Genomic DNA, 52,783 nt, shown 5'->3' on the forward strand with positions numbered 1-52,783 from the left:
CGAGCCGGCGGAAGGCGCCGGCGCTCTCGCTCGACGAGACGGCGGCGCTGTGGACCCCCACCCCGCCCCCACGACACGCGGGCGGGGCGGGCACCGATCTACCGACCCACCGCCCCGCTCACCGCCCGCCCCGCCGCGCGGCCCGAAAACAGGCAGCCGCCGAGGAAGGTGCCCTCGAGCGAGCGGTAGCCGTGCATCCCGCCGCCGCCGAAGCCGGCCGCCTCGCCGGCCGCCCACAAACCCGGGACCGGCTCGCCACCCCGCCCGAGCACGCGGGCGTCGAGGTCGGTCTCGATGCCGCCCAGCGTCTTCCGCGTGAGGACGTGGAGCTTGACGGCGATGAGCGGGCCGGCGTCGGGGTCGAGCAGCCGGTGGGGCGGGGCCACGCGCAGGATCTTGTCGCCCAGGAACCGCCGGGCGCCGCGGACCGCGGTGATCTGGAGGTCCTTCGTGAACGGGTTCTCGACCTCGCGGTCCCGCGCGACGACCTCGCGCCGGATGTCCGCGACGGACAGGAGCGGGGCGGCCGTCTTCCGGTTCATGCCGTCGACGAGCGCGTCGAGGTCGCGGGCGACCACGAAGTCAGCGCCGCGCTCCTTGAACCGCTCGACGGGCGGCGGCGCGCCCTTGCCCAACCGCCCCGCCAGGCCGCGCAGGCTCCGCCCCGTGAGGTCCGGGTTCTGCTCTGACCCCGAGAGCGCGAACTCCTTCTCGATGATCCGCTGCGTGAGGATGAACCACGAGTGGTCGTGGCCGGTCGTGCGGAGGTGCGCGAGCGTGCCCAGCGTGTCGAACCCGGGGAACAGCGGGACCGGCAGGCGCCGCCCGACGGCGTCCAGCCACAGCGACGACGGGCCGGGCAGGATGCGGATGCCGTGGCGGCTCCAGACGGGCGCGTAGTTCTCGATGCCCTCGACGTAGTGCCACATCCGGTCGGGGTGGAGGATCCGGCCGCCGGCCTCCTCGACCACGCCCAGCATCTTCCCGTCGACCGAGTCGGGCACGCCGACGAGCAGGTGCTCGGGCGGGGCGCCCAGCCGCGGCGGCCAGTTCTGGCGGACGAGGTCGAGGTTGGCACCGATCCCCCCGCTCGTGACGATGACGGCCTCGGCGTCGAGCGAGAAATCGCCCACGACGTCTCGGTTCGAGGGCGCCCCGCGCTCGGCGTCGCTCGGCGCGAGCACGTCGCCGGTCACGCCCGTCACCGCCCCGCCCGCGGTCGCCAGCCCGGTCACGCGGTGGCGGAACCGGAACTGGACGCGGTCGCCGTGCGCGCGGAGCTTGCGGACGAACGGCTCGACGAGGCCCGGCCCGGTGCCCCAGACGATGTGGAACCGCGGCACCGAGTTGCCCGGACCCGTCGCGCCGTAGCCGCCCCGCTCGGCCCAGCCGACGATGGGGAACAGCTTGACGCCTTGCCGCCGCACCCACTCGCGCTTCTCGCCGGCCGCCCAGTCGACGTAGGCCTCGGCCCAGCGGCGCGGCCACAGGTCGTCGTCGCGGTCGAAGCCGGCCGTGCCCAGCCAGTCCTGCCACGCGAGGTCGCGGCTGTCGCGGACGCGGAGCCGCCGCTGCTCGGGGCTGTCGACGAGGAACAGGCCGCCAAACGACCACCACGCCTGCCCGCCCAGGCTCTGCTCGGGCTCCTGGTCGAGCACGACCACGCGGCGCCCGGCCTCGGCGAGCTCGGCGGCGGCGACGAGCCCGGCGAGGCCGGCTCCTACGACGATGGCGTCTGCGTCAGGCATGGCGGGGCGGGGGCGGGAAGGGAGAGTAGCGCCGCCCCGCCCGGCGGGTGCTCCCAAACGGAGCCACCCCGCCCGGCGCGTGCGGGGCGGGGTGGCGGAGGGCGAGGCTCTCGCCGGGCGGAGCCGAACCTTAGAGCGCGGCGGCCACCTTCTTCCTGATCTCGGCGCGCGGCTCGCCCGTCTTGTGGTGGATGAGCGAGACCATCTGCTTGAGGCCGCCCCGGGTCTGCTTCATGGCCTTGTCGTCGAACTCGACGGTGGACCAGCGGGCCTTGATGCGGTCGCGGACGCGGTGCCAGTCTCGGTTCATCTTCGGGGTAGCCATCGGTGCCTGTGCCTCTCGGGGCGGATCTGCGGAGTAAAGAAAGTCTACTTGTTTGTAGAGGTTTAAGGCGTCGGGGTTCCGGCTCGCGTGCCCGGCGAGGGCGGGGCGGCACCGCGCCCGCCCCGCCCGCGGGGTCGGGCCGAAGGCGACCTATACTCCGGGACCACTCCGCCCGCCCCGCCATGCCTGCTCCGCCCCGCCCCCGGTCGTTCCGCCCCGCCCTCGCCGCCTTCCTCCTGGCCGCCGTGGCAGCGCAGGCGCAGGCTCCGGGCGGGGCGGGCGCCCAGGACGACCCGCTCGTCTACCAGACGCCCGCGCCGGCGCTCGCCGCGCTCGTCGACGCGCCGCAGACGCCGACCGTCCGCCTGAGCCCGGACCGCGAGACGATGGCGCTGTTCGCTGTCGCGGGCGCGCCGCCGGTCGCCGAGCTGGCCGAGCCCGAGTTGGGGCTGGCCGGCGTCCGCATCAACCCGGCGACGAACGGGCCGAGCCGGGCGAGCGGCTACACGAGCCTGAGCTTGAAACCCGTCGCGGGCGGGGCGCAAACCGCCGGGGTGGCGCGCGAGGTCACCGGCTTCCCCGACGGCGCCCGACTCCGCAGCCCGCAGTGGAGCCCGGACGGCCAGCGCCTCGCGCTCCTCGCCGACCGCCCCGACCGCGTCGAGCTGTGGACGGTCGACGTGGCCTCGGCAGCGGCCCGCCCCGCCCTCGACGCGGCCGTCAACGACGCGGCGCCGGGCGCGTCGTTCGCGTGGCTCCCCGACGGGCGCCTCGTCGTCCGCACTGTGCCGGGCGGGCGGGGCGGGGCGCCCGAGGAGACGACGGTGCCGACCGGCCCGGTCGTGCAGGAGTCAGCGGGCCGGGCGGCCCCGGCGCGGACCTACCAGGACCTGCTCGCGAGCCCGCGCGACGAGGCGCTTTTTGACTACTACATGACGAGTCAGCTCGTGGTGGTGGACCCCGCCGGGGCGGCCACCCCGCTCGGGCCAGAGGCCGTCTACGCGTCGGTCTCGCCGTCGCCGGACGGCCGGTTCGTGCTCACCGAGGCGCTCCACGCGCCGTACTCGTACCTCGTCCCGTGGTACCGCTTCCCCACGCGCGTCGAGGTGTGGGACCTGGCCACGGGCGCGCCGACGCTCGTCCACGACGCCCCGCTCGCCGAGCGCGTGCCCATCGCGTTCGGCTCGGTCCCCACCGGCCCGCGCGGCCACGCGTGGCGGGCCGACGCGCCGGCCACGCTCGTCTGGGCCGAGGCCCAGGACGGCGGCGACGCGGGCGCCCCGGCCGACGTCCGCGACCGGCTGTTCACGCTCGACGCCCCGTTCGCGGGCGGGGCGGCGCCGCTCGTCACGCTCCCGCTCCGCTTTAGCGGCGTGACGTGGGGCGACGACGACACGGCGGTGGTCGAGGAGTACCAGTGGCAGGACCGGACGCGCCGGGCCTACGTGATCGACCCGTCGCGGCCGGCCGCCCCGCCCCGCGAGCTGTTCACGGTCTCGTTCGAGAACCGCTACGACGACCCCGGCCAGCCGATGACGGAGCCGACTGCGGGCGGGGCGGAGGTCCTCGTCCTCGACGGCACGGACACGTTCTGGACCGGCCAGGGCGCCTCGCCCGAGGGCAACCGCCCGTTCGTCCGCCGCCTCGACCTGGCGACGGGCGAGAGCGCGGAGGTCTTCCGCTCCCAGGCGCCGTACTACGAGGCGCCCGTCGCCTTCCTGGACGAGGGCGGGGCGGTGCTCCTCACGCGGCGCGAGACGGTCACCGCCCCGCCCAACTTCGTCGCGCGCGACCTGGCGACGGGCGAGGCGCGGGCGCTCACCGACTTTCCGCACCCGTACCCCGAGCTGGCCGACGTCCAGAAGGAGACGGTCGAGTACACGCGGGCCGACGGCGTCCCGCTCTCGGCCACGCTCTACCTCCCCGCCGGCTACGACGCCGAGCGCGACGGCCCGCTGCCGACGCTCGTCTGGGCCTACCCGACCGAGTTCAAGAGCGCCGACGCGGCCGGCCAGCGGTCGGACTCGCCCTACCAGTTCACGCGCGTGAGCTACTGGGGCGCCGTCCCGTTCGTGACGCAGGGCTACGCCGTCCTCGACGACGCCTCGTTCCCCGTCGTCGGCGAGGGCGAGGCGCAGCCGAACGACACGTTCCGCGAGCAGCTCGTGATGAACGCCGAGGCGGCCATCGCCGCCGGCGCCGAGCGCGGCGTCGTGGACCCCGACCGCGTGGCCGTCGGCGGCCACAGCTACGGGGCGTTCATGGTCGGCAACCTGCTCGCCCACTCCGACCTGTTCCGCGCCGGGATCGCCCGGTCCGGCGCCTACAACCGGACGCTCACGCCGTTCGGCTTCCAGCGTGAGGAGCGGACGTTCTGGGACGACCCGATGCTCTACGTCGGGATGAGCCCGTTCATGCACGCCGACCAGATCGACGAGCCGATCCTGCTCATCCACGGCGACGCCGACAACAACCCGGGCACGTTCACGCTCCAGTCCGAGCGGCTCTACGGCGCGCTCAAGGGCCTCGGCGGGACAGCTCGGCTCGTGCTCCTGCCGGCCGAGAGCCACGGCTACCGCGGGCGCGAGTCGCTCCTCCACATGCTCTGGGAGGAGGCCCGGTGGCTGGACACGTACGTCAAGCCGGCCGCCCCGCCCCGCGCCGACGGGGGCGGGATGGAGGCCACAGGCGGGCGCTGAGGGCGGGCGGGGCTGCTGAGAGGCTGACTATCGCTGTTCTACTGGTGCCTGCTCCGCGAGGGCTACGGGTTGTTCGAGTTCGTGTCGATCTCCAGCGTCCTCACCAAAGCCTACGCGGCGTACGCCCGGACGTACCTCTACACCGAGACCGACGACAACGACCTCACGTACTTCCTCCTGTTCCACCTCGACGTCATCGACCAAGCCCTCGACAGCGTCCAGGCGTACGTCGGGCGGAAGGTGCGGGAGATTCGGGAGACGAAGGCGGTGCTCCACCCGGACGCTGGGCTGAACCCGCGGCAGATCGCCCTGCTGCGCCACGCGCTCCAGCACCCCGACGCCGCGTACACGTTTGCGTCCCACCAGATGAGCCACGGGGTCGTGTACCAGACGGCCCGGACTGACCTCCTCGCGCTCGCCGACCGCGGCCTCCTCACGTCGACGCGGGCGGGGCGGAAGTACGTGTTCCACGCCCTCCCCGACCTCGGCGACCGACTCCACGAGCTGGAGTAGCCCGTCCGTTCTTGTGCAAGCGCCGCCCCGCCCCAGACCGAGCGCGGGGCGGGGCGGGGGGAAGTGGCTTGGAGGTCGTGCGGCCGTCCGCCCCGCCCGTCGACCGCGTCTCCGGTATCCTGTGGATGCACTCACCCCGCCCCACGATGGTTCTCCGCCCCGCCGCCCTTGGTGTCCTCCTGCTCGCGGCTACTGCGCCCGTCGCGCAGACCGCCGACACGCTCGCTTGGACGCCCGAGCACAGCATGCGCTTCCACCGCGTCGGGGGCGTCGACCTCGCGCCCGGCGGCGACCTCGCGGCCTACGTCGTCTCCGAGCCGCTCATGGAGGGCGAGCAGTCGGAGTGGAACAGCCAGATCTGGGTGGCCGCAACGGACGGCTCCTTGGACGTGCAGTACACGCGCGGTGACGCGTCGGCGTCAGGCCCGCGCTTCTCGCCGGACGGCGCCCACCTCGCCTTCCTCTCGTCGCGGGGCGGCGACGTATCTCAGGTGTGGCGGATGCGGGTGCGGGGCGGGGAAGCCGAACAGGTCACCGACGCCGAGGCCGGCGTCTCGGCCTTCCGGTGGTCGCCCGACGGCGCGCGGATCGCCTACACAGCCCGCGACCCGGAGACGGACGAGGACAAGGCGCGCACGAAGGAGAAGCGCGACGTCATCGTGGTCGACCAGAACTTCGACTACACGCACCTCTGGGTGGTCGACGCGGAGCCGGGCACGGACGGCGAGCGGGACGCCCAGCGCCTGACCGGCGGCACCTTCCACGTGGCCGAGTTCGACTGGACACCGGATGGCCGCACGCTCGTCTTCAGCCACCAGGAGGACCCCCGCATCAGCACCGGCTTTAGCGAACGCGACCTCTCGACGGTCCCGGCCGACAGCGGCGCCGTCGTCCCGCTCGTGACCTGGGGCGGGGCGGACGGGCAGCCGCTCGTGTCGCCGGACGGGCGCCTGGTCGCGTTCGTCTCGCACGGCGGGAGCCCGCAGGAGGTCGGCTTGGGCGACGTCTACGTAGTCCCGCTCGCGGGGGGCGCCCCGCGCAAGCTGGCTGACACGCCGGACCGGAGCGCGTCGCTCCTGGCGTGGTCCGCTGACGGCCGGCACGTCTACGCGCTCGAGAGCGTCGGGACGACGCGCGCGGTCATCGCCATCCCGACGGACGGGGCCGACGCCGAGGTCGTCGCGCAGGGCGACGGCGTGGTCGCGAACGTCGCGTTCGACGCCGACGGGCGCACGATGGCGTTCACGTTCGAGGACCCCGCCACCCCGCCCGAGGTCTACACGTCGACGGTCGGTGCCTTCGACCCCGTCGCCGTCTCGTCGGTCCACGCCGACGTGCCGCTCCCGGCGATGGGCCGGACCGAGGTCGTCTCGTGGACCTCGCCCGACGGGACGCCCGTCGAGGGGCTCCTGACGTACCCGGTCGGCTATGAGGAGGGGCGCCGGGTCCCGCTCGTCCTCAACATCCACGGCGGCCCGGCTGGTGTCTACACCCAGTCGTTCACGGGCGGGCCGAGCATCTACCAACTGCAGACCTTCGCGCAGCGCGGCTACGCCGTGCTCCGGCCGAACCCGCGCGGGAGCACCGGCTACGGCCGCGACTTCCGCTACGCGAACGTCCGCGACTGGGGGTTCGGCGACTACGAGGACGTGATGTCCGGCGTCGACGCCGTAATCGAGAGGGGCGTCGGGCACCCGGACAGCCTCGCCGTGATGGGCTGGAGCTACGGCGGGTACCTCACGTCGTTCGCCGTCACGCGGACCGACCGGTTCAAGGCGGCTAGCATGGGGGCGGGCCTCCCCAATCTCGTCAGCATGGTGACGACGACGGACATCCCGAACTACCTCGTCGCCCACCTCGGCGGCCGCGAGGTCTGGGAAGACTACGACGCCTACGAGCGCCACTCGGCGATCTACCGCGTCGCGAACGTGACCACGCCGACCCAGGTGATCCACGGCGCCAACGACCTCCGCGTGCCGTTCACCCAGGGCCAGGAGTTCTACGTCGCGCTCCAGCGGCGCGGCGTCAAGACCGAGATGGTGGTCCTCCCGCGGACGCCGCACGGCCCGCGTGAGCCCAAGCTGCTCATGGCGACGACGCCCTACATCCTGAGCTGGTTCGAGGAGCACCTCCGCGGCCGCGACGTGGAGCCGGACCCGTGGGCGAACGCCGAGGACGACGGGGGCAGCGCGGCGGGCGGGCGCTGAGGGCGGGCGGGGAGGTTCGGGCACCACGGTTCGCCGCAGGCGTTCGTCGACAGTACGGCCCGCTCCTCCCAAGCCTCCACCCCGCCCCCATGTCCTTCGCCCGCTCCCTCGCCGCCGGCCTCACCGGCGCCCTCACGCTCAACGCGCTGAACGAGGCCGCCCACCGCCTCACCGCGCCCGACGCCGCCGTGCCGCGGCTCGACCGGCTGGGGACGGCCGCGCTCTCCCGGGCGCTCGGCCTGGGCGTCCGCCCCGCCCGCCAGGCCGACGAGGGCGGGGCGGTCTACGGCGCCGCGCTCGCGCTCGACGTGGCCGTCAACACGGTGACGTATGCGACGGTCGCCGGGTCGAAGCGGCCGGTCCTGCGCGGCGCCGCGACCGGCGCCCTGAGCGGGGCGGTCGCCCTGGCCGCGGCCGCGCTCCTGGACCGCGGGCAGGACGTCGCGCGGCGGCCGGCGACGCCGGCGCTGACCGTGCTGTGGTATTCCGTGGGCGGGGCGGCGGCCGGACTCGCGGCGCGGGCGCTCGGCGAGCGGTGACGGGGCGGGCGCGCCCGGGCTGGGCTACTCCGCCGCCTCGGCCAGCTCGAAGTCGAACCCTTTTTCGGCCGTCTCGCGGTCGAACGTCCGGTAGTCGCAGGTGAGCTCCTCGCCGGCGCGGACGGCGCGGTTGGTGACGGTCGTCCGGTCGGGCGGGTCGTCGCAGTTGGGCGCTTCGGCGTGGTTCATGAACTTGCCGTTGTCGCCGCAGAACACGTAGGCGCCGCTCTCGTCGAGGTAGCACCACGCCCGCATCTGCGACTGGTACGGCTCGGGGAAGGCGGCGAGGTCGTCGGGCGTGATCTCCCAGTCGACGCCGGGCGTGAACTCCCAGATGAGCGTGCCGGCCGGGATGTCGCGGGCGGCGAACACGCCGGTACCGTGGACGGGGCTTTTTTCGAGGTACGTGGGGACGAGGAACACGGGCGGGGGCAGGGTGGGGATGAGCCTGGGGCGGGGCGGAACGTACACCACCCCGCCCCGGCGCGGCCCGCTCTCGACGCACCGCTGGGGGCGGGGCGGCCACCGGTCGCCCCTACAGCGCGAGGGCGGGGTGGGCGCCCAGGTCGAGGCCGTCCGCGTGCCCTGCGGCGAGCTTGAAGGCGGCCGTGACGGCGATCATGGCCGCGTTGTCGACCGAGTGCGCGCGGTCGGGGACGAACGTGGCGAACCCGTCGGCCCGCCCCGCCCGCTCGACAGCGGCGCGGAGGCCGGAGTTGGCCGAGACGCCGCCCACGACGGCCACGGCGCGGACGCCCGTGCGGCGGACGGCGTCGCGCACCGCGTCGACGAGCGCGTCCACGACCGTGCGCTGGAACGAGGCGCAGACGTCGGCCCGGTGGCGCTCCAGGACGGCCGCGCGGTCGCCGCCCAGGTCGGCGATCCAGTAGCGGACAGCCGTCTTGAGGCCGCTGAACGAGAGGTCGAACAGGGGCCGCTCGCCGTGCTTGCCGGCGAGGCGCGGCGAGGGCAGGTCGAGAAAGTCGGCGTCGCCTCTAGCGGCGAGCCGGTCGACGTGCGGGCCGCCGGGGTAGGGCAGCCCGAGCAGCTTGGCCACCTTGTCGAACGCCTCGCCGGCCGCGTCGTCGCGCGTCCGCCCCAGCTCGGTGTGCCGGAAGCCCTCCTCGACGAGCGTGAGGAGGGTGTGGCCGCCCGAGACTGTCAGGCACAGGAACGGGAGCGGCGGGCGGGGCGGCTCGACGAACACCGAGTAGACGTGGCCCTCCAGGTGGTTCACGCCGACAAGCGGGAGCCCGGCCCCGAGCGCGACGCCCTTGGCCGCGCTCAGGCCGACGAGCAGCGACCCGGCCAGCCCCGGCCCCACTGTCACGGCGACGGCGCCCAGGTCGCCCATCGCCACCCCGCCCTCGCGGAGCGCGGCCTGGACGGTCGGCACGACGAGCCGCTCGTGCGCTCGGCTCGCGTGCTCGGGGACCACGCCGCCGAACCCCTCGTGCACGCGCTGCCCGGCCACGACCGACGACCGGAGCGCCCCGCCCGCCCACACGGCGGCGGCCGTGTCGTCGCACGACGTCTCGATGGCCAGGATCGGCGGGAGGTCCGGGAGGGTCATGGAATGTGGAACGCGGAAGGACGAAGGCGGAAGGTGGCGACGTGGGCGGGGCGGGGTGGGGGAGGGGGGACTAGGAAATGGGAAAGAGGGAATGGGCAGAGGGTGGGTTTGGGCCACCCCGCCCGATCCGCCCCGCCCAACCTTTCCGCCCCGCCCCGGTTGACGCGGGCGGGGCGGCCGGCCACCTTCCGTACCCCGTACCCCGTACCCCGTACCCTTATGCCCGCCCCGCTCTTCGTCACCATCGTCCTCGACGGCGCCGGGGTCGGCGACGCGCCCGACGCCGAGGCCTGGGGCGACGCCGGCGCCGACACGCTCGGCCACGTCGTCCGCCAGGAGCGGCCGGCGCTCCCCAACCTCGAGATGTGGGGGCTCGGGAAGCTCGTCGACGGGCTGGGCGGGGTGGACAAGCCCGTCGCCTCGTGGGGGCGGCTCACGGAGCGGGCGGCCGGCAAGGACTCGACGACCGGCCACTGGGCGCTCGCCGGGCTCGTCCTGGAGGAGCCGTTTCCGACCTACCCCGACGGCTTCCCCCCAGACGTGATCGACGCCTTCTGCGACCGCGCCGGCGTCGACGGCGTGCTCGGCAACCGCGCCGCGAGCGGGACGGCGATCGTGGCCGAGCTGGGCGAGGAGCACCAGCGGACCGGCCGCCCCATCGTCTACACGTCGGCCGACAGCGTTTTCCAGGTCGCGGCGCACGTCGATACGGTCCCGCTGGACGAGCTGTACCGGATGTGCCGGGTGACGCGCGACGAGGTGTGCGTCGGCGAGCACGCCGTCGGCCGCGTGATCGCCCGGCCGTTCGAGGGCGCGCCCGGCGCCTACGAACGGCTCTCCGACAAGCGGAAGGATTTTTCCTTGCTGCCGCCCCGCCCGACGCTCCTCGACGCGCTCCAGGGCGCGGGCGTGCGGACGGTCTGCGTGGGCAAGATCGCGAGCCTGTTCGGCGGCGCCGGCGTCGACGTCGAGCGCAAGACGGCCGGGAACGCCGACGGCGTGCGGCAGACGCTGGAGGCCATGCGCGAGGCCGCGGCGTCGGACGTGCCCACGTTCGTGTGGACCAACCTCGTCGACTTCGACGAGCTCTACGGGCACCGGAACGACGCGGCCGGCTACGCCCGCGCGCTGGAGGCGTTCGACGAGGCGCTCCCCTTTTTCAGCGCGGCTACGCCGCCCGGCGGCGCCGTCTTCCTCACGGCCGACCACGGCAACGACCCAACGTTCCCGGGAACCGACCACACGCGCGAGCGGACGCCGGCCCTCCTCTACCGCCCGGGCCGCCCCGCCCGCGACCTGGGCACGCGCGCCACGTTCGCCGACCACGCGGCGACGGTCGCGGCCTTTTTCGGCGTCGATGGGGGCGGGGAGGGCACGCCGTTTGGGTGAGGGCGGGGCGGTCGGATCGGGCAGGGCGCGACGTACGTTCGGCGCCTCATCCGCCGCCTCGCTCTGGGGTCATCCATGCCGCGCTTTTCGTGTTGGCTTCGCCCCGCCCTGGTTGCCGTCGCCGTTCTCGCGGGCGGGGCGGCGTCGGCGCAGCCGATGTGGCGGCCGGCGCCGGAGGGGGGCAGCGTGTCGCTCGACGTGCTGAAGGCGTTCGCGGGGCGAGACGTCGTCACGGACGAGAGAGGAGTCGTGATCGGGGACGTGGGGCCGACAGCGCTGAACACGGCCCACGTCGTCTCAGCTCGTTTTCCGGTCGGCTTTGCGGTCACAGTCGTAGCAGATTTCCCGACGGCTTACTTCACTTACGACGCGTCCACCAGCAATCCTGGCGGCGGTGCGGTCGTAGGGGATCCACAGAGCGAGTTCGGCATCGGTAACCCTTACCTCGGCGCCGAGCTCGCCGCCCGCCCCGCCCTCACCGTCGAGGCCGGGGTCCGGCTCCCGCTGTCGAGTCACGAGTTCTCCCCCGCTCGATTCACGGGCATACAGACGTCTTTCGAGGCGGTCGAGATGTTCCAGGACGGTACGTTTTCCGCGCGGCTCGGAGTCCGGTACGAGCCAGCCGTGTCACACGCCATCCGGCTCCGCCTTCTCGCCGCTCCGGTCCTCCGGACCTTCGACTCGTTCGAGCAGGACGGCCCTGTCGTCCAGGAGCGCCGTGCGACGAATGTCGAGGTGCAGTACGGTGCGCAAGTCGTCGGACTGCTCGACCGGGTCGAACTTGCGGGCGGGGTGGTCGGCCGGCTCGACACGGCGGGTGATATAAATCACTCCCCGGTCTCGCTAACGCTCGGCGCGTCGGCCCAAGGCCTGCCCGTCCGACCAGGGCTCCTCATCCGCGTCCCGATCCACGACAACCTCTTCGACACGGACGCCGTCGTCGGCTTCAGCCTCGACGTCCCGCTCCGCTAGCCGCCCTGCGCGGGCGGGGCGGCGTCCTCAGCCCGCGCCGCCGCCACCTTCCGCCGCACCTGGCGGACCGTCGAGACCGCCCCGCCCACGACGAGCACGGCCACGAACGCGTACACCCACCACGGCACGTTCCGGCCGACGACGATGAGGTAGAGGTAGGCCGAGACGAAGAAGAACCCGGCCGCGAGCGCCGGCGCCACCACGCTCCGCCCCGCCCGCGCGTTGCGGACGAGCCACGCGACGGACGCCGTGAAAAACGGGATCGCGCCGACGTAGATCACGCCGAAGACGAGCGGGTCGACGCCGTATTGGGCGCCGAGGCCGAAAAACCAGTCGCGAAGCGTGTCGAACAGGGCGGGACCCTCGGGCGGGGCGGCAGCGTGGGGCAGGTAGACGCCCGCCCCGCCCCCCACCTTTCGCCCGTGCCCAAGACGCTCTCCGACTTCCCCGACCGCGAGACGCTCGGGACCACGCTCGGCATCGACATCACCGAGGCCTCCGGCACGCGGTGCGTGGCGACGATGCCCGTCGAGCCGCGCCACCACCAGCCGCTGGGCTACCTCCACGGCGGGGCCTCGGTCGTGCTCGCCGAGACGGTCGCCTCGGTCGGCGCCTACTTGGCGGCGCCGGACGGGCAGACGGCGTTCGGCATGGAGATCAACGCCAACCACCTCCGCCCCAAGCGCGACGGCACGCTTACGGCCGTGGGCGAGCCCGTCTACGTCGGCCGCTCGACGCAGGTGTGGCAGATCGACATCCGCGACGAGCGCGACAAGCTGATCTGCACGAGCCGCTGCACGCTCGCCATCGTCCCGCTCGACGGGCGCTGAGTGGGGCGGGGCGGCTCCCTGCGCGCCCGGGCTACCTTCCGCCGTCCCACCCCGCCCCCTGGCCCCATGCTCCTCGGCAAAGTCATCGGCACCGTCTGGGCCACGCGCAAGGACCCCGGCCTGGTCGGGATCAAGTTCCTGATCGTCCGCGAACTCGACCTCGACGGCGAGCCCCAGGCCGCGTTCGTCGTCGCCGCCGACGCGGTCGGGGCGGGCGAGGGCGAGGTGGTCCTGGTGGCGCAGGGCTCGTCCGGGCGCCAGACGGCGATCACCGACGGCAAGGCCGTCGACGCCGTCGTCATGGCGATCGTCGACCGGCTGGACGTGGCCGGGGGCGGGGCGGAGATCGAGGACCGCGCCGACGAGGCCGCCCCGCTCGCGTTCGAGCCGGCGGGCGGGGCGTGAGGCTGGGCCGCGTCATCGGGAGCCTCTGGGCGACCCAGAAGGACCCGTCGCTCGTCGGGCGGCGGATGCTGCTCGTCCAGCCCACGCACGCCGACGGCGCTGACGCCGGCCGGCCGACGGTCGCGCTCGACACCGCCGACGCCGGGCCGGGCGACACGGTCCTCTACGTGACCAGTTCGGAGGCGGCCATCCCGTTCCGCCCCGCCCACGCCCTCACCGCGACCGACGCCACGATCGTCGGCGTCGTGGACCCCGAGGCGCAGCGCTAGCGGATGGCCTCGTCGATCCGCCGGGCGACGACGGGGGTGAGGTCCGCGACGAACGATGCCGCCAAGTGATCGCCGTCGCGGTAGAGGGGCCGGCTTCCACGGACCGTCTCGCAGGGCTCGCCGGAGCAGAGCTCGTCGGCCCACGCGACGTAGCCCACGCCGCCGGCAGAAGCCGCTTCCTTCTCAACCTGGGCTGCCCGATCCCGCTCCAGGTTTTTGGCCTGGAACTGGCACGCCGCCCCGCCCGACCACGGCTGCCACGCCGCCCGCGCGAGGCACCCTGTGACGTCGAAGTTAGGCCGCGGCGAGTCTTCTAGATAGACAACGTGATCGGCCGCGCCGGCCAAGTGTTGGAACGCCCGGGCCGCCCCACCCCGCCAAGCCGTGTCCCACGCGCGGACTGGCGTCCGGTCCTCGTAGGATGGCAGGAGATACGCGGACGAACTCGACGCGACGACGAGGTACGGGCGGAGCCGTGAGATTTCCTCGAACGCTGCCTCACGCCACATCGTGCACTCGTCGTAGATGCGGCCGAGGCCGGGATTAAACGTCTCGACATCGACGGCTGGGCACGCCGACTTGGTGAGGGAAACTAGTCGCCAGCCGCGCGCCATCGCCACCCGCTCGATGGCGGGAAACCACTGGGCCGCGTGGCTGTCGCCGAACAGGACCACCGTCGTGTCCGCGTCGACCACGCCGTACGAGCAGCCCTCGGCAGCTGTCGCGTAGAAGTCCGCGTGGCACTCGTCGCCGTAGACCGCCGCCAAATCGGCCCAGGCTTCCGTGAACCGGACTTGGTCCGGGCGCTGCGCCCAGGCCTCCGCCGCCTGCCACCACGCTGCCGACAGCCCCACCCCGAGCGCCGTCAGCGCGACGGCCAGCGCCAGCGACCGCCCCGCCCGCACCCGCCCCGCCAGGGCGGGGTGGTGCCGGACCGGGTCCTCGACGAGCCGGTATGACGCCTCGGCGAGCCCGAGCGAGAGGGCCACGAGCGCGAGCCGGGCAGGGAGCGTCTCAGCCAGCCCTAGCGCGGCCCCGAACACGAGCACCGGCCAGTGCCACAGGTACCACGAGTACGAGAGCCGGCCGAGCTCCTGGAGCGGGCGCCACGCCAGCGCCCGCGCGAGCGCCGTCTCCGTGCGCGCCGTCCCGGCCCGGAGCGCGAGGACCGTCGCGGCGACCGGGACGGCCGCGGCCCACCCGGGGAACAGGGTGTCGGCCCGGTACAGCGCGCCGACGGCCACGATTGCCGCCAGCCCGACCCACCCGAGCACACCCTCGGCGGCCCCCACGCGGCCCGGGTTCAGGCGCCTCGACCCGGCCGCCCCGCCCCCGGCCACGAGCATCCCGAGCGCCCCGGCCGCGAACTCCCACGCCCGGAGCGGCGAGAGGAAGAAGGCCCACGGCTGGCGGACGCCCGTGAGGTAGACCGAAGCCGCAAAGGACACGACGGCCACAGCCGCCATCCACCCGACGAGCCGCCGCCGCGACGGCCGCCGCCCCGCCCGCCGCTGCCATCCCAACGCGCCGAACGCGAACAGGACGAAGACCGGCCAGACGACGTAGAACTGCTCCTCGACCGAGAGCGACCACGTGTGGAGGAGCGGGTTGTCCTCGGCCGCCGCGCCCAGGTAGTCCGTTGCCCGCCGCGCGAAGAACACGTTCGAGAGGTACGCCGCCGTCGCCAAGGCCGACTTCGCCAGGTCCCGCTGCTCGAACGGGGCTAGAACGAGCGCGCCGACGGCGACCGTCGCTACGAGGACGACAGCGACGGCCGGGAGCAGCCGCCGCGCCCGCCGCGCGTAGAACCGCACGAGGTCGACGGTCCCCGTCTCCTCGGCCTCGTGGACGAGGAGCCACGTGATGAGGTAGCCCGAGAGCACGAAGAACACGTCGACGCCGATGTAGCCGCCGCCGAACCCCGGCACGCCGGCGTGGTAGAGCACGACGAGCAGCACGGCGACGGCCCGGAGCCCCTCGATGTCGGCGCGGAACCGGGGGCGGGGCACGAGCCGCGCGGGATTCTCAGCGGGCGGGGCGATCTGGGCAGACACAGGGCGGGGCGGCGGGTGGTGGGCACGCTCTCGCCATATCCTGTGCCTCCCTGCAGGGCGAGGCGGTATGGAAGGTTCGGGTCGCGCCCTAACGGGAACACGCGCCGAATCTAACTGAGCGGGAGCGCCCGCCCACGGCCGCCGCGGGCAGGTCGAGCACCGTCCGCAGGCCCGGCCGGACGGCGGCCACGCGGGGGACCGCGTTGACGAGCGCCGCGACCGTCGCCGTGTCGCCGAACGTCCCGCCGCGGACGACGACGTCGAGGCCCGGGTCGCCCGCGATGAGGACCCGGTCCTCGTCGGGCGCCCCGACGGCCATCGTGAGCGTGAGCGTGGCGCGGACCGCCCCGCCCTGGCGCACCGTCGCCGTCTGGTGGATGCCGGCCACGCTCCCAGCGCGGACCGTCACATGCTCAGTCTCGTGGTCGGCGTCGGACACGTGCGGGCCGAACGTCTCCTCGATCTCCACCCCGCCCCAGCCCAGGCCTGCCGCGAGCACGCGGGCCGATTCGACCATGCCGATGTGGCCAAACCCGCCGGCCGCCTCGCGCTCGCGGAACGCCTCGGCGGAGAGCCCCGCCCCCACCTTCCGCTGGAGCGGCCCCCGCCGCCGCCCAGCGTCGACCGACCGCCACACGTCGACGCGCTCGACGCGGGCGCACGCGCTCGACAGCACGACGGGCAAGAGGTCCATCACGAACCCCGGGTTCACGCCCGTCCCCACGACGGCCACGCCGGCCCGACGCGCGGCGGCGTCGACGCGCTCCGAGAAGCCCGCGTCGCGCTCGAACGGCCACACGAGCTCCTCCGCCGACGACACCACGTGTGCCCCGGCCGCGACGCACGTCATGATCTGGCCCTCGATTCGGTCGAGGAACGAGGACGTCGTGTGGAGGACGACGTCGGGCCGCCACGCGGCGAGCGCCGCCTCGGCGTCGTCGCGGACCAGGACGCCGACGGGCTCGCCTCCCAAGACCTCCCCGACGTCGCGCCCGACGGCCTCCAGGTCGAGCGCGCCCACGAGGTCGAGGGCAGGGCGAGATTGAACGAGGCGGGCGCAGGCCCGGCCGATGGGCCCGAGCCCAAACTGGACGACGCGGAGGGGCATGGGCGGGGCGGCCGTATCGCGGCGGCGGGCAGCGCTAGCCGACGACGAAGGGGTCGGTCGAAAGCCGGACCTCCTCGTCGCCGTCGGACACGTTCAGGAGGAGCCGGTAGGTCCCGGCCGGGACGTCGAGGTCGATGGGCGGCGACATGGATGTCTCGCCGGCCGGGAGCACCACGATGGCGCCGCCGCAGGTAGGGCGGTCTGGGCGCGCGATCTCGCCCCATGCCCCGGTCGTCCTCTCGGCCTCCAGCGCGGCCCAGCAGCTGGGCGGCCCAAACTCGATCGGGACCGACCCCGTGTTCTCGATCCGCAGCGTCGCGTCCGCGCCGAGCGCGTAGGCCGTTTTGTCGGTCGACAGCGTGGCGCTGAACGCCTGGCCGTCTGTGAGGGCGGAGTCGCAGCCGGCAGCCGCGAGGGCGGCGAGCAGGAAAACCAACGGGCGCATGGGCCGGGGCTGAGGAGGGGGACCAAGCTACGGCCCCCCTCTCCGGCCCTGGCGGGGCACTTCGGCGCCCCTCTCCACCACAAAGCCGCCTCAGAGAGACGGGCTCTCCGAGGCGGCGGGTTTCGGACGCCGCGTCCCTGGCTAGCGGACGTCCGAGTCGGTTGCGGGCGGGCCGCAAAGGTGTAGCTCCGGTGGAGGCGCTTCTTTCTACACCGGCGGCAGAGAACGATAACCGAGCGGGATGGGCGGAGTTCGAGAGACAGCGAATCGAGGAGACGCAGGACCAAGGCTTATCTATTTGAGATACAAACATATGATGTCCAGGCGTCGGGCGGGATGGGACCTGCCCTTCAGAGCTTGTCTGACACGCCCGTGCGCCTCGCAGCGAGACGGAGCCGCCGGACCGGCAGCCGCCCCGCCCGAGCGGCGTCCCCGCTAGCCCGCCACCGCCCCGCCCAGGCGGTCCAGGAAGCCGTCCGTCATCCGGCCCATCTCGAACGCCACGGCCGGCTCGACGACGCCGCGCGCGAACCGGGGCGCCGGCACCTCGAGGGTTGCCTCCAGGCGGAGCGTGCCCGCCGCCCCGCCCGGCGCATCGCGGAGCGCCACCCCGCCCGCGAACCGGGCGTTGCCGACGCCGTCGATCGGCGTCCAGGACAGGGCGTAGGCGCCGTCGTCGGCGTGGTAGCGGCAGGCGTAGACGGTCGTGACGCGGGCGCCGGGCGGCCCCATCGGCTCCATCGTCCAGACGAACGCGTCCGCGGACTCCGCCCCGCCCTCGGCCGCCCCGCCCTCGTACGGCTCGACCGAGGCGACGCCCGGGAACAGGGCGCCCCACCGGGGCACGTCGCGGAGCCACGCCCAGGCCGCCGCGGGCGGGGCGGGCAGGTGGAACGCGCGCTCGACCTGGACGGAGACCTCGATCACAGAAGCGGGGTGGAGGAGGAGAAAGCCGAACGTGGCCGCCCCGCCCCCAGCGCAGAAGCCTCTCGCCGCGTCTCCAGGCGTTCCGGGCGGGGCGGTCAGGCCGCGACGCCGTCGCCTGCCGCGAGGTGGTCGAACACGGACTGGAAGACGCGCGCGCCGTCCGCCCCGCCCAAGAGCGCCTCGACGCACCGCTCGGGGTGCGGCATCATGCCGACCACGTTGCCGGCCGCGTTCGCGACGCCGGCGATGTTGCGGGCCGACCCGTTCGGGGCCGCCTCGGGCACGGCCTCGCCCGCGGCGTCGACGTAGCGGAAGACGACGCGGCCCTCGCCCTCCAGCCGGTCCAGCGTGTCCGCGTCGGCCGTGTAGTTGCCCTCGCCGTGGGCCACGGGGACCGTCAGGACCTCGCCGGCGTCGAGGCCCGACGTGAACGGCGTCGCCGTCGATTCGACGCGGAGGTGGGCGTCTTTGCAGGCGAACCGGAGGCTCGCGTTGCGGAGCAGCGCGCCCGGCAGGAGGCCGGCCTCGCACAGCACCTGGAACCCGTTGCAGATCCCGAGCACCGGCCGCCCCGCCCCGGCGACCCGCACGACGTCCTTCATCACGGGCGAGAACCGGGCGATGGCCCCGGCCCGGAGGTAGTCGCCGTAGGAGAACCCGCCGGGCACGACCACGAGGTCGGCGTCGCCGACCGACGCCTCCTTGTGCCATACGAACCGGGCGTCCTGCCCGAACACGTGCTTCGCGGCGTGGTACACGTCGTGGTCGCAGTTGGACCCGGGAAAAACGAGGACGGCAACCATGAATGCGGAAGGTTGAACGCGGAATGGTGAAGGGGTACCCGCCGGGCCACCCCGCCCCGCCCGGTCGACGTACCTAATCTAGACGGTCGCGTCGGGCAGGTGGCCCTGCACAGACGCCCGTTCCGCGTTCACCCTTCCGAATTCCGCATTCTCGTGATTCCCCGCGAGCTGTTCCGCAAGATCCGCCACGTCGAGGTCCGCACGCGCGGGCTCGTCGACGACGTGTTCGGGGGCGAGTACCACTCGGCGTTCAAGGGCCGCGGTATCGAGTTCGCCGAGGTCCGCCCGTACCAGGTCGGCGACGACGTGCGGACCATCGACTGGAACGTGTCGGCGCGGACGGGCGAGCCGCACGTGAAGCTGTTCGAGGAGGAGCGCGAGCAGACGCTGCTCCTCGTCGTCGACGTGTCGGGGTCGGAGGACTTCGGGAGCGGGGAGGGCGCCAAGCGTGACCTGGCCGCCGAGGTCTGCGCCGTGCTCGGGTTCTCAGCGCTCCGCAACAGCGACAAGGTCGGGCTCGTCCTGTTCACCGACCGCGTCGAGCGGTTCGTCCCCCCGCGCAAGGGGCGCCGCCACGTGCTCCGCCTCCTCCGCGACCTCTTCGCGCACGAGGCCGAGCACCGGGGGACGAGCCTCGACGACGCGCTCGACCACGTCCTCCGCGTCCAGCGCCGCCGCGCCATTGTGATCCTCGTCAGCGACTTCCTCGTGCCCGACGACGCCGACCTCGCGCGGCGCCTCCGCGTCGTGGCGCAGAAGCACGACGTCGTCGCCGTCCGACTCGTGGACCCGCGCGAGGAGGCGCTGCCGGCCGTGGGCCTGCTCCGCGTGGTCGACGCCGAGACCGGCCGCCCCGCCCTCGTCGACACGTCGAGCGCCCGCGTGCGCCGCGCCTTCGCGGACCGCGCTGCCGCCCGCGCCGCGCGCGCCGAGGCCACGCTCCGCCAGGCCCGCGTCGACCACGTCACGCTGCGGACGGACGAGGACTACGTCGAGCCGCTCTCGGCCTTTTTCCGCCGCCGCGTGCGGGGCATGCGATGACCAGAGGGAAGAGGGAAGGGGGAAGAGGGAAGGGGGAGGCTTGTCCCGAGCCGCGCGTGCTCGGGCGGGGCGGGGCGGGCGGCTGGCCTGCGCGGGCGGGGTGGGCGGCAGCGGCTGTCCCCCCTGGCGAGGAGAACACGCCGTTCGACCTTGAGAGGCCATTTGGGATTTCTCCCTCCCCCGCCGGGGGAGGGCCGGGGTGGGGGACAGACGTCGACTCAGGGCGGGGTGGTCGGCTCATCACCCCCGTGGCTGCGCCGGCTTCGCGGCTCCCGATCTCCCCTCGCTGGGGGGAAGAGAAGAGCGGCTGGTTCCAAGCAGCTTTCGGGCGCAGCGGTGAGCAGGCGGACGGCGAGTGCCCCGGGCGGGGCGGCCGGCCCCGCGCCACCCCGCTCTGCGCCGGCAGCCGGCCTCGCCCCGACCCGCCCCGCCCCGCGCGCCTCCGGTGGCTCGTGCCCCTCGCGCTCCTCCTCGCCGCGGGCGGGGTGGAGGCGCAGAGCGCGCGGCTCTACGTGCTGGCCGACACCGTCGAGGCCGGCGAGCCCTTCGAGATCGCCGTGGCCGTCGACCACGCGCCGGGGCAGCAGACGGCGTTCCCGGCGGTCCCGGTGGACGACCCCGAGGCCGCCCCACTCCTCGCCTTCGGCGACGCCGAGGCGACGGCCGTGCGCCGCCTCCCGCCCGCGATCCGCGGCCGCGTGCGGACCGACAGCGCGGTCTACGCCGTCGCCGCGTTCGCCGTCGACTCCGCGCGCGTGGGGCCGGTCGAGGTCCGCGTCGACTCGGCGGCGGTGGCGACGGGCGTGGCCGTCGTGCCGGTCCGCTCGCTCCTGGAGGGCGCGCCGCCGTACGAGCCCACCCCGCCCGGTCCGCTCGACGACTTCCCGAGCGCGGCGCCCGTCTGGATCGCGCTCGGCGTGCTGGGCGCGCTCGTGCTGCTGGGGGCCGGCGCGTGGGCCGTCCGCACGCTCCGCCAGCCCAAGGCGGTGGGCGGGGCGGCGCCCTACCCGGCGGCGCTCGCGCGGCTGGACGCGCTCGCCCGCGAGGCGCCGGCCACGCCGGCCGAGGTCGAGACCCACGTCGTCGCCGTGCGCGCCGTGCTCCGCGAGTACCTCGCGCGCCGCCTGGGCCTCCCCGCCCTCGAATCGACGACCGAAGAACTGGACGCCGCCCTCCGCGCCGACGCCCGCGTCCCGGGCGGGGCGGCCGACGCCGTCCGCAAGGCGCTGCTCCCGACCGACCTCGTCGCCTTCGCGGGCGCCCGCCCCGCCCCGCCCGAGGTGGCCGCCTTTGGCGACCGCACGCGCGCCGCCGTCGAGGCGGTGGAGGAGGGCGTGCGGGAAGCGGAGCGCGGAGACGCGGAGGACGGAGAGAGGCCCGGACGGGGCGGGGCGGCCAGAACGCCCGACGCGCAGGCGGAGACGGCCGGCGGTGGACGCGCCGTTCGGACCGACGCCCCCAGTCCCTAGTCCCCCAGTCCCTAGAATGCACCAGCCCATCGGCCCGCCGTTTTCCGACACGCTCGTCCGCCGCCTGCGGCAAGCCCGGCGCGTGGCCGTGCTGACCGGCGCCGGGATCTCGGCCGAGAGCGGGGTCCCCACGTTCCGCGACCCCGACGGCCTGTGGCAGCGGTTCCGCCCCGAGGAGCTTGCCAACGTCGAGGCGTTCCTCGCCAACCCCACGCTCGTGCAGGGCTGGTACGCCCACCGCCGGCAGGTCGTCGAGGACGTCGAGCCGAACGCGGGCCACTACGCCTTGGCCGAGCTCGAACGCTGGGTGACGGGGCGGGGCGGCCAGTTCCTGCTCGCGACCCAGAACGTGGACGGCCTCCACGAGCGGGCCGGCAGCCAGAACCTCGTCGAGCTCCACGGCTCGCTCCGCCGGTCGCACTGCCTCGACTGCGGCGCGCCCGCCCCGCCCCCGACCGCCCCGCCCGCAGACGCAGACGGCGAGGGCGGGGTGGCGCGGTGCGCGGCGTGCGGCGGGCTCGTCCGCCCCGACGTGGTATGGTTCGGGGAGATGCTGCCCGAGGACGCCATCGGCCGGGCGACCGAGGCGGCGGCGCTCGCCGACGTCTACCTCTCGGTCGGCACGAGCGCCGTGGTGTACCCGGCCGCCGGGCTCCCCCAGGTCGCGCGCCAGGCCGGGGCCTACGTCGCCGAGGTCAACCCGACGCCGTCCGACATCGCGTGGCGCCTGGACGAGCAGGTGCCGGGGCGCGCGGGCGACGTGCTGCCGGCACTGGTCGAAAGAGTGACGGGTGACGAGTGATGGGTGATGAGCAAGAGCGGCGGAGACCGTATCGGTCGCACCGGGACCTGGAGGTGTGGTCCGACGGCATCGCCCTCGTCCGGGACGTGTACGCGCTGACGCAGGCGTGGCCGTCGGACGAGCGGTTCGGGCTCACGTCGCAGGTCCGCCGCGCGGCCGTCTCGGTCCCGTCGAATGTTGCGGAGGGGTGGGGGCGCCACAAGAAGGGGGAGTTCGACCAGTTCCTGCGCTACGCCCGCGGCTCCCTCTTCGAGGTCGAAATGCAACTCACGATCGCCGTCGAGATCGGCTTGAACCGAGAGCAAGAAACGGCCGGTCTCCTCCGCCGGATCGACGTGCTCAGCCGTCGCCTCCTCGCTCTCCGCCGCTCGTTGTGAGTGACGAGTGACGGGTAAAGAATGATGAGCAAAAGCTTCCCACCCCGCCCCAGCGAGTGACGGGTGAAGACTAATGAGCAAAGGCCCCCCGCCCCGCCCGCTGTGCGTCCTCTATCGCTCCGCCCGTCTCTGCATTTGCTCATCGCCCGTCACTCATAACTCGTCACCCACAACCCGTCACCCACTTGACCTTCGCCTCCCCCCTCTGGCTCCTCGCGCTCCTCGCCCTGCCCGCCCTGTGGTGGGCGGGGCGGCGGGGCGGGGCGGCGCCCGGCGTGCGGTATTCCGTCGCCGACGACGCGGCGGCGCTGGGGACGACCGGGTGGGCGCACGTGCGGTGGCTGCCCGGCGCGCTGCTGGCGGCGGCGTTCGGGCTGGGCGCCGTCGCGCTGGCCCGGCCGCAGGAGCGCGACGCGTCGCTGGAGCGCTCGACCGAGGGGATCGACGTCGTGCTCGCGCTCGACGTGTCGACCTCGATGACGGCCGAGGACTTCGTGCCCAACCGCTTCGAGGCGGCCAAAGCCGTCGCCGCCGAGTTTGTCCGCGGGCGGACATCGGACCGGATCGGGCTCGTCGTGTTCGCCGCCCAGGCCTACACGCAGGCCCCGCTCACGCTGGACTACCCGTTCCTGCTCACGATGCTCCAGGAGGTGCGGATGGGCGTGATCGAGGACGGCACCGCGATCGGCACGGCGCTCGCCACCGCGACCGCCCGGCTCCGCGACTCGGACGCGGCCTCCAAGGTCGTCATCCTGCTCACCGACGGCCAGAACAACCGCGGGCAGGTCGACCCCCAGACGGCGGCCGAGGCCGCGGCCGCGCTCGGCGTCAAGGTCTACGCCATCGGCGTGGGCGACGAGGGCGGGGCGGTCCGCGGGGCCGGCCCGTTCGGGGGCGCCTTTTTCGGGACCGCGCCCGAGGTCGACGAGGAGGCGCTCCGCGCCGTCGCCCAGACGACCGGCGGCCGCTACTTCCGGGCCACCGACGCCCAGGCCCTCCGCGAGATCTACGCGGCCATCTCGGACCTGGAGCGGACGGAGATCGAGGAGACCGTGCTCCTGGACGTCCGCGAGCTGTACCCGTGGTTCCTGTGGCCGGCCCTCGCGTGCCTCGTCCTGTCGGTCGGCCTCTCCACGACCCGCCTCCGCGAAGTGCCGTGAGTGATGGGTGACGGGTGAAGAGTGACGGGCAAAGGCCCCTCGCCTCGCCCCAGCGAGTAACGAGCGACGGGTGAAGAGTGATGAGCAAAGGCCCTCCACCCCGCCCGCTGTGCGTCCTTCACCGCCCCGCCCGAGTACGCGGCGAGTAAATCACCGCCCCGCCCCGCCCCGTTGCCGCTCGGCTAACCGCCCCGCCCGCACTTGCATGTGCCCATCACCCGTCACTCGTAACCCTTCACCCGCACCCCGTTGAGCTTCCGCGACCCCCTCGTCCTCGGTCTCGTCGCCGTCCTCGTCGGCGCCGCGCTCGTCGCGTTCGCGCACGCGGCGCGGCGGCGGGCGGAGGCGCTGCGGCTGTTCCTGGGCGCGCGGGCGGGGCGGGAGGAGAGCGGGCTCGCGCCCGTCGTCCGGCGGCGGCGCGTGCGGGCGGGGCTCGTGGCCGGCGCGCTCGCGTGCCTCGGGCTCGCGCTCGCCGGGCCGCGCGCGGGCACGTCGGTCCGCGAGGCGCGGCAGGAGAGCCTCGACCTGCTCGTGGCCCTCGACGTGTCGGAGTCGATGCGGGCCGAGGACGTGGCGCCGAGCCGCCTCGACCGGGCCAAGCTCGCCGTCGAGCGCGTCGTGGCCGACCGCCAGGGCGACCGCGTGGGCCTCGTGGTCTTCGCCGGCGAGGCCTTCCTCCAGTGCCCGCTGACGACCGACCGCGGGGCGCTCCGCCTGTTCCTCGACGCCGCCGACCCCGAGATGGTGGGCGCCCAGGGCACCGACTTCGCGAGCGCGCTCCGCGTGGCCGACCGGGCGTTCGACGCGGCGGCCGAGGGCGCCGACGCCCGCCCGCGCGCGCTCCTCGTGGTCTCCGACGGCGAGGACCACGAGGGCGGCCTGGGTGGGGCGGCCGACGCCCTCCGCGACGACGGCGTGACGATCCTCGCGCTGGGCGTGGGGACCGAGGAGGGCGCGGCGGTCCCCGAGGTCCGGCGCGGCCGCGTCGTGGGCGTCCACCGCGACCGCTCGGGCGCCGAGGTCGTCTCGCGCTACGAGCCGGGCGCGCTCCGCGACCTGGCCGGCCGCGGCGACGTGGTCCGCGTGGGGCAGGGCGGGGCGGCCGCCGCCGAAGTCAACGCGCTGCTCGACGGGCTCGACCGGGCGGTCCTGACCGAGAGCGAGGTGGCGGCCTCGGCCGAGCGGTTCCAGTGGCCGCTCGCGCTGGGCCTCCTGCTCCTGCTCGTCGAGCGGCTCCTGGCCCTCCGCCCCGCCCCGCCCGACGACGACGCGGGCGGGGTGAGCGCGCCCCGCCGCGAGGCGGCGACGGCATGACGGGCGTGCGCGACGACCGCCGGGGGGACACGCCGACCGCCCCGCCCCCCACACGGGCACCCGTAGGGACACGGCTTGCCGTGTCCGCACGCGGGGCCTCCCGCCCCGCCCGCGCGGCCGGGGCGGGGTGGCTGGCGCTGGCGCTGGCCCTGGCCGTCCTCGCCGGCTGCGGCGACGTGACGGCGGCGCTCCAGCCCGGCGTGGCCGAGGGGCGGGGCGGCGTCGAGGCCCAGGCCGCGGGCGACCCCGAGGGCGCCGAGGCCGCGTTCACAGAGGGCCTCGCCGCGCGCGACGTGCCGCGCCGCGTGCAGGCCCAGCTGTGGCACAGCCTCGGCCTCGTCCGCGCGCAGCGCCAGGCGACCGCCGAGGCCGACAGCGCCTTTGCCGAGGCCATCGACCGCGCCGACGACCCCGCCCTCCGCGCCCGCTACGCCTTCGACGCTGGCGCGGCCGCCCTCGCCGGCGACGACCCCGCCCTCGCCCTCGGCCACCTCCGCCGCGCCCTCGTCCTGGACTCCGAGAACCCGGCGGCCCGGCGGAACGTCGAGATCGCGCTCCGCCGCCTGGCCGACCGCGAGCCGCCCCGCCCGACGCCGTTCGCCGAGCAGGTCAAGGCGCAGGCCGACTCGCTCGTGGCCGCCCGGCAATACCCGGCGGCCCTGGACGTCATGGTAGACGGCCTCCGCCGCGACTCGTCCGTGGCCGTCTACGCCGACTTTATCGGCCGCCTCGCCGGCGTCGCCGGCATCGAGACCGGCGGCCCCGCTGCCCAACCCCCCGCGCCGTGACCCGCCCCGCCCTCGCGCTCCTCCTGTTCCTGGCGTCGGCCGCGCTCGCGCAGTCGGTCGGGCGGGGCGGCCCGTCGCCGGTCGAGACGTACCACGAGGGCGCGCAGGCGTTTATCGAGGGCGACGTGGCCGCGGCGTCGGCCGCCGTCCGCGCCGGGCTCCAGGCGGCGCCCGGCGACGAGAAGCTCCAGAAGCTCCGCGACCTCATCGAGCAGGAGCAGGAGGAGCAGGACCAGCGCCGCGGCGGCCAGCAGGACCAGGACGCCGAAAACGAGGACTCCGAGGGCCAGCGCGACGACGAAGGCCAGAGCGGCGGCGAGGGCCAGCAGCAACCGCCGGAGGACGACGAGGGCGGGGCGGAGCGCGACCAGACCGACACGCAGACCCCGCCGCCCGGCGGCGGGGGCGAGGAGCCGGACGACCAGGAGGGCCAGCAGAGCCCCGGTCGGAGCGTCGGCGAGGGCGGGCCGACGCCGGCCGGCGACGGGGCGGTCCCCGAGGGCCAGATGAGCCGGGCGCAGGCCGAGCGCATCCTCGACGCCGTCGGCGGCGACGAGCGCCTGCTGCTCCGCGAGCTCCGCCGCTCCGAGGCCCGCGCGCGGCGGACGGACAAGGACTGGTAGCCGATGCCCGCCCCGCCCGTTCTGCTCTGCCGCCCCGCCCCGCTCGCCAGGACGCCTTGGCGCCGCCGACCCCTATCACGGGCGGGGCGGGGCGGCGTGTGGCTCGCCCTCGTCGTCCTGTGGGCGCTGGCGGCGGCCGGCGCCGCGGCGCAGTCGGCGAGCGCGGTCGTGTCGGACCGGGCGGTCCGCGTGGGCGAGCCGTTCACGTACACGCTCACGCTCCAGGGCGGGGCGGGCGACGACGTCCGCGCGCCGATCGCGACGGGCGCGCTCCGGCTCGTCTCGGACCAGCCCACGCTCGACGTCACGACGATGGTGGGGGGGCAGACGCAGCGGCGCGTGGCGTGGCTCTACGAGGGCACGCGGCCCGGGACCGGCCGCGTCGGCGGCCTCCGCGTCACGGTCGGCGGGCGGAGGCTCACGGTCGACCCCGTGGCCGTCACGGTCAACGGCCGCGCCCCGCCCGCGCGCGCGCCGAGCGGGGTGCCCGGCGTGGGGTCCGAGCTGTTCGTCCGCGCCGAGCCCAGCCGCGAGACGGCCGTCGTGGGCCAGCAGGTGGTCGTCGACTACGTCCTCTACTTCGAGCCGCACGTCCAGCCGCGCCAGACGGCGCCCATCGGGACGTGGGACGCCGCCGGGTTCTGGCGCGAGGAGCTCGACGTGCCCTCGGCGTACCCGCGCACGGTCTCGCTCGGCGGGCGGACCTACGAGGCCGTCACGATCCGCCGCGTGGCCCTCTTCCCCACGCGCGCCGGCACGCTCGAGCTGTCGCCGATGGAGTTCTCGGTCGACCTCCTGCGCACCGACCGCCGCATCGGGAACGACCCGTTCGCCCCGTTTTTCTCGCCGTTCAGCCAGCGCTACACCGAGGAGACGGTAACGGCGCCGGCCGCCCAGGTCGCCGTCCGCGAGCTGCCGCCCGGGGCGCCGCCCTCGTTCGACGGGGCCGTCGGCCAGTTTACGCTGCGGTCCTCGGCCGACCGCCACGCGGTGGCGGCCGGCGAGCCGGTCGAGGTCCAGGTCACGATCTCGGGGACCGGCAACCTCGCCACACTCGGCGCCCCTGCGCTCGACGTGCCGCCGAACGCGGACGTGTACGGGCCGGAGGAGGACCGCGAGGCGATGCGCGGCGCCGCCCCGCTCCGCGGCGTCAAGTCGTTCACGTGGACGCTCGTGCCGCAGGGCGGCGACATCGAGGTGCCGCCGGCGGCGTGGTCCTACTTCGACCCGGCGACGGGCACCTACCAGACGCTCCGCACGGACCCCGTCGAGGTCGCCGTCCGCGGCGGCACGGTCGCGGGCGGGGCGGTCGCCGCAGACGGCGCGCGCCGCCTCCGCACGGACGCCGACTGGCAGCGGCCGGCGGGCTCGACGGCGTGGCTGTGGGCCGTGCTCGGCGGCGGGCTCGCGCTCCCCGCCCTCGCCGCGCTCGCGCTCCTGGGCGTCCGCGCCGGGCGCGAGCGGCTGGCGGCCGACACGCCGGATCGCCGGAGCCGCCGCGCCGCGGCCGCCGCGTCGAGCCGGCTGGCGGGCACGGCGGGCGGGGCGGACGGCTTCCGCGAGGTCGAGCGCGCCGTCCGCGCCTTCCTGGCCGACCGGCTGGGCGTGCCGCCGTCGGTCCGCGAGCGCGCCGCGCTCGACGCCCGGTTGGAGGCGGCGGGCGCGCCGACCGAGCTCCGCGACCGCGTCCACGCCGTTATCGCCGCGTGCGCGCGCGGCCAGTTTGCGCCCGGCCTCGCGTCCAATCTCGCCGCCGTCCGCGCCGACGCCGAGGCGACGCTCGGCGCCCTCGACTCGCTCGGGCGCGTTCAGCGTTCGGGGTTCAGACGGTTCGGGGAGCGGCTCCAAAGGCGCGGGGGCGGGGCGGCGACGTCCTGAGCCGGCGGGGACGCCGCCGAACCGGCACGGCCGAACTCCACAACCCTGAACCTCCCCGACCCCGAACCACCCCGCCCCGCCCCGCCCGTGGCTGTCGCCCTCGCCCTGCTCGTGCTCCTCCAGCCCGCCCCGCGCGCCGAGGCCGAGCGGCTGTTTGACGTGGGGACCACGCTCGTCGCCGAGGGCGACACGGCCGGCGCCGTGGCCGCGTGGGAGGGCGCCCTCGACACCGGCTGGGCGTCGGCCGCCGCCGAGGCCAACCTGGGCGCCGTCGCGCACGAGCGGGGCGACGTGGGCCGCGCGCGGCTGCACCTGGAGCGGGCCGCCCGCCTCGCCCCGCTCGACGGCGACGTGGCGCGGGCGCTGGCCGACGCCCGCGAGGCGGCCGGCGCCGCCCCGCCCACGGCGGCCGAGCGCGCGTGGCGCGGGCTCGTGGGTGTGGTGCGCCCGGTCGGGCTCGTGGCCCTCGCGCTGGCGCTCGCGTTCGGGGCGCTCGCGCTGAGGCTCCTCGGCCGGCGCCGCCCCGCCCTCGTCGTTAGCGTCGTGGCCGCGTTCGCCGTGGCCGCCGCCGGCACGTCGCTGTGGCAGGCGGCCCAGGCGGACGGTATCGTGCTCGCGGACGCGGCCGACGTCCGCGAGGCGCCGTCGCCGACCGCCCCGCCCGTGGCGCGCGTCCGCGCCGGCGAGCGCGTGGGCGTGGGGGAGGAGCGGGCGGGGTGGCGCCGCGTCTCGGCCGGCGGCGCCGAGGGCTGGGTCCGGGGCGGGGCGGTGGCGGCGCTCTAGCGGCGGGCGAGCGCGGCGTCGATCTGGGCCTCGACGTCGCCGCCGGCGCGGTGGCCGCGGGCGAACGCGACCGCCTGCTCGCGGACGCCGGCCAGGCCGTCGGCGTCGAGTCCGGCGAGCGGCCACATGGCGACGGGCGCGCGGGCCAGCTTGACGACGAGCCGGGGCGACTTTTTCCCAACGACCATGGCGACGCCGACCGGCACGTCGTCGAGGTCTGTGAGGCGGACGGTCCCGCGCCGCGTGCGCTGGACGGGGCGGGGTGGGAGGTCGAGGGCGCGGCGGAGGACGTCGTCGGGCGTTTCGCCAAACGCGCCGCGCGCGGCGATGGCGTCGTAGACGTCCTGGGAGATGCGGATGGTCATGGGCGGGGTGGAGCGGGGAAAGCGCGAGACGAAGGAAGTGTCACAATGTTACATCGGCACGCAGCGCACTCCGCACGACCGCCCCGCCCCGGTCGTTCATCCTGCTCCCCCCGCGCTACTTTCCCCCCATGGAGCCCCACGTCTACACGCGCGACGAGAGCGGCCGCCGTCGCGGGTGGGTCGAGGTCGTCTGCGGGAGCATGTTCTCGGGCAAGACCGAGGAGCTGATCCGCCGCCTGAAGCGGGCGCGGATCGCGCGGCAGAACGTGGCCTTGTTCAAGCCGGCCCTCGACACGCGCTACGACGCCGAGGCCGTCGTCAGCCACGACGCCACGGCGCTCCCCGCCGTCGTCATCCACGCGGCCGACCAGATCCTGCTCCTCGTCGGCGACGCCGACGTCGTGGGCATCGACGAGGCCCAGTTTTTCGGCCCCGAGCTCGTCGACGTCGTCGAGCGGCTGGCCCGCGACGGCAAGCGCGTCGTGATCGCCGGTCTGGACCAGGACTACCTCGGGCGCCCGTTCGAGCCGGTCCCCCAACTCATGGCCGTGGCCGAGCACGTGACGAAGCTGCACGCCGTGTGCGTCCGGTGCGGGGCGCCGGCCAACCACTCGCAGCGGATCGTGGCCGAGGGCGCGCGCGTGCTCGTCGGCGAGGCCGAGGCGTACGAGCCGCGGTGCCGGCGGTGCTTCCGGCCGCGGGCCGTGGAGGCGGTCCCCGTCGCGGCCGGCACCGAGCCCGCCGCCCCGCCCGAGCCCGCTCCGGCCGAGCCCGCCCCGCCCGCGTCGGGCGCCGTCCCCGCGCGCCCATGAGCCTCGTCACGATCGGCACGTCGTTCGTGGTCGTGGCGCTGCTGGCGGCCGTCGTCCTCGGCTGGGTCGCCGACCTCCGGCGGACGGGCGGGGCGGTCTCGGCGCACGAGGCCCGCGCGCAGGCCGAGCGGGCGGGGCGGGGCGGCCGCGGGCGCAGCGCGTTCTACACGTCGCGCGAGGACCGGGCCGAGGCCATGCGCGAGCGGATCGCCCGCGAGCGCCGACGCCGCGAGCGGGCGCGCGGTCCGCGCGTTCGGAGTCCCGACGCTGAGCCCGCCGGCTCCCCGGCCGACCGTCCACCCGCCCCGCCCCCCGACGCCCCCGAGGCCCGCCACCGGCGGACGCTCGAACTGGGGAGCGGCCCCGTCACCGCCGATCGCCTCCGCCTCCACTACCGCCGCCTCGTCACGGCGTACCACCCCGACCGCGTGGCCGGCCTGGGCGCCAAGCTCCAGCGGCTGGCCGAGGAGGAGACGAAGGCGATCAACGAGGCGTATTCGTTTTTCAAGCGCGAGATCGGGGAGAGGGCGTAGCGGCCCGCGCCACCGCGCCCGCCGTGCCCACGGCCACGGGCGACCGCCGGTCGCCCCTACGGCGGCCGCCCCGCCCGGACGCTGCGGTCCGACGGCGTTGCATGCAACGCCGCTACGACGGCCGCCCCGCCCGTGCCGTGGGCGGGGCGGCGCGTCTTCGCTTCCCGATCCCCCGACGTTTCTTGGACGCGGGCGGGGCGGGGCGCTATCGTCCGGGCCGCCCCCCACGCCTATGGCCACCGCCGCCCCCGTCTCTGCCGCCCGCCCCGTCCGCGTCCGCCGGTTTGCGGCGGCGTTCCTCGACGGCGCCCTCGCGCTCACGCTCGCGCTCGTGCCCGCCGCGCTGACGCCGGGGGCGTTCAAGGGGCGGATGTTCGGGGTCGGCCTCCTGCTCGGCGCCGCTTACCTCCTCCTCCGCGACGGGCTCCCGTACGCCGAGTGGGGGCCGCGCTCGCTGGGCAAGCGGTGGCTCGGCCTCCGCCCGTACTGTGTGGGCGGGGCGGCCCTGACGTGGGAGGTCTCGGCGCGGCGGAACGCGACAGTCGGCGGCGCGCTCGCCGTGTGGGCGCTGATCTACCTCGCCGGCGGGTTCCGCGGCATCCCGTTCGGCGGGTTCCTCCTGTGGGCGGCCGTCGCCGTGGTCGTGATCGAGGCCGTGCTCGTCGCCATCGACCCGGTCGGCCGGCGGCTGGGCGACCGGATCGCGCAGACGCGCGTGGTCGAGGCGCGAGCGTAAGGGGGGGGGACAGGCAGCAGGAACTGAAAGAAGGCAGAGGGCGCCGCCGCCCCGCCCCCGCGTCGCTGCCACGGGCGGGGCGGGGCGGTCGAGTTTGGAGTCGCGCTGCCCGTCCCCGCCCCTCGCTCTCCGCCCCGCCCGACTTGTCCACACGCCCCGCCCGCGCCGGGGCCTGACGCTATGTTGACCGGGGCCGGCGGTACCGTTGGAGCCCCGCCGCCCCGCCCCCGGACACCCTCTCGATGGCCGACACCCCTGCCCCGCGCTACCTCGTCACGGCGCGGAAGTACCGCCCGCAGACGTTCGGCGACCTCGTCGCCCAGGAGCACGTCGCCCAGACGCTCCGCAACGCGATCACGTCGGGCCGCCTCGCCCACGCCTACCTCTTTAGCGGCCCGCGCGGCGTGGGCAAGACGACGGCCGCGCGCATCCTCGCCAAGGCCGTCAACTGCCAGACGCCGCTCGACCAGCGGCCCGACGCCGAGCCGTGCCGGACGTGCGACTCGTGCCTCGCCTTCGAGGCCGGCCGCTCGCTCAACGTCATCGAGATCGACGCGGCCTCGAACAACCGCGTCGAGGACATCCGCGAGCTCCGCGACACCGTCCGCGTGCCGCCGCAGGGGGCCGACAAGAAGGTGTACATCCTCGACGAGGTCCACATGCTCTCGGCGAGCGCGTTCAACGCGCTCCTCAAGACGCTCGAGGAGCCGCCGCCGTACGCCCTCTTCATCTTCGCGACGACGGAGCCGCACAAGGTGCTCCCCACGATCCTGTCCCGGACCCAGCGGTTCGACTTCCGGCGGATCGCGGTGCCCGAGATCGTCGGCCGCCTCCGGGCCATCTGCGAGGCCGAGGGCGTCCGGGCCGACGACGAGAGCCTCGTCCTCCTCGCGCGCAAGGGCGACGGCGCGCTCCGCGACGCGCTCTCGCTCTTCGACCAAGCCCTCTCGCTCTGCGGCGACACGGTCGAGATCGGCCCGCTCCGCGAGGCGCTCGGCGTGGTCGACGCCGACCTCTACTTCGCGGCGACCGACCGCGCGCGCGCCGGCGACCGCGCCGGCCTCCTCGACCTCGTCGAGCACGTGGTCCAGAGCGGCCACGACCTGAACGAGTTCGTGCTGGGCCTGGCCGACCACGTCCGCAACCTGCTCGTGGCGCGGGCGACGGGCTCAGGCGCGCTCATCGAGGGGACCGAGGCCACGCGCGACCGCTACCTCCGCGCCGCCGGCCCCTACGCCGAGGCGGACCTCCTGCACCTCCTCCTCCTCTCCGACGGGGCGGCGAGCGACCTCCGCGAGAGCCGCCAGCCGCGCCTGACGTTGGAGCTGGCGCTGCTCAAGATGGCGAGCCTGGAGTCGGCCCTCGACCTCGGCCGCCTGATCGACCGGCTCGACGGGCTGGAGGCGGCGGCCCGCGACGGCGCCCTCGCTGCCCCGGCCTCGGCTCCGGCCGCCCCGCCCCCAGCGGCTCCCGCGGCTTCGACCGCCCCGCCCTCGGCGCCTGCGGCCTCGGCTGCCGCGCCGTCGGCCGGCGCGCCTGCGTCCTCGGCCGCCCCGCCCTCAGTTCCTGCGCCTTCTGCCGCCCCGCCCTCAGCGCCTGCGGCTCCGCCCGCCTCGGAGCCTGCCGCCTCGCCCGCGGCGCAGACGTCGGAGCCGCCGGCCGGGTACGCCGCTCGTCCGCCGGCCGCCGCGCCGCCGAGCGCGGGCGGGGCGGTCCCGGAGCCGCCCGCGAGCGCCGAGCCGGCCCCGAGCGCTCCGCCGCGTCCGCCGGCCGCCCCGCCCCAGCAGGAGCAGCCCCCGCCGCACACCGACCGCGACGACCCCATGGGGGGGCGGGGTGGCGACGACGGCGGCGTGCCCCGGCCGCCCCGCCCCGCGCCGGCGCCCCCGCCTGCGGGCGGACCGCCCGCGGCCGCGCCCCGCCCGGCGCCGGCCCGGCCCGGCGGCGCCCTGTTTGGCCGCCCCGCCCTCCGCCGGCCGTCCGGCGGCGACGGGCAGACGGGCGGGGCGGCCACGCTCGCCGTCCCCGACGCGCCCTCGGCGACGGGCGGGGCGGCGCCGGCCGAGCCCATCGGCCCGGCGCTCGGGCAGGTGCAGGACGCGTGGCCGCGCTTTGTCGAGGCGGTCCGCGCCGAGGTCGGCGTCCGCGTCGGCGCCATCGTCCAGGGTGGGCGGGCGCTCCGCGTGCGGCGCGGGGCCGTCGAGGTCGGGCTCGACGACGACTTCGCGTGCCGCGTGGCCGACGAGCACGCAGCGGTGCTCGCCGACGTGCTCATGGGCGTGCTGGGCGGGGAGGCGCCGCCCGTCCGCTACGTGGTCGCCCCGGCCGAAGCCCTCGAAACCGGGGCGCCGGCCGACCCGTTCGACGCGCTCAAGCAGATGCGCCAGGAGCACCCGGTCGTCCGCGCGCTCTTCGAGCGGTTCGGCGCCGAGATCGTCTGGCAGTGAGTCGGTACGGGGTACAGGGTACGGGGTACCCGCCCCACGCCATTCTATTCGTACCCCGTACTTCGTACCCAGTACCCCTACTCCGATGGACGGAACCCCTGGAGGCCCCAACATGGCCGACCTGTTCGGCAAGATGGCCGACATGCAGAAGCGCGTGGCTGAGACACAGTCGAAGCTTTCCGAGGAGCGCGTGACGGCCGAGGCCGGCGGCGGCATGGTCAAGGTGACGGCCGACGGCGCGGGCCGGGTCGTCTCGATCAAGATCGAGCCCGACGCCGTCGACCCCGACGACCTCGAGCTCCTGGAGGACCTCGTCGTGGCCGGCGTGAACAAGGCCATCGAGGAGGCCGAGGGCATCAAGGCACGCAAGATGCAGGAGGCGGCCTCGTCGATGCTCCCGCCGGGCCTGGACCTGGGCGGCATGGGTCTGCCGGGGATGTAGGGAGGGCGGGGCCTGGCCGCGTCCGCCCCGCCCGCGCAGCCGTCGGGCGGGGCGGGTGACACGCCGCTGGCGCCCGCCCGCGCGACCTTACCCCGTTCCACCCCGCCCAATTCGAGGGCGGGGCGGCGCCCGTACTGACCGACCCGACTGACCGCCCCCCAGATGCACCTGACGTCCGAGACCGTCGACGCGCTCGTCGAGCAGCTCTCGAAGCTCCCTACGATCGGCCGGAAGACGGCCCAGCGGCTCGCGGCCTTCATCCTGAAGATGCCTCGCGACGAGGTCGTCGAGCTCGCCAAGGCGCTCGTGGCGGCCAAGGACCGCGTCAAGACGTGCTCGGTCTGCTTCAACGTGACCGACGTCGACCCGTGCCCCGTGTGCCAGTCGGCCAAGCGGGACCGGTCCGTGATCTGCGTGGTCGAGGAGCCGTCCGACGTGCTCGCGCTGGAGCGGACGGGCGAGTTCCGCGGCCTCTACCACGTGCTCGGCGGCGTGATCTCGCCGCTCGACGGGATCGGCCCGGACGACCTCCACGTGTCCGAGCTCGTGGCCCGCGTCGCCGGCGCCGCGACCGCCCCGCCCGGGGGCGCGACGGCCGAGCCGGGCGCGGTCGCCGAGCCCGACGGGTCCTTCGAGACCGGCGACGAGGGCGGGGCGGTCCGCGAGGTGATCCTGGCCATGAACCCGAACGTGGAGGGTGATACGACGGCGTACTACGTCGGCCAGATGCTGGCGCCCTTCGGCGTGACCGTCTCGCGGATCGCGCGCGGCCTCCCCATCGGCGGCGACCTCGAGTTCGCCGACGAGGCCACGCTCAGCCGCGCGCTCGAAGGGCGGTCGGGGTTGTAGGCGGGTGCTCCGCCCGTGCGCAACCCGCTGTCCATCCGCGGGTTCGGGCGGGGCGGGGGAACCGGCGGCGCGTTGGTTGTTTGAACAGCCATCGCCGACGCCCCGCCCGGGGCCTGTCCCATGGTCAAGGTCGTCACCGCCGCCCGTTACCTGCTCGGGGTCCTGCTGCTCGTGCTCGGCCTCAACGGGTTCCTGGACGTCATCCCCCAGCCGCCCCCGCCCGACGACGGCGGCGCGTTCCTGGGCGCGCTGGTCTCGGGCGGCGTGCTCCCGGTCGTGAAGGCGTTCGAGGTGGTCGTCGGCGTGCTGTTGCTGGCGGGGCGGTTCGTCCCGCTCGCGCTCGTGGTGCTCGTCCCGATCACCGTAGGCATCCTGCTCTACCACGTCCGGTTCGACCCGGCGGGCGGGGTGGCCGCCTACCTCGTCGCCGTGCTCCACGGGGTCCTGCTGTGGGGGTACCGGGCGCACCTGATGCCGCTGCTCGTGCCGCGCGCCGAGCCGCTGCCGGACCGCCGCCCCGCCCCGCCCGCCGAGCGGCGCGTGGTGGCCTAGAGCGACCCAAAGGAGGGTACAAGGTGCGAGGTACAGGGTACGCGGCTCGTAGAGCCCACGCAGGGCCGTACCTCGTACCGGGTACCTCGTACCCACCCGGAGGGGGCGCCGGGGGCGGGGTGGTCAGGCCATCATCCGGCGGATCGTGTCGGCGTAGGTCCGGCTCACGCGGACGACCGCCCCGCCGTCGAGGCGCGCGACGAAGCCGCCCGAGTTGTCGCGCTCTAGGGCGCGGAGCGCGTCGAGCGCCACGACGGCCGAGCGGTGGACGCGCGCGAACCGGGCCGGGTCGAGCCGCTCGGCGAGCGCGCCGATGCCCTGCGAGGCCAGGTACGTCCGCCCCGCCCGATTCGGGACCGTCCGGGCCGGGTCCGTCTGGGCGGAGTCGGCCCGCGTGTGGAGCTTGGTGTAGTCGCCGGCGGCCTCGGCCCAGACCAGGTCGGCCGTGGCGACGGGGACGAACACGCCGCCGTCCTCGACGAGCAGCCGCTCGGCGTAGGGCGGGGCGGCGTGGCGAGCGGCCGCGGCCGCCCCGCCCCCATCTGCCTGGGCGAGCGCGCGGCCGACGGCCTCGGCAAAGCGGGCGCGCGTGAACGGCTTGAGCAGGTAGTCGACGGCCGCCACCTCGAAGGCGCGCACGGCGTGCTGGTCGTAGGCCGTCGAGAAGACGACGCGCGGGAGCTGAAGGCCGCGGCGCTCGGCCTCGTCGAGCACCTCGAACCCGGTCAGCCCGGGCATCTGGACGTCGAGGAACAGGAGCCCGACGGCCGCCCCGCCCGCCTCGGCGTCGGCGAGGGCCGCGACCGTCTCCGGCCCGTTCGCGCACTCGCCGACGACCGCGACCGGCGCGTCGAGCGCGGCGAGCGCCTCGCGGACCATCTTCCGCGCCGGCGCCTCGTCGTCGGCGATCATCGCGCGCGTCATGGCTGGGCGGGCGGGGCGGGGCGGCCGTCGGCGGGGACCGTAAACCGGGCCTCCAGGCCGCGCGCCTGCCCGTCGCCCCCGGGCACAGCGAGCGTGAGGCCGGTCCCGAAGAGGGCGCGCAGCCGGGCGTCCGTGTTGGCGAGGCCGACGCCGCCTGGGACCGCCCCGCCCGCCGCCCGGGGCGGGGTGCCGCCGTGGGCCACCGGGGCGGGGTGGAGCAGGTCGGCGACGGGCACGCCCGGCCCGGCCCCGTCGTCGCGGACGAGGACGTGGACCGCCCCGCCCACGCGCCGGGCTTCGACGCGGAGCAGGCCGCCCTCGACGGTCGGCGCGAGCCCGTGGCGGACGGCGTTCTCGACGAGCGGCTGCACGAGCATGGGCGGCACCGGCACGTCGAGCGCGTCGTCGTCGGCGTCGATCTGGACGCGGAGGCGGCCGCCCATCCGCTCCCCCTCCAGCGCGAGGTAGTCGCGGACGAAGTCGAGCTCCTCGCGGAGCAGCACGCGCTCGCGCCGCGCGGCGGCCAGCGTGTAGCGGACGAGCCCGGCCAGCCGGGCCACCAAGTCGCGCGTCGCGCCCTGCTCGGGCGGGACCGAGGCGGCGACCGAGTTCAGCGTGTTGAACAGGAAGTGCGGGTCCATCTGCGCCCGGAGCGCGGAGAGCTGGGCGTCGCGGGCGGCCCGCTCCAACTCGGCGTGACGCGCCGCGGCCTCGGCCTCGGCCCTCGCCCGCCACTGGACCTCGGAGACGAAGTGGATGGCGTGGAGCGTCCCGAACTGGGCGACGTAGACGAGCGCCGGGATAAACACGTCCCATGCCTTCCCCCAGTCTCCGAGGACCGTGTAGCCAGCGACGGGCGCGAGCGCGCGGTAGGCGACATACCACGCCCACACCCACAGCGGCCCGAGCACGACGTGGGCCGCTACCTGGAGCCGCGGCCGTCCATCGAGCCGGCGGACGGCGACCCACCACACGGGGAGCGTGAGGAGCCCTTTCAGCCCGTAGTCGAACAGCGAGCGCGGGAGGAGGCCGAGCGTCTCGGTGACGAACAGGTCGAGTCCCCCTTCCTGAATCGCCCACTGCTCGATGGTCGCCGAGTACCCGAGCGCGAGCACGGCGTAGGCCGCCGCCGCACCTCCAACGCCGCGCCACGTGAGGCGGGGGCGGGGCGGGCGGGGCGGCTGAGCGGGCATGGCCGAAGGTAGCGGGCGGGGCGGGCCACCCCGCCCCGGCGTCAGCGTCGGGCGGCGGCGGCGTCCGTCCCGCCCAGGGGCTGCCCTTGCTTTTCGCGGTGCGCGATCTGCGCCGTGCACGACCAGTCGGCGGTCGGGTCGCAGGCGAGGGCGAGCAGGCTCGCTTCGTGGCCCGGCGCGAGGCGGCCGATGGCGCGGCCGGGGAAGACGACCTCCGGCGTCACGCGCGTCCACAGGTCGAGGACGGTGGGGAGATCGAAGAACTCGTTCGACGCGAAGAAGGCGGCCTCGGCGGCGGCCGTTCGGTTCCACTGGTCCGTGCCGATGGCGACACGGGCGCCGGCGTCGTGGAGGCGCCGCAGCGTCCGCCGGTGGAGGTCGCGGGCGAACACCCTGCGGGCGGGGCGGTCGGCGTTGTACACGTCGGACCAGACGGAGGTCGGGACGTAGACGAGGCCCCGCTCGCCAGACGCCTCGATCACGGCGTCGCTGAGGAGCGACCGCTCGATCTCGTCGTCGCCCTCGCGGCGGCCCGGGAGGTGGGCGAACCCGTCCACCCCGCTCTCGACGGCGAGCACCACGTCGGCGGCGGTCCCGACGTGGGCGAACACGCGGAGGCCGGCGTCATGCGCCCGGCGGACGACCTCGCGGAGCACCTCAGGCGTGAGGCCGCGGCCGCTCGCCAGCCCCGTCATCCCGCTCCGGGCCTCGGCCTCGCCCGCGACATCCATGAGGTACACCTTGACCACGTCGGGCTCGTGGGAGAGGAACGCCGCCCACTTCGCATCGAGGTCGGCCAGGGTCGGCACCTCGAAGTAGGCGTCGTCCTCGGCGAGCCGGCTCTCGTGGATCTCCCGCTTCATCGCGTCGGTCAGGTCGCGGCCGACGTAGCGGAGCGCCTGCCACTCGTAGACCTGGACCGGGTGCGACCGCGGCGACGTGAACCCGCCGTGCGAGTACGCCACGTCGACCGAGCCCGGGCCGTCGAACTGGTCCATCACCTGCGCCGCCCACGAGTGCCGGTCGGTCAGGACGAGCGCGTAGAACACGCCGTCTTCGACAAACCGCTCGGCTTGGCCCGGCCCTTGGTAGGCGTCGCTGAGCATGTGCGTGTGCGCGTCTCCGAACGGCGGCACGACGAACCGCCCCGCCAGGTCCACGACGCGCTCGGCGCGGGCGGGGCGGTCCGCGAACACCCCGCCCTCGGCCCAGACTGTATCACGCGGCTCGAACCGCTCGCCGTCCCACCACTGGCCGCCGACGTACGCCGTGGGCGGGGCGGCCGGGTTCGGGCGCGGCGACTGAGCGAGGGCGGACGTGGCCGCGAGGAGGACGAGGGCGGGGAGGAGGCGCACGGGGCGGTGGGGCGGGGAGGTCGTAGGGTAGCCGGCGTCGTGCCCGGCCTCCAGCCCGCATCGACGGGCCGCACGCTCGGCCGACAAGCCGCAGGGCCGCCCGGAGAGCCCCGATGCCGCGCCGCCCTCTCGATAGCTTTCCCGCCCCGCCCCCGGACTCATCCGCCGCCCCGCCCTCCTGCTCGCCGCCGCGCTCGTCGCGGGCGCGGCCTCCGCCCAGACCGGGCCGCCCGAGGCCGCCCCGCCCGACACGACGCGGGCGCTCGGCGAGGTCGTCGTCGGGGGGACCAGCGCCGCCGGGGCCGGCGTCGAGCGCGTGCCCGTCGCCGGCGTGCTCGCGCGCGACCCGGCCGTGCTCGCCGACGTGGCGCGGCTGGTCCCCTCGGCCGTCGCGCCGACGAACTCGCGCGGCGAGACGCTCCTCTACCTCCGCGGCGCCGGCGAGCGCCAGACGGCCGTGCTCCTCGACGGCGCCCCGCTGACGGTGCCGTGGGACCGCCGCCTCAACCTGGCCCTCGTCCCGGCCGGCGTCGTCGGGAGCCTCGACGTGGTGCGCGGGCCGGCGTCGCTCGCGTGGGGACCGAACGCGGCCGGCGGCGCGCTCGACCTCGTGCCGCGCGCGCTGCCGTCGGACGGCGCGCTGACGGAGGCCGAGGCGTCCGGCGGCCTCCCCGCCCGGGGCCGCCTCGCCGCGACCGCGCTCCGGCGGCGCGGGCCGTGGAGCCTCACGGGGTCGGCCGACGCCTCGGCGTCCGCGGGCGACGCGCTCGCCGCACGGCTCCCGTTTAGCCAGGACGCGGGCGCGCTCCGCACGAACACCGACCGCCGCGCGGCGAGCGCGCTGGGCCGCGTCGTCTGGGAGCCCGCCGGCCCGCACCGGCCGACGCTCGCGGTCACGGCCCTCGCCGTCACGGCCGCGCAGGGCGTCGCGCCCGAGGGCCACCTCGACCCGGCCGCCGAGCGCGTCCGCTTTTGGCGGATCCCCTCGTGGCAGCAGGCGGCGCTCGTCGTGCGCGGACGCATCCCCGCCCGCGTCGTCGGATTGGACGCGACGGCCTGGGCGAGCGGCGCCCGCCAGACGATCGACCAGTTCGCGGGCGCGGATTACGACGCGCGCGAGGGCGGGGAGGAGAGCAGGGACCGCACGGCCGGCGGCCGCCTCGTGGCCCACGCGGTGGGCGGGGCGGGGACGGTCCGCCTCGTCGCCCACGGCCACGTCTCGACGCACGACGAGGGCGGCCCGAACGCCGAGCCCGAGCGCTTCCGCGAAGCGGGGTGGCGCCTGGGCGTCGAGGCCGAGGGCGAAATGGGGCCGGTCGCGCTCCTGGCCGGCGCCGCCCTCGACGGGTTCGACCCGCTCAAAACCGCCGGGCGGACGTCGAGCGGCGGGTTCCGATCCGTCGCGCTCGTGGTGCGCGCCGAGGCGCCGGTCGGCCTAGCGCGCGTGTGGGCCGGCGTGTCGCGGGCGGGGCGGTTCCCGACGCTCCGCGAGCTGTTCGGCGAGGCGCTCGGCCGGTTCGCCCTCAACCCCGACCTCCGCCCCGAGGCGACGTGGCAAGGCGAGGTCGGCGCCCGCGCCGAGGGCCGCCGCGTCTCGGGCCGCGCCGCCGTCTTCGTCCGCCGCACGGCCGGGACCATCGAGCAGGAGCGGCTGCCCGACGGCCGCCGCCGCCGCGTCAACCTGGGCGGCAGCCGCGCCGTCGGCGTTGAGGCCGAGGCCGCGCTCCGCCTGGGCGGGGCGGCCCGGCTCGACGCGAGCGGCACCGTCCTCCACCTCCGCGGCTGGACCGACGACGCCGACGGCCTCCGCCTCCCCGAGCGGCCGGCCGCGCTCGGCCGCCTCGCCCTGACCGTCCTCCCCGCCCGCGGGTGGACGGCCGCCGCCGAGTTCCTCGCCACCGGCCCGGCCGTCTCGCTCGCCCCGGGCGGGATGGCGGACCTGCCCGCGTCCGTGGTCCTAGGCGGCCGCGTCGGCTATCGGTGGGCCGTCGGGCGCGGCCTGCTCGGCGCCTTCGTGCGCGTCGACAACGCGGGCGACGCCGCCGTCTTCCCGCAGGCAGGCCTCCCCGCCCCCGGCCGCGAGGTGCGCGCAGGCCTCCGGTGGGTGGGGTGAGGGGAAATGGGAAATGGGAAATGGGAAATGGGAAATGGGAAATGGGAAATGGGAAATGGGAAATGGAGCGTGCGGGCGGGGTGGCGCTGAATTTGTTCCGCCCCGCCCAGGCACGGCGGAGCGGTCGAGACGACGCCGAGGCTTAGCCAGGGCAGCGGCAGTCCCCCTCCTGGCCACCGCGCAGCGTCGGCGCAGCCAAGAGGGGCTAGGGGTGGTGGACGATGCGGGCGGGGCGGTCCTGAACAGCACCGCCCCAGCCGTCGGGCCGCCCCGCCCGGACGCCGCGGCCCGACGGCGTTGCATGCAACGCCGCTACGACGGCCGCCCCGCCCGTGGTGTGGGCGGGGTGGCGCATCTCCGCTGCCCGCTGCGGTAGCTTTCCCCGTGCGCCCGTCCCCCATCCGTCGTGTCTGCGTCTACTGCGGCTCCCGCCCCGGCGCCCGCCTCGCCTACGCCGAGGCCGCCCGGTCTCTGGGGACGCTCCTCGCCGAGGCCGGCATCGGGCTCGTGACCGGCGGCGGCCGCGTCGGGCTCATGGGCGTCGTCGCCGACGCCGTGCTCGCGGCGGGCGGGGAGGCCGTCGGCGTGATCCCGCATGCACTCGCCGAGCGCGAGGTGGGCCACGACGGGCTGACCGCGCTCCACGTTGTCGCCTCGATGCACGAGCGGAAGGCGACGATGGCCGACCTCGCCGACGCCTTCGTCGCGCTCCCGGGCGGGCTGGGCACGCTCGAGGAGATCGCCGAGATGCTGACGTGGGCGCAGCTCGGGCTCCACGACAAGCCGTGCGGGCTCCTCGACGTCGAGGGCTACTACGCCCCGCTCGTCGCGTTCGTGGACCACGCCGTCGGCGAGGGGTTCGTGGGCGCCGAGCACCGCGCCGCGCTCGTCGTCGAGGCCGAGCCGGCGGCGCTCCTCGACCGGCTGCGCTCCGCCCCGCCCCGCCCGTGACGCTGCCTCGCCCGTTGGGTCCGCTCGTGACGCCGCCCCGCCCCGCCCCGCGTGCGGACACGGCGAGCCGTGTCCCTGCGAGTGCCCGCCGTGGAGCGGCCGCCTTCTCCACCCCGCTTCGGCGGGCGGGGTGGGCGCCCCCCGCGCCCCGTTCCCCTGTTCCTGCCGGCTCGCAGAGCTGGTCCTGCCCGTGCTGAGCCGCCGCGCCGCCTGGGCGCTCGCTGCCGTCGTCGCCGTGGTGCTCCTGGGCTACGTCGTGTGGCCGAACCTGGCCACGTTCCGGCTCGGCCTGGACGGCGCGCTCCTGGCCGACCTGTTCGGGCGCCCGCGCGCGGCCGGCGCGCGCGGGCTCGTCAACTCGGTCGCCGTGTCGCTGGGGACCGTCGCGGGCGGGGCGGCCGTGGGGACCGCCCTCGCGTGGGCGCTCTGGCGCTACGACCTCCCGCTCCGGCGGACGCTGGGCGCCGTCGCGGCGCTCCCGCTCGCGCTCCCGCCGCTCGTCGGCGTGCTCGCGTTCCTGTTCCTCTACGGCGAGTCGGGGATGCTCCCGCGCGGGCTCCAGGCGGCGTTCGGGCTCGACGCCGTGCCGTTTGCGTTCGGCGGCGTGGGCGCCGTGCTCGCCGTCCACGTCTACGTCTTCTACGTCTACTTCTACCTGTTCGTCGGCGCCGCGCTGGCCGACCTCGACGGGTCGCTGCTGGACGCGAGCGCGGACCTGGGCGCCGGGCCGTGGACGACGTTCCGCCGCGTCGTGCTCCCGCTGCTCCGCCCCGCCCTCGTGGGCGCGGCGCTCCTCGTGTTCATGCTGTCGATGGCGTCCTTTACCGCCCCGCTCCTGTTCGCCGAGGGCGAGCCGTTCCTGACGACCCAGATCTACCAGTACAAGACGAACGGGGCGCTCGACCGGGCGGCCGCCGTGTCCGTCGTGCTGACGGCCATCTGCCTCCTGTTCCTCGTCGGCGCCGAGCGCGGGGGGAAGGCCGTGGGCGGGGCGGCCAAGGGCGTCGGGCGCCGCCCCGCCCCGCTCCGCAGCCCGTGGGCGCGGGCGCTCGCGGGCGCCCTCGTCGGGCTCTTCCTGGTCGTCGTGCTCCTGCCCGTCGCGACGGTCGTCCTGCTCTCGTTCGTGGCCGAGGGGACGTGGACGACGCAGGTGCTCCCGGACACGTTCACGCTCGCCAACTACGCCGCGCTCGCGACCGAGGCGGACGTGTTCGCGCCGATCGTGAACTCGCTCTGGATGGCCGGCCTGGCGACGGCCGCCAACGTCGTGTTCGGCGTGGCGACGGCGCTCGTGGTCGTCAAGGGCCGCGTGCCGGGGCGGGGCGTGCTCCGCGCGCTCTCGCTCCTCCCGTTCGCCATCCCCGGCACCGTCATCGCGCTCGGCCTCGTCGTCGCCTTCGACGAGCCGACGGCGCTCGCGGGCGGGGCGGTCCTCGTGGGGACGGTCTGGCTGCTCCCGCTGGCCTATTTCGTCCGCCACATCCCGCTCGTGGTCCGCTCGGCGCAGGCGGCGCTCGAAGGGTTCGACGACCGGCTGGGCGAGGCGTCGGCCGACCTCGGCGCCGGCCCCTGGACGACGTTCCGCCGCGTGGTCCTCCCGGCGATCGGGCCGGGTGTGATCGCGGGCGCCCTCCTCACGTTCGTGACCGCGCTGGGCGAGTTCGTGGCCTCGATCATGCTCTACGTCTACGCCAACCGCCCCATCGCCGTCGAGGTGTTCTCGCAGCTCCGGGTCTACGAGTTCGGTCAGGCGGCGGCCTACAGCGTGCTCCTCATGGTGCTCGTGGGCGCGGCCGTCGTCCTCAGCCGCGCGCTGGGCGGGGCGGGCCGCGTGGGGTGAGGAAAGTGGAAAGTGGAAAGTGGAAAGTGGAAAGTGGAAAGTGGAAAGTGGAAAGTGGAAAGTGGAAAGTGGAAAGTGGGCGGGGTGGCGCTGAATTTGTTCCGCCCCGCCCGCTCCGGCCCGAGCGGGGCGGTGGAAGTGGACACCAACGCCGGCCAGGAGCGGCGGCAGTTCCCCTCCTGGACACCGCGCAGCGTCGGCGCAGCCAGGAGGGGCTAGGGGTGGTTGTCGCTACGGGCGGGGCGGTCCAGCATGGCGCCGCCCCGCCCGCTGCCGCCCCGCCCAACAACGGGCACCCGTAGGGACACGACTTGTCGTGTCCGGGGCAAGCGGAACGGCCCGGTCAGGCCCCGCCCCGCCCGCGGCGTGCCGCCGGGCCAATGCGGACACCACGCGTGGTGCCCCTACGAATCCGCCCCGCCCTCACGCGGTGCGGGCGGGGTGGCGTCCTGCCGCTGCCCGCAAGATCCACACGGCGCCCGCGCACGAGCCGGCCCGCCCCGCCCGTACCTTCCCGAACCGCTCACGACCGTCATGAAGATCACCGTTCTGGGGGCCGGGGCCATCGGGTCGGCCGTGGCCTACGACCTCGCCCGCACCGACGCCGTCACGCGCGTCCAGGTCTGCGAGGCCCGCCCCATCACGCTCCGCGCGTTCCGCACCGAGCGCGCCCACCCCAAGGTGCGGACCTACGAGGCCGACGCCCGCGACACGCAGACGCTCGAGCCCATCCTGGCCGGGAGCGCCGTCGTCGTCTCGTGCGTCGGGCCGGAGCACAGCGCGCGCCTGGCGCGGCTGTCGCTCGCGCTCGGCGCCCACTTCGTCGACCTCGCCGATCCCGACGCCCTCTGCGACGCCGAGGCCGCACTCGCCGCCGAGGCCGAGCAGCGCCAGCGGTGGGTGGTCATGGGGTGCGGGCTGGCGCCCGGGCTCGTCGGCGTCCTCGTCATGTGTGGGATCGAGGCGCTCGCCGAGGCGACGGCCGCACGCATCCGCGTCGGCGGCGTGCCCGAGGAGCGGGGCGAGCCCTACGGGCACCGCCTGGCGCACTCGGCCGAGAAGCTCCTCGACGACTACACGGCCCCCGCCCCGGTCCTCCGCGACGGGGCGCTCGAGACGCGCCCGCCGCTGACCGGCGTCGAGGCCGTCGAGGTCCGCGGGTTCGGGACGATGGAGGCGTTCTACACGAGCGCCGGCCTGCGCTCGCTGGCGACGGCGCTCGAAGGCCGGCTCGACCGGCTCGACGCCAAGATGCTCCGCTACCCGGGCCACGCCGACCGCATGCGGTTCTTGCTCGACCTCGGCCTCGCCGACAAGACGTCGCTCGACGTCCGCACGCACCTGACCTACCGCGACGTGCTGGTCCGCCGGCTCCGGCAGCGGCTGGGCGGCCCCTACCGCGACGCCGTCCTCCTCCGCGTCGAAGTCGACGGCCGCCGTGCGGACGGCGAGGCCGGAACGCTGGCGTACTCGCTCGTCGCCCGCCCCGGCGAGGAGGCTGGGCTCTCGGCCATGCAGCGGTGCACCGGCTTCCCCGCGTCCGTCGCCGCGCTCCTGCTGGCCCAGCGCGGGGTGCCGGGGGGCGGGGCGGGGGCCGCCGAGCAGGTGCTCCCGCCCGAGCCCTTCGTCGAGGGGCTGGTCCAGCGCGGGCTCCAGATCGAGGAGCAGTGGGCGCCCCGCGCGGTGGCGGAGCCGGCCTAGCCGCCCCGCCTGTCGTCCCCGCCCCGCCCGGCGCCTACGCTGCCGGCATCTCGTCGTGCTCGCGCGCGAGCGCCGCGTCCGCGCCGTCCAGGCGCCGCCGCCCCGCCCACGCGAGCGCCGAGACCAGGGCGAACCCGAGCGCGGCCAGGCCCAGCGCGAGCGGCCACGCCTCGCCGGGCGCGAGGAGCACCGACGGGTCGGGGACCCGCTCCGCCACGCCGTCCGACCCCACATGCTCGACGTACCCGACCCACGGCCAGAGCGCGCGGAGCGAGCCGGCGAGGAGCCCGACGAGGACGGCCATCGTGAGGTCGTGGTGGCGGTCGAGGAGCCAGCTCAGCCCCTTCGCCGCGAGCCCCAGCCCGACGCCGGCCCCGAGCGCGAACGTGGCGATGTAGCCCACGTCGAGCGACCGGAGCGCTTCCAGCGTCGGCCGGTAGAGTCCGAACACTTCGAGCAGGAACGCCCCGCTCACGCCCGGCAGGATCATCGCGTTGATGGACACGGCCGCCGTGCCGGCGATGCGGAGCACGCTGGGGTCGGCTGCGTCCCCGCTCCGCGGCAGCCCGACGAGGACGAAGGCGACGACGGCGGCGACCGCGGCAACCGCGAGGTGCCACGCGTGCTGCTCCTTCCGCTCGCGCCACGGGACGATGAGGGACGCGGCGACGAGCCCGAAAAAGAGCGCCCGACACTCGACCGGGTAGCGCACGAGGAGTTCGGGGATAAACAGCGAGCCGACCCCGATGGCGAGACCGATCCCCATGACGACCGGCAGCAACAGACCCCAGTCGAGCGCGCGGAACGCCTGCAGCGCCTCCCCGCCCCGCCCGCGCGCGAGCAGGAGGACGGCCGAGAACCCGTCGCCGATGGCCGAGATCAGGTCCTTGTAGATCCCGACGATGAGCGCCATCGTGCCCCCGCTCACGCCGGGGATGATGTCGGCGCTCCCCATGAGGAGGCCCTGCGCGAGGTGCTTGATCAGAGGCATGGGAGGAGGTACAGGGTACTCGGTACGGGGTACGCGGGGGCGGGGCGGCGTACCCGGTACCTCGTACCCGTACCCGCCCGGAGAGCGGCCTACCCCTCCCCGCTCACGAGGGGGACGAACACGACGCCGTCGAACGTCTCGTCGCGCGTCTCGTCCGGGCCGACGCGCGTGATCCGGTGCAGGACCTGGTGGTCGGGCGGCCCGACGGGGATGACGAGGCGGGCGTCGGGGCGGGGCGGGGCGGGGTCGCGGAGCTGGGCGACGAGGTCGGGCGGGACGGCGGGGCCGCCGGCCGTGACCACGATGGCGTCGAACGGGGCGTAGGCCGGCCACCCGCGCGTGCCGTCGCCGGTTCGCGTCCGCACGCGGATGCCGAGGCGGCCGAGCGTCTGGTCGGTCCGCGACAGGATGGGCGCGTGGCGCTCGACCGAGAACACGCGGGCGCCGAGCGCGGCGAGGACGGCGGCCTGGTAGCCGCTGCCCGTGCCCACCTCGAGCACGCGGTCGCCCTCGCGGACCGCCAGGAGCTCGGTCATGCGGGCGACCGTGAACGGCTGCGAGATCGTCTGCCCGAGCCCGATGGGGAGCGCCACATCGTCGTAGGCCTGCGTCAGCAGCGACGAGTCGGGGATGAACAGGTGGCGCGGGACGCTGCCCACGGCGGCGAGCACGCGCTCGTCGGCGATGCCCTTGGCGCGGAGGGCGGCCACGAGGTCGGCGCGGCGGCGGGCGGCGACGCGGTCGGTGAGCGGCATCAGGGGGCGGGCGGGGCGGGCTCGTCGTCGTCGCGGCGGGCCGGCGAGAAGGCGGCGTTGAACCGGGCCTCGACCTCGTCGAGCGAGAGGTCGACGTCGAGCTTCCCGTTCTCGGCGACCGAGATCTTCCCGGTCTCCTCCGACGTCACGACGACGAAGGCGTCGGTCCGCTCCGTGAGCCCGACGGCGGCCCGGTGGCGGAGGCCGAGGTGGGGGTCGAGCGTGCGCGCGTCGGAGACGGGCAGGATGCACCGGGCCGCCTCGATCTTCTGGCCCTGCACGATGACGGCGCCGTCGTGGAGCGGCGAGTTGGGGAAGAAGATGGACGTGAGCAGGTCGCGCTCGACCTCGGCATGGATTTGGGTCCCGCTCTCGACGTAGTTCCGCAGGCCGGACGAGCGCGCGAACGCGATGAGCGAGCCTACGCGGTCCCGGCTCATCTCGCGGAGCGCGCCGACGACCTCGTCGGTGATCTTCTGGCGCGGCGGCTGCGTGACCAGCCGGCGCACGAGCGGGTTGCGCCCGAGCAGGAACAGGGCCTGCCGGATCTCGGGCGCGAACAGGATGAGGACCGCGAGCACGAACACGTCGCCGACGGCCCCGAACAGCGTGTTCAGCGTCGTCAGCCCGATCGCGCGGACGACCTCGCTGAGCGCGTAGATGCCCAGCAGCGCCACGGCCACCTGGACCGCGATCGTGCCGCGGATGAGCCGGTACCCCTGGTACACCAGGACGGCTGTGAGCGCGATGTCGAGGAGGTCGAGCCACCCGACCGGGACGAACCCGATCCGGAACACCTCCAGAAAGAGGAGGGCCGAGGGCGGGGCGGGTACCAGACTCACCGGCCGCCCTCGGCTCCCGCCCCGCCCGCGTCCGCCCCCCCCGCGTCCGCCCCGCCCGCGTCCGCCCCGCCCGCGTCGAGGGCGGCCGTGAGCGTGCAGAGCGTCTCGACCGTCGCGCGGACGTCGTGGACGCGCACGATGGCTGCCCCGCGCACGACGGCCAGCGCCGCCAGCCCGAGCGACCCGTACAGCCGCTCCGAGACCGGGGCGGGGTGGCCGCCCCGCCCGCCCCGCCCGGCGCGGGCCAGAACGGCGCCGACCGTGCTCTTGCGCGAGACGCCGACGAGGACCGGCCGGCCCGCCGCCGCGAGCCGGTCGAGCCCGGCGACCAGCCGGAGGTTGTCGGCGACGGACTTCCCGAACCCGAACCCGGGGTCGACGACCACGTCGCGGACGCCGGCGGCCTCGGCGCGCGCGGCGGCCCGTTCGAGCGCCGCGGCCACGTCGGCGACCACGTCGCCGTAGGCGTCCGCCGGGGCCGCCCCGCCCGTGGCCCCGAGCGCGTGCATGACCACGAGCGGGGCGCCCCACTCGGCCGCGGCCTCGGCCGTATCCGCCCCGCCCGCCACGTCGTTGACGAGGTGGGCGCCGGCCCGGAGCGCCGCGCGCGCGACGGCCCCCTTCGTCGTGTCGACCGAGACGAGGAGGCCGGGCACCTCGCGCGCGATGGCCTCGACGACCGGCACCACGCGCGCCGTCTCCTCGTCGGCCCCGACCGGCGCCGCGCCCGGCCGCGTCGACTCGCCGCCGACGTCGACGACCGCGGCGCCCTCGTCGGCCATCTGCGCCGCACGGTCGACGGCGGCGCGGACCGTGGCGTAGCGGCCGCCGTCGGAGAACGAGTCGGGCGTCACGTTGAGGACGCCCATCACGAGCCCGGCGCCCGGCCGCGCGTCGAGCGTCCGGCCGCGGCAGTCGAGCGCTCCGCGGGCGCCGTCGCGGGGCGCGGGCCGCGGGGGCGGGGCGGGGGCAGAGCGGGCGGCGGGCATGGGCGGGGCGGGGGCCGGAAAGCTACCACCGGCGCCTCGGGCGGGGCGGGGCGGCGGACCTTCCGTCTTCATTGTTCGTACACATGAGTGGCCCCGGTGGTAGACTCCCCCTCGCCCGGCACTGCTCCCAGCGCGGTCCCCCGACCGCTGCGCCACCGCCCGACCCGCCGCCTCCCCGCCCGACCCGCCGCCTCCCCGCCCGACCCGCCGCCTCCCCGCCCCGCCATGTACGTCCCCCGCAGCCAGCAGATGCTGGACCAGTACCTCCAGGAGATCGGGACCATCGACCTCCTGACGGCCGACGACGAGGTGCGCCTGGCCCAGCGGATCAAAGAGGGCGACGAGGAGGCGCTGCACCAGATGGTTCGGGCCAACCTCCGGTTCGTGGTCTCGGTCGCCAAAAAGTACCAGGGCCAGGGGCTCTCGCTCTCGGACCTTATCAACGAGGGGAACTACGGGCTCATCAAGGCGGCCACGCGGTTCGACGAGACGCGCGGGTTCAAGTTTATCTCGTACGCCGTCTGGTGGATCCGGCAGGCCATCCTCCAGGCGCTCGCCGAGCAGGCCCGGGTGGTCCGGCTCCCGCTCAACCGGATCGGGACGATCTCGAAGATCCGCAAGGCGTCGGCGCGGCTGACGCAGACGTTCAACCGGGCGCCCAACGTCGAGGAGCTGGCCGCCGAGCTCGACCTCAAGCCCCAGAAGGTCCGCGACGCGCTCCGCCACCAGGTCCGCCACCTCTCGATGGACGCCCCGCTCGGCGACGACGACGACAACAACCTGCTCGACGTGCTGGCGGACCTCGAGGACCGCCCGCCCGACGAGCACCTGCTCGACGAGAGCGTCCGGGCCGACGTCGAGCGGGCGCTCGCGACGCTGCCCCCGCGCGAGGCCGAGATCACGCGGCTCTACTTCGGGGTCGGCCGCGAGAGCCCGATGACGCTCGAAGAGATCGGGAACGAGTTCGATCTGACCCGCGAGCGCGTGCGCCAGATCAAGGAGAAGGCGCTCCGCAAGCTCCGCCAAAAGTCCCGCCGCGATGACCTCGCCGACCACGCCGGGTAGGCCGCCCCGCCCCGCCCACGGGGGCGGCCAACGGGGGCGGCCAACGGGGGCGGCCAACGGGGCGGGGCGGGAGCCGCGCTGCGCGCCGTGGGCGGGGTGGGGCAACGATTTGGGGCGGGGCGGCGTTATAGGGAGGCACCTCCTGCACCACCCCGCCTATGCGCACCCTCGCCCTTTCCGTTCTAGCCGCGTCGGCCCTCGTCGCGCTCGCCGCCCCGCCCGCCGCCGCGCAAGACGCGCTCGGCCTCGACACCGAGGCGATGGACCCCGAGGTCCGTCCGCAGGACGACCTGTTCCGGGCCGTCAACGGCCGCTGGCTCTCGACGACCGACATCCCCGCCGACAAGAGCCGGTACGGCTCGTTCGACATGCTCCGCGAGGAGGCTGAGGACAACGTGCGCGCCATCATCGAGGACGCCGCCTCGGGCCGCGAGGTGGACCCCGACGCCCGCAAAATCGGCGACTTCTACGCCGCCTACATGGACTCGGCGCGCGTCGAGGCGCTCGGGCTCGCCCCGCTCCAGCCGGACCTCGACCGGATCGAGGCGGTGAACTCGGCCGAGGACCTCGCGCGCTACTTCGCCCAGAACCGGACGGGCTTTGGGCCGTCGCCGGTCGCGGGCTACGTGAGCGTCGACGACCGGGACTCGGACCGCCACGTCTTTTTCCTGACGCAGTCCGGGCTTGGGCTCCCCGACAAGAGCTACTACCTCGAAGACCGCTTCGCCGACGCCCGGGACGCCTACGTCGACTACCTCGCGCGGCTCTACGAGCTGGCGGGGTGGCCGGACGGCGCCGAGGCGGCTCAGACGGTCCTCGACCTGGAGACAGAGTTGGCCGAGCGCCAGTGGACGCGCGTCGAGAACCGGGACCCCGAGGCCCGCTACAACCCGATGTCCGTCGCGGACCTCGGGGCGGCCTACCCGAACGTCCACTTCGACGCCATGCTGGACGAGATGGACGTCGCGGACCAGATCGACTCGCTCGTCGTCCGCCAGCCGTCGTACCTCGCCGGGCTGGACAGCCTGATGGCCGAGGTGCCGCTGGAGGACTGGACGACGTACGCCCGCGCGCGGGCGCTCTCCGAGGCCGCCGGCCTGCTCCCGGCCGCCTACGGCGAGGCGAACTTCAACTTCTACGGCCGCGCGCTGAGCGGGGCGGAGGAGGACCGCCCGCGCTGGAAAAAGGCCGTCGGCGCCACGAGCGGCGCGCTCGGCGAGGCCGTCGGGCGGATCTACGTCGACCGCCACTACCCGCAGGAGGCGGCCGACCGGATGGAGGCGCTCATCCTGAACCTCCAGGAAGCCTTCCGCCAGTCGATCAACCAGAACCCCTGGATGACGGACGCGACGAAGGCCGAGGCGCTCCAGAAGCTCGACAACTACACGTTCAAGATCGGCTACCCCGACGTGTGGGAAGACTACACGGCCCTCGAGGTCTCGCCGACCGACCTCGTGGGCAACGCCCGCGCGGCGGCCGAGTGGGCGTACGAGGACAACCTGGGCAAGCTGGGCGAGCCCGTGGACCGGACCGAGTGGGGCATGACGCCGCAGACGGTCAACGCGTACTACAACCCGGCCTTCAACGAGATCGTTTTCCCGGCCGCCATCCTCCAGCCCCCGTTCTTCAACATCGAGGCCGACGACGCGGTCAACTACGGCGGCATTGGCGCCGTCATCGGCCACGAGTTCTCGCACGGGTTCGACGACCAGGGCAGCCAGTACGACGCCGAGGGCAACCTCCGCAACTGGTGGTCCGACGCCGACCGCGCCGAGTTTGAGGAGCGGGCGGACCAGATCGTGGCGCAGTACGACGCCTACGCCCCGTTCGACGACGCCAACGTGCAGGGCTCGCTCACGCTGGGCGAGAACATCGCCGACCTCGCCGGCCTCACGATGGCCTACCGCGCCTACCAGATCTCGCTCGACGAGGACGGCGACGGGGTCGTATCGCCCAGCGAGGAGGCCCCCGTCATCGACGGCTACACCGGCGACCAGCGGTTCTTCATGGGCTGGGCGCAGGTGTGGCGCATCCTCCACCGCGAGCCGTACCTCCGCCAGCTCCTCCAGGTCGACAGCCACAGCCCGGGCGAGTACCGCGCCAACGGCCCGCTCGGCAACGTGCCCGCGTTCTACGACGCGTTCGACGTCGAGCCCGGCGACGCGCTCTACGTGGCGCCCGAGGACCGGATCGTGCTCTGGTAGCCGCCCTGGCCACCCCGCCCTCGCTCGACCGCCCCGCCCGCGTTTGTGGGCGGGGCGGTGTCGTTTTGGGGTACGAGGTACAG

At 75.3% G+C, this 52,783-nt stretch carries 51 protein-coding genes; 32 read left to right on the plus strand and 19 right to left on the minus strand.

All coding sequences use genetic code 11. The features are described 5' to 3' along the window. Positions 1-98: 98 nt before the first annotated feature. The gene (locus tag RM540_RS11505; RefSeq protein WP_311664209.1) at positions 99-1,748 is read right to left on the minus strand and encodes an FAD-binding dehydrogenase; all 1,650 of its coding nucleotides are present in this window, start codon (positions 1,746-1,748) and stop codon (positions 99-101) included. 130 nt (positions 1,749-1,878) lie between these two features. Further along, positions 1,879-2,073 carry a general stress protein CsbD gene (locus RM540_RS11510; protein ID WP_311664211.1) on the minus strand — a complete coding sequence of 65 codons (195 nt, stop codon included), beginning with the start codon at positions 2,071-2,073 and terminating at the stop codon, positions 1,879-1,881. A gap of 182 nt (positions 2,074-2,255) precedes the next feature. On the opposite strand from RM540_RS11510, the gene RM540_RS11515 reads away from it, so the two are divergent. From RM540_RS11515 to RM540_RS11530, 4 genes are all read left to right on the plus strand, one after another. Next, entirely contained in the window at positions 2,256-4,772 is a 2,517-nt protein-coding gene (locus RM540_RS11515; RefSeq protein WP_311664213.1) for a S9 family peptidase, read from the plus strand. Positions 4,773-4,853: 81 nt separating this feature from the next. Then, complete coding sequence (locus RM540_RS11520; protein WP_311664215.1) at positions 4,854-5,285, plus strand: Fic family protein; 432 nt, start codon at positions 4,854-4,856, stop codon at positions 5,283-5,285. Positions 5,286-5,431: 146 nt separating this feature from the next. After that, on the plus strand, positions 5,432-7,492 hold the full coding sequence (locus RM540_RS11525) for a S9 family peptidase (protein ID WP_311664217.1): 2,061 nt from the start codon (positions 5,432-5,434) through the stop codon (positions 7,490-7,492). A gap of 89 nt (positions 7,493-7,581) precedes the next feature. Further along, positions 7,582-8,031 (plus strand): hypothetical protein, encoded by a 450-nt coding sequence (locus tag RM540_RS11530; RefSeq protein WP_311664219.1) that lies wholly within the window; start codon positions 7,582-7,584, stop codon positions 8,029-8,031. 24 nt (positions 8,032-8,055) lie between these two features. On the opposite strand, the gene RM540_RS11535 is transcribed toward RM540_RS11530, so the two are convergent. Next, complete coding sequence (locus tag RM540_RS11535) at positions 8,056-8,454, minus strand: SET domain-containing protein (RefSeq protein WP_311664221.1); 399 nt, start codon at positions 8,452-8,454, stop codon at positions 8,056-8,058. A 112-nt stretch (positions 8,455-8,566) separates the two neighbouring features. Continuing rightward, positions 8,567-9,604 (minus strand): tRNA (adenosine(37)-N6)-threonylcarbamoyltransferase complex transferase subunit TsaD, encoded by a 1,038-nt coding sequence (gene tsaD, locus RM540_RS11540; RefSeq protein WP_311664223.1) that lies wholly within the window; start codon positions 9,602-9,604, stop codon positions 8,567-8,569. A 219-nt stretch (positions 9,605-9,823) separates the two neighbouring features. On the opposite strand from tsaD, the gene RM540_RS11545 reads away from it, so the two are divergent. Both RM540_RS11545 and RM540_RS11550 read left to right on the plus strand, forming a co-directional pair. Continuing rightward, positions 9,824-10,993, plus strand: a complete 1,170-nt coding sequence (locus RM540_RS11545; protein WP_311664225.1) for a phosphopentomutase — start codon at positions 9,824-9,826, stop codon at positions 10,991-10,993. Positions 10,994-11,068: 75 nt separating this feature from the next. Next, a complete protein-coding gene (locus RM540_RS11550) occupies positions 11,069-11,965 on the plus strand; it encodes a hypothetical protein (RefSeq protein ID WP_311664227.1) in 897 nt (298 codons plus the stop codon). Here RM540_RS11550 and RM540_RS11555 read toward each other — a convergent pair. After that, on the minus strand, positions 11,962-12,378 hold the full coding sequence (locus RM540_RS11555; RefSeq protein ID WP_311664229.1) for a hypothetical protein: 417 nt from the start codon (positions 12,376-12,378) through the stop codon (positions 11,962-11,964). The two genes, RM540_RS11550 and RM540_RS11555, sit on opposite strands and share 4 nt — an antisense overlap. A 9-nt stretch (positions 12,379-12,387) precedes the next feature. Between RM540_RS11555 and RM540_RS11560 the strand changes: the two genes are divergently transcribed. The 3 genes from RM540_RS11560 to RM540_RS11570 all read left to right on the plus strand — a co-directional run bounded on the left by RM540_RS11560 (position 12,388) and on the right by RM540_RS11570 (position 13,469). After that, positions 12,388-12,795, plus strand: coding sequence for a hotdog fold thioesterase (locus RM540_RS11560; protein WP_311664231.1), 408 nt, complete (start codon positions 12,388-12,390; stop codon positions 12,793-12,795). 66 nt (positions 12,796-12,861) lie between these two features. Continuing rightward, positions 12,862-13,200 carry a EutN/CcmL family microcompartment protein gene (locus RM540_RS11565; protein ID WP_311664233.1) on the plus strand — a complete coding sequence of 113 codons (339 nt, stop codon included), beginning with the start codon at positions 12,862-12,864 and terminating at the stop codon, positions 13,198-13,200. Then, a complete protein-coding gene (locus RM540_RS11570; protein WP_311664235.1) occupies positions 13,197-13,469 on the plus strand; it encodes a EutN/CcmL family microcompartment protein in 273 nt (90 codons plus the stop codon). The genes RM540_RS11565 and RM540_RS11570 overlap by 4 nt, the downstream gene beginning before the upstream one ends. Here RM540_RS11570 and RM540_RS11575 read toward each other — a convergent pair. The 5 genes from RM540_RS11575 to purQ all read right to left on the minus strand — a co-directional run bounded on the left by RM540_RS11575 (position 13,466) and on the right by purQ (position 18,806). Then, entirely contained in the window at positions 13,466-15,523 is a 2,058-nt protein-coding gene (locus RM540_RS11575) for an acyltransferase family protein (RefSeq protein ID WP_311664237.1), read from the minus strand. The two genes, RM540_RS11570 and RM540_RS11575, sit on opposite strands and share 4 nt — an antisense overlap. 88 nt (positions 15,524-15,611) lie before the next feature. Further along, the gene (locus RM540_RS11580) at positions 15,612-16,631 is read right to left on the minus strand and encodes an NAD(P)H-dependent amine dehydrogenase family protein (protein ID WP_311664239.1); all 1,020 of its coding nucleotides are present in this window, start codon (positions 16,629-16,631) and stop codon (positions 15,612-15,614) included. Between the two features lie 34 nt (positions 16,632-16,665). After that, on the minus strand, positions 16,666-17,076 hold the full coding sequence (locus RM540_RS11585) for a hypothetical protein (protein WP_311664241.1): 411 nt from the start codon (positions 17,074-17,076) through the stop codon (positions 16,666-16,668). A gap of 435 nt (positions 17,077-17,511) precedes the next feature. Continuing rightward, the gene (locus tag RM540_RS11590) at positions 17,512-18,003 is read right to left on the minus strand and encodes an SRPBCC family protein (protein ID WP_311664243.1); all 492 of its coding nucleotides are present in this window, start codon (positions 18,001-18,003) and stop codon (positions 17,512-17,514) included. 95 nt (positions 18,004-18,098) lie between these two features. After that, entirely contained in the window at positions 18,099-18,806 is a 708-nt protein-coding gene (gene purQ / locus RM540_RS11595) for a phosphoribosylformylglycinamidine synthase subunit PurQ (RefSeq protein WP_311664245.1), read from the minus strand. Positions 18,807-18,959: 153 nt separating this feature from the next. On the opposite strand from purQ, the gene RM540_RS11600 reads away from it, so the two are divergent. The 10 genes from RM540_RS11600 to RM540_RS11645 all read left to right on the plus strand — a co-directional run bounded on the left by RM540_RS11600 (position 18,960) and on the right by RM540_RS11645 (position 29,041). Next, entirely contained in the window at positions 18,960-19,847 is an 888-nt protein-coding gene (locus RM540_RS11600) for a DUF58 domain-containing protein (RefSeq protein ID WP_311664247.1), read from the plus strand. 452 nt (positions 19,848-20,299) lie between these two features. Further along, entirely contained in the window at positions 20,300-21,316 is a 1,017-nt protein-coding gene (locus tag RM540_RS11605; RefSeq protein ID WP_311664248.1) for a hypothetical protein, read from the plus strand. 16 nt (positions 21,317-21,332) lie between these two features. After that, positions 21,333-22,118: an SIR2 family NAD-dependent protein deacylase gene (locus RM540_RS11610; RefSeq protein WP_311664249.1), complete on the plus strand. Its 786-nt coding sequence runs from the start codon at positions 21,333-21,335 to the stop codon at positions 22,116-22,118. After that, positions 22,118-22,495 carry a four helix bundle protein gene (locus RM540_RS11615; protein ID WP_311664250.1) on the plus strand — a complete coding sequence of 126 codons (378 nt, stop codon included), beginning with the start codon at positions 22,118-22,120 and terminating at the stop codon, positions 22,493-22,495. Before RM540_RS11610 ends, RM540_RS11615 begins: the two co-directional genes overlap by 1 nt. A gap of 185 nt (positions 22,496-22,680) precedes the next feature. Beyond that, on the plus strand, positions 22,681-23,655 hold the full coding sequence (locus RM540_RS11620) for a vWA domain-containing protein (RefSeq protein WP_311664252.1): 975 nt from the start codon (positions 22,681-22,683) through the stop codon (positions 23,653-23,655). 249 nt (positions 23,656-23,904) lie between these two features. Continuing rightward, positions 23,905-24,969: a VWA domain-containing protein gene (locus RM540_RS11625; protein ID WP_311664253.1), complete on the plus strand. Its 1,065-nt coding sequence runs from the start codon at positions 23,905-23,907 to the stop codon at positions 24,967-24,969. A gap of 80 nt (positions 24,970-25,049) precedes the next feature. Continuing rightward, positions 25,050-25,757 (plus strand): hypothetical protein, encoded by a 708-nt coding sequence (locus RM540_RS11630; RefSeq protein ID WP_311664254.1) that lies wholly within the window; start codon positions 25,050-25,052, stop codon positions 25,755-25,757. After that, on the plus strand, positions 25,754-26,380 hold the full coding sequence (locus RM540_RS11635; RefSeq protein WP_311664255.1) for a hypothetical protein: 627 nt from the start codon (positions 25,754-25,756) through the stop codon (positions 26,378-26,380). Before RM540_RS11630 ends, RM540_RS11635 begins: the two co-directional genes overlap by 4 nt. A gap of 3 nt (positions 26,381-26,383) precedes the next feature. Continuing rightward, on the plus strand, positions 26,384-28,258 hold the full coding sequence (locus RM540_RS11640; protein WP_311664256.1) for a BatD family protein: 1,875 nt from the start codon (positions 26,384-26,386) through the stop codon (positions 28,256-28,258). Between the two features lie 87 nt (positions 28,259-28,345). Continuing rightward, a complete protein-coding gene (locus RM540_RS11645) occupies positions 28,346-29,041 on the plus strand; it encodes an SH3 domain-containing protein (RefSeq protein WP_311664257.1) in 696 nt (231 codons plus the stop codon). On the opposite strand, the gene RM540_RS11650 is transcribed toward RM540_RS11645, so the two are convergent. Beyond that, entirely contained in the window at positions 29,038-29,406 is a 369-nt protein-coding gene (locus tag RM540_RS11650; protein ID WP_311664258.1) for a hypothetical protein, read from the minus strand. The genes RM540_RS11645 and RM540_RS11650 overlap by 4 nt on opposite strands. Positions 29,407-29,534: 128 nt before the next feature. On the opposite strand from RM540_RS11650, the gene RM540_RS11655 reads away from it, so the two are divergent. From RM540_RS11655 to RM540_RS11685, 7 genes are all read left to right on the plus strand, one after another. Further along, positions 29,535-30,218, plus strand: coding sequence for a thymidine kinase (locus RM540_RS11655; protein ID WP_311664259.1), 684 nt, complete (start codon positions 29,535-29,537; stop codon positions 30,216-30,218). Next, positions 30,215-30,751, plus strand: coding sequence for a J domain-containing protein (locus RM540_RS11660; RefSeq protein WP_311664260.1), 537 nt, complete (start codon positions 30,215-30,217; stop codon positions 30,749-30,751). Before RM540_RS11655 ends, RM540_RS11660 begins: the two co-directional genes overlap by 4 nt. Positions 30,752-30,983: 232 nt before the next feature. Next, a complete protein-coding gene (locus tag RM540_RS11665) occupies positions 30,984-31,487 on the plus strand; it encodes an RDD family protein (RefSeq protein WP_311664261.1) in 504 nt (167 codons plus the stop codon). A 242-nt stretch (positions 31,488-31,729) separates the two neighbouring features. After that, positions 31,730-33,934 carry a DNA polymerase III subunit gamma/tau gene (gene dnaX / locus RM540_RS11670; RefSeq protein WP_311664262.1) on the plus strand — a complete coding sequence of 735 codons (2,205 nt, stop codon included), beginning with the start codon at positions 31,730-31,732 and terminating at the stop codon, positions 33,932-33,934. 112 nt (positions 33,935-34,046) lie between these two features. Further along, entirely contained in the window at positions 34,047-34,376 is a 330-nt protein-coding gene (locus RM540_RS11675; RefSeq protein ID WP_311664263.1) for a YbaB/EbfC family nucleoid-associated protein, read from the plus strand. 162 nt (positions 34,377-34,538) lie between these two features. Then, on the plus strand, positions 34,539-35,225 hold the full coding sequence (recR, locus tag RM540_RS11680) for a recombination mediator RecR (protein WP_311664264.1): 687 nt from the start codon (positions 34,539-34,541) through the stop codon (positions 35,223-35,225). Positions 35,226-35,345: 120 nt separating this feature from the next. Further along, positions 35,346-35,777: a hypothetical protein gene (locus tag RM540_RS11685; RefSeq protein ID WP_311664265.1), complete on the plus strand. Its 432-nt coding sequence runs from the start codon at positions 35,346-35,348 to the stop codon at positions 35,775-35,777. Between the two features lie 123 nt (positions 35,778-35,900). Here the strand turns inward: RM540_RS11685 and RM540_RS11690 are convergent, their stop codons facing one another. The 3 genes from RM540_RS11690 to RM540_RS11700 are packed head-to-tail and all read right to left on the minus strand — an operon-like array spanning position 35,901 to position 39,249. Next, positions 35,901-36,701 (minus strand): LytR/AlgR family response regulator transcription factor, encoded by an 801-nt coding sequence (locus RM540_RS11690; protein ID WP_311664266.1) that lies wholly within the window; start codon positions 36,699-36,701, stop codon positions 35,901-35,903. Continuing rightward, positions 36,698-37,894, minus strand: coding sequence for a sensor histidine kinase (locus RM540_RS11695; protein WP_311664268.1), 1,197 nt, complete (start codon positions 37,892-37,894; stop codon positions 36,698-36,700). Before RM540_RS11695 ends, RM540_RS11690 begins: the two co-directional genes overlap by 4 nt. A gap of 41 nt (positions 37,895-37,935) precedes the next feature. Beyond that, positions 37,936-39,249: an amidohydrolase family protein gene (locus tag RM540_RS11700; protein ID WP_311664270.1), complete on the minus strand. Its 1,314-nt coding sequence runs from the start codon at positions 39,247-39,249 to the stop codon at positions 37,936-37,938. 316 nt (positions 39,250-39,565) lie between these two features. Between RM540_RS11700 and RM540_RS11705 the strand changes: the two genes are divergently transcribed. Continuing rightward, a complete protein-coding gene (locus tag RM540_RS11705; RefSeq protein WP_311664272.1) occupies positions 39,566-41,362 on the plus strand; it encodes a TonB-dependent receptor plug domain-containing protein in 1,797 nt (598 codons plus the stop codon). Between the two features lie 205 nt (positions 41,363-41,567). On the opposite strand, the gene RM540_RS11710 is transcribed toward RM540_RS11705, so the two are convergent. Then, complete coding sequence (locus RM540_RS11710) at positions 41,568-41,717, minus strand: hypothetical protein (RefSeq protein ID WP_311664274.1); 150 nt, start codon at positions 41,715-41,717, stop codon at positions 41,568-41,570. A 44-nt stretch (positions 41,718-41,761) separates the two neighbouring features. On the opposite strand from RM540_RS11710, the gene RM540_RS11715 reads away from it, so the two are divergent. The 3 genes from RM540_RS11715 to RM540_RS11725 all read left to right on the plus strand — a co-directional run bounded on the left by RM540_RS11715 (position 41,762) and on the right by RM540_RS11725 (position 45,854). After that, entirely contained in the window at positions 41,762-42,313 is a 552-nt protein-coding gene (locus tag RM540_RS11715; RefSeq protein ID WP_349256325.1) for an LOG family protein, read from the plus strand. A gap of 190 nt (positions 42,314-42,503) precedes the next feature. Continuing rightward, the gene (locus tag RM540_RS11720; RefSeq protein WP_311664278.1) at positions 42,504-44,153 is read left to right on the plus strand and encodes an ABC transporter permease; all 1,650 of its coding nucleotides are present in this window, start codon (positions 42,504-42,506) and stop codon (positions 44,151-44,153) included. A gap of 534 nt (positions 44,154-44,687) precedes the next feature. After that, positions 44,688-45,854 (plus strand): saccharopine dehydrogenase family protein, encoded by a 1,167-nt coding sequence (locus tag RM540_RS11725; protein WP_311664280.1) that lies wholly within the window; start codon positions 44,688-44,690, stop codon positions 45,852-45,854. A 34-nt stretch (positions 45,855-45,888) separates the two neighbouring features. On the opposite strand, the gene RM540_RS11730 is transcribed toward RM540_RS11725, so the two are convergent. The 4 genes from RM540_RS11730 to folP all read right to left on the minus strand — a co-directional run bounded on the left by RM540_RS11730 (position 45,889) and on the right by folP (position 49,431). Continuing rightward, entirely contained in the window at positions 45,889-46,845 is a 957-nt protein-coding gene (locus RM540_RS11730) for a DUF368 domain-containing protein (RefSeq protein WP_311664282.1), read from the minus strand. 89 nt (positions 46,846-46,934) lie between these two features. Continuing rightward, positions 46,935-47,600, minus strand: a complete 666-nt coding sequence (locus RM540_RS11735; RefSeq protein ID WP_311664284.1) for a protein-L-isoaspartate(D-aspartate) O-methyltransferase — start codon at positions 47,598-47,600, stop codon at positions 46,935-46,937. Next, entirely contained in the window at positions 47,600-48,442 is an 843-nt protein-coding gene (gene cdaA, locus RM540_RS11740) for a diadenylate cyclase CdaA (RefSeq protein WP_311664286.1), read from the minus strand. Before cdaA ends, RM540_RS11735 begins: the two co-directional genes overlap by 1 nt. After that, positions 48,439-49,431 carry a dihydropteroate synthase gene (gene folP, locus RM540_RS11745; RefSeq protein WP_311664288.1) on the minus strand — a complete coding sequence of 331 codons (993 nt, stop codon included), beginning with the start codon at positions 49,429-49,431 and terminating at the stop codon, positions 48,439-48,441. Before folP ends, cdaA begins: the two co-directional genes overlap by 4 nt. Before the next feature lie 225 nt (positions 49,432-49,656). Between folP and RM540_RS11750 the strand changes: the two genes are divergently transcribed. Beyond that, entirely contained in the window at positions 49,657-50,496 is an 840-nt protein-coding gene (locus RM540_RS11750) for a sigma-70 family RNA polymerase sigma factor (RefSeq protein ID WP_311664290.1), read from the plus strand. Positions 50,497-50,654: 158 nt separating this feature from the next. Beyond that, positions 50,655-52,700: a M13 family metallopeptidase gene (locus tag RM540_RS11755; RefSeq protein ID WP_311664292.1), complete on the plus strand. Its 2,046-nt coding sequence runs from the start codon at positions 50,655-50,657 to the stop codon at positions 52,698-52,700. The last annotated feature ends 83 nt before the right edge of the window (positions 52,701-52,783 follow it).

It is taken from the genome of Rubrivirga litoralis (genome assembly GCF_031846415.1).
Classification (GTDB): Bacteria; Bacteroidota; Rhodothermia; order Rhodothermales; family Rubricoccaceae; genus Rubrivirga; species Rubrivirga litoralis.

Bases quoted from the DNA above. Each gene is read 5' to 3' on its own strand.
- RM540_RS11650 (WP_311664258.1), bottom strand. From the start codon at position 29,406: ATGACCATCCGCATCTCCCAGGACGTCTACGACGCCATCGCCGCGCGC.
- RM540_RS11515 (WP_311664213.1), top strand. From the start codon at position 2,256: ATGCCTGCTCCGCCCCGCCCCCGGTCGTTCCGCCCCGCCCTCGCCGCC.
- dnaX (WP_311664262.1), top strand. From the start codon at position 31,730: ATGGCCGACACCCCTGCCCCGCGCTACCTCGTCACGGCGCGGAAGTAC.
- RM540_RS11505 (WP_311664209.1), bottom strand. From the start codon at position 1,748: ATGCCTGACGCAGACGCCATCGTCGTAGGAGCCGGCCTCGCCGGGCTC.
- RM540_RS11545 (WP_311664225.1), top strand. From the start codon at position 9,824: ATGCCCGCCCCGCTCTTCGTCACCATCGTCCTCGACGGCGCCGGGGTC.
- RM540_RS11660 (WP_311664260.1), top strand. From the start codon at position 30,215: ATGAGCCTCGTCACGATCGGCACGTCGTTCGTGGTCGTGGCGCTGCTG.
- RM540_RS11735 (WP_311664284.1), bottom strand. From the start codon at position 47,600: ATGCCGCTCACCGACCGCGTCGCCGCCCGCCGCCGCGCCGACCTCGTG.
- RM540_RS11675 (WP_311664263.1), top strand. From the start codon at position 34,047: ATGGCCGACCTGTTCGGCAAGATGGCCGACATGCAGAAGCGCGTGGCT.
- RM540_RS11665 (WP_311664261.1), top strand. From the start codon at position 30,984: ATGGCCACCGCCGCCCCCGTCTCTGCCGCCCGCCCCGTCCGCGTCCGC.
- purQ (WP_311664245.1), bottom strand. From the start codon at position 18,806: ATGGTTGCCGTCCTCGTTTTTCCCGGGTCCAACTGCGACCACGACGTG.
- RM540_RS11755 (WP_311664292.1), top strand. From the start codon at position 50,655: ATGCGCACCCTCGCCCTTTCCGTTCTAGCCGCGTCGGCCCTCGTCGCG.
- RM540_RS11585 (WP_311664241.1), bottom strand. From the start codon at position 17,076: ATGCGCCCGTTGGTTTTCCTGCTCGCCGCCCTCGCGGCTGCCGGCTGC.
- RM540_RS11690 (WP_311664266.1), bottom strand. From the start codon at position 36,701: ATGACGCGCGCGATGATCGCCGACGACGAGGCGCCGGCGCGGAAGATG.
- folP (WP_311664288.1), bottom strand. From the start codon at position 49,431: ATGCCCGCCGCCCGCTCTGCCCCCGCCCCGCCCCCGCGGCCCGCGCCC.
- RM540_RS11580 (WP_311664239.1), bottom strand. From the start codon at position 16,631: ATGCCCCTCCGCGTCGTCCAGTTTGGGCTCGGGCCCATCGGCCGGGCC.
- RM540_RS11615 (WP_311664250.1), top strand. From the start codon at position 22,118: ATGGGTGATGAGCAAGAGCGGCGGAGACCGTATCGGTCGCACCGGGAC.
- RM540_RS11725 (WP_311664280.1), top strand. From the start codon at position 44,688: ATGAAGATCACCGTTCTGGGGGCCGGGGCCATCGGGTCGGCCGTGGCC.
- RM540_RS11550 (WP_311664227.1), top strand. From the start codon at position 11,069: ATGCCGCGCTTTTCGTGTTGGCTTCGCCCCGCCCTGGTTGCCGTCGCC.
- RM540_RS11695 (WP_311664268.1), bottom strand. From the start codon at position 37,894: ATGCCCGCTCAGCCGCCCCGCCCGCCCCGCCCCCGCCTCACGTGGCGC.
- tsaD (WP_311664223.1), bottom strand. From the start codon at position 9,604: ATGACCCTCCCGGACCTCCCGCCGATCCTGGCCATCGAGACGTCGTGC.
- recR (WP_311664264.1), top strand. From the start codon at position 34,539: ATGCACCTGACGTCCGAGACCGTCGACGCGCTCGTCGAGCAGCTCTCG.
- RM540_RS11730 (WP_311664282.1), bottom strand. From the start codon at position 46,845: ATGCCTCTGATCAAGCACCTCGCGCAGGGCCTCCTCATGGGGAGCGCC.
- RM540_RS11565 (WP_311664233.1), top strand. From the start codon at position 12,862: ATGCTCCTCGGCAAAGTCATCGGCACCGTCTGGGCCACGCGCAAGGAC.
- RM540_RS11655 (WP_311664259.1), top strand. From the start codon at position 29,535: ATGGAGCCCCACGTCTACACGCGCGACGAGAGCGGCCGCCGTCGCGGG.
- RM540_RS11750 (WP_311664290.1), top strand. From the start codon at position 49,657: ATGTACGTCCCCCGCAGCCAGCAGATGCTGGACCAGTACCTCCAGGAG.
- RM540_RS11510 (WP_311664211.1), bottom strand. From the start codon at position 2,073: ATGGCTACCCCGAAGATGAACCGAGACTGGCACCGCGTCCGCGACCGC.
- RM540_RS11710 (WP_311664274.1), bottom strand. From the start codon at position 41,717: ATGCGCCACCCCGCCCACACCACGGGCGGGGCGGCCGTCGTAGCGGCG.
- RM540_RS11640 (WP_311664256.1), top strand. From the start codon at position 26,384: ATGCCCGCCCCGCCCGTTCTGCTCTGCCGCCCCGCCCCGCTCGCCAGG.
- RM540_RS11525 (WP_311664217.1), top strand. From the start codon at position 5,432: ATGGTTCTCCGCCCCGCCGCCCTTGGTGTCCTCCTGCTCGCGGCTACT.
- RM540_RS11685 (WP_311664265.1), top strand. From the start codon at position 35,346: ATGGTCAAGGTCGTCACCGCCGCCCGTTACCTGCTCGGGGTCCTGCTG.
- RM540_RS11530 (WP_311664219.1), top strand. From the start codon at position 7,582: ATGTCCTTCGCCCGCTCCCTCGCCGCCGGCCTCACCGGCGCCCTCACG.
- RM540_RS11610 (WP_311664249.1), top strand. From the start codon at position 21,333: ATGCACCAGCCCATCGGCCCGCCGTTTTCCGACACGCTCGTCCGCCGC.